This window comes from Streptococcus sp. Marseille-Q3604, from assembly GCF_916619785.1.
Classification (GTDB): domain Bacteria; phylum Bacillota; class Bacilli; order Lactobacillales; family Streptococcaceae; genus Streptococcus.
Genome location: NZ_CAKAKM010000002.1, coordinates 1 through 57,671, shown reverse-complemented (window position 1 = coordinate 57,671; position 57,671 = coordinate 1). Strand labels below are relative to the sequence as shown.

Here is a 57,671-nt window from a genome sequence, read left to right as displayed (position 1 = left end):
ACCATTGCCATGGAATCTACTGATGGATTGACTCGTGGACTAGAAGTTCTGGACACTGGTCGTCCAATCAGCGTTCCTGTTGGTAAAGATACCCTTGGACGTGTCTTTAACGTTCTTGGTGATACCATTGACTTGGAAGCACCTTTTGCAGAAGATGCAGAGCGTGAACCAATTCACAAAAAAGCACCAACTTTCGATGAATTGTCAACATCTACTGAAATCCTTGAAACAGGGATTAAAGTTATCGACTTGCTTGCCCCTTACCTTAAAGGTGGTAAAGTCGGACTCTTTGGTGGTGCCGGTGTTGGTAAAACCGTTCTTATTCAAGAGTTGATTCACAACATTGCCCAAGAGCACGGTGGTATTTCCGTGTTTACAGGTGTTGGTGAACGTACACGTGAAGGTAATGACCTTTACTGGGAAATGAAAGAATCTGGCGTTATTGAGAAAACAGCCATGGTCTTCGGTCAAATGAACGAACCACCTGGAGCACGTATGCGTGTTGCTCTTACTGGTTTGACAATTGCGGAATACTTCCGTGATGTCGAAGGTCAAGACGTGCTTCTCTTCATCGATAACATCTTCCGTTTCACTCAAGCAGGTTCTGAGGTTTCTGCCCTTCTTGGTCGTATGCCATCAGCCGTTGGTTACCAACCTACACTTGCTACTGAAATGGGTCAATTGCAAGAACGTATCACATCAACTAAAAAAGGTTCTGTTACATCAATCCAAGCCATCTACGTTCCAGCCGATGACTATACTGACCCAGCGCCAGCTACAGCATTTGCTCACTTGGATTCAACAACCAACCTTGAACGTAAGTTGACACAAATGGGTATTTACCCAGCCGTTGACCCATTGGCATCAAGCTCACGTGCCCTTTCACCTGAAATTGTTGGTGAAGAACACTATGCTGTTGCGACTGAAGTTCAACGTGTGCTTCAACGTTACCGTGAATTGCAAGATATTATCGCTATCCTTGGTATGGATGAATTGTCAGACGAAGAAAAAACATTGGTTGGACGTGCTCGTCGTATCCAATTCTTCTTGTCACAAAACTTTAACGTTGCTGAACAGTTTACAGGTCAACCAGGTTCTTATGTTCCAGTTGCTGAAACCGTTCGTAGCTTTAAAGAAATTCTTGAAGGTAAATATGATAATCTTCCAGAAGATGCCTTCCGTAGCGTAGGTCCAATTGAGGATGTAGTAGCTAAAGCTAAAGCTATGGGCTACTAATGAGGTGAAGATATGGCACAAATGACCGTACAAGTGGTAACTCCGGATGGTCTGAAATATGACCACCATGCCAGCTTTATCCACGCGGTTACTAAAGATGGTCAAATTGGTATCTTGCCAGGCCATATTAACTTGATTGCGCCACTTGAAGTGGATGAACTCAAGGTTCGTCGTGTGGATGACGAGAGTCACGTCGATTGGATTGCCGTAAACGGTGGTATCATCGAAGTTAAAGATGATTTTATTACTATCGTTGCCGATTCAGCAGAACGTGAACGCGACATTGACGTTTCTCGTGCCGAACGTGCCAAGCAACGTGCCGAACGTGACTTGGAAGAAGCAACTAAATCTGACCGTATTGATGAAGTTCAACGTGCTCAGGTTGCTCTCCGTCGAGCACTTAATCGTATCAGTGTCGGTACAAAATAAGACAACAAAAAACGAGACTTTGGTCCCGTTTTTTATTTGTCGTAAAAGAAAACATGAGAAGTAGCAAAGTTATCAAAGAAAGCTCATTGTAAAACCTATCTGAAGGTAAGATAAAAAATCAGATTTCCAGTCCTGAAAACGGTTAATTTAGCTTTTACTTTAGTTTAAGGTATCAAAGTGTTATAATATAAGCTGTTAGCTTTATATTTTAAGAGAAAATGTAGAGTAACGTAATAGAAAGTATGAGTTTTTTAAAGATATGAAAATTGAAAAGAAGCATCTTTTAGATTACACCATCTTGATACCTTATTTAATCTTATCCATAGTTGGTTTAATAGTAGTGTATTCAACAACAAGTGCTCGTTTAGTAGCCTTGGGAGCCAATCCCTTCGCATCTGTTATAAACCAAGGAGCCTTTTGGTTGGTATCCTTGTTCTCTATTTTTTTCATCTACCGACTGAAGTTGAACTTTCTCAGGAAAGATAAGCTTTTGGGTGTTGTTATTGCCTTTGAGATTTTACTTTTGGTCATTGCCAAATTTTTCACCAGGGAAATCAATGGTGCCAATGGTTGGATTGTGCTTGGTCCCTTGTCTTTCCAACCAGCGGAGTACCTTAAGATCATTGTTGTCTGGTTTTTGGCACACACTTTTTCAAAAAAACAGTCTGCTATAGAACGTTATGACTATCAAGCCTTGACGAAGAATAGATGGATTCCTAGAAATGGTAAGGAACTTAATGACTGGCGTGTTTATTTGCTTGTAATGATTGGTTTGGTTGCTATCCAACCTGACTTGGGTAATGCGGCTATCATTGTATTGACTACGGTAGTTATGTTTTCAATTTCTGGTGTTGGCTACCGTTGGTTCACGGCCTTATTTGCCGGCATTGTAGGGATTTCATCAGCGTTCCTTGGTTTAATTGCCTTAGTTGGGGTTCAAACCATGGCTAAGGTACCTATCTTCGGTTATGTTGCCAAGCGTTTCGCAGCATATTTTAATCCGTTCAAGGATTTGACTGGATCTGGTCTCCAGCTATCTCATTCCTACTATGCTATGAGTAATGGGGGCTGGTTCGGTCTTGGACTTGGAAATTCGATTGAAAAAACTGGTTATCTCCCAGAAGCTACAACAGACTTTGTGTTTTCAATTGCAATTGAAGAGTTAGGTCTTATCGGAGCTGGCTTGATTCTGGCCCTCCTCTTTTTCCTCATTCTTCGTATTATGATTGTGGGAGTCAAGGCACGAAATCCTTTTAACTCTATGATGGCATTGGGTGTAGGTGCCTTAATGCTAATGCAGGTCTTCGTTAACATCGGAGGAATCTCAGGGCTAATTCCATCAACAGGGGTTACCTTCCCCTTCCTTTCGCAAGGAGGTAACTCTCTTTTAGTGACTTCAGTTGGGATAGCCTTTGTCTTGAACATCGCTGCTAATGAAAAGCGTGATAATATTGTTCAAGCGATTGAGGATGAGTTATCTCAGACTCAAGAATTGGAAAATCAAGATGAAAAAATCGTACCTTTAAGAAGAAGTCGTTAATACGGCTTCTTTTTTCGTTAGATGGTGTTAGGCAGTAGTATGAAGATAGTGAAAACTAATAGGAGCAGTAGAAATAGAATTATTGAAAGTAATATTTGTAATTACTCTAAAGAAAAACTGAAAACTATATAAAATACTTGCAATTCTATGACATTTTGATAGAATAGTAGAGTAAAGTTAGACTGTATTGCCTACTGTCTATCTATAAAATATATTTTATTGGAGGCTTTTCCTAAATGGCAAAAGAAAAATACGATCGTAGTAAACCACACGTTAACATTGGTACAATCGGACACGTTGACCACGGTAAAACTACTTTGACAGCTGCAATCACAACTGTATTGGCTCGTCGTCTTCCTAGCGCAGTTAACACACCAAAAGACTACGCTTCAATCGACGCTGCTCCAGAAGAACGTGAACGCGGTATCACAATCAACACTGCACACGTTGAGTATGAAACTGAAAAACGTCACTACGCTCACATCGACGCGCCTGGACACGCGGACTACGTTAAAAACATGATCACTGGTGCTGCTCAAATGGACGGTGCGATCCTTGTAGTAGCATCTACTGACGGACCAATGCCACAAACTCGTGAGCACATCCTTCTTTCACGTCAGGTTGGTGTTAAACACCTTATCGTCTTCATGAACAAAGTTGACTTGGTTGACGATGAAGAATTGCTTGAATTGGTTGAAATGGAAATCCGTGACCTTCTTTCAGAATACGATTTCCCAGGTGATGACATTCCAGTTATCCAAGGTTCAGCTCTTAAAGCTCTTGAAGGTGATTCTAAATACGAAGACATCATCATGGACTTGATGAACACTGTTGACGAATACATTCCAGAACCAGAACGTGACACTGACAAACCATTGTTGCTTCCAGTCGAAGACGTATTCTCAATCACTGGTCGTGGTACTGTTGCTTCAGGACGTATCGACCGTGGTGTTGTTCGTGTCAATGACGAAGTTGAAATCGTTGGTCTTAAAGAAGAAATCCAAAAAGCAGTTGTAACTGGTGTTGAAATGTTCCGTAAACAACTTGACGAAGGTATTGCCGGAGATAACGTCGGTGTCCTTCTTCGTGGTATCCAACGTGATGAAATCGAACGTGGTCAAGTATTGGCTGCACCTGGTTCAATCAACCCACACACTAAATTCAAAGGTGAAGTTTACATCCTTTCTAAAGAAGAAGGTGGACGTCACACTCCATTCTTCAACAACTACCGTCCACAGTTCTACTTCCGTACAACTGACGTAACAGGTTCAATCGAACTTCCTGCAGGTACTGAAATGGTTATGCCTGGTGATAACGTGACTATCGACGTTGAGTTGATTCACCCAATCGCCGTTGAACAAGGTACAACATTCTCTATCCGTGAAGGTGGACGTACTGTTGGTTCAGGTATCGTATCTGAAATCGAAGCTTAATTAATATTAAGTTCCCAATACAATTATTCGTCAGACAATAATTGAGAGAGTCGAGTTTACTCGGCTCTTTTTGGTGTTTAAAAATACTTGTGATTCTATACTTTTTAACTGTTTAAGGTGCTTAAGCTAAGTTTTGATAGTGATAAAAAGTCATAAAGCAAGTCGAGTTTTCGGAATTTTCCTAAAATCCTAGTAATAGTAAGGGATTTGTGATAAAATAAACGAGTAAATAAATAAAAGAAGAGGTATGTTAAATGTCACGTAAACCATTTATCGCTGGTAACTGGAAAATGAACAAAAATCCAGAAGAAGCAAAAGCATTCGTTGAAGCTGTAGCATCAAAACTTCCTTCATCAGATCTTGTTGAAGCTGGTATCGCAGCTCCTGCAGTTGACTTGACAGCTGTACTTGCCGCTGCTAAAGGTTCAAACCTTAAAGTTGCTGCGCAAAACACTTACTTTGAAAATGCTGGTGCCTTCACTGGTGAAACTAGCCCACAAGTTTTGAAAGAAATCGGTACTGACTACGTTGTTATCGGTCACTCAGAACGTCGTGACTACTTCCACGAAACTGATGAAGACATCAACAAAAAAGCAAAAGCAATCTTTGCTAACGGTATGCTTCCAATCATCTGTTGTGGTGAATCACTTGAAACTTACGAAGCTGGTAAAGCAGCAGAATTCGTAGGTGCTCAAGTTTCAGCTGCTCTTGCTGGATTGACTGCAGAACAAGTAGCTTCAACAGTAATCGCATACGAACCAATCTGGGCTATCGGTACTGGTAAATCAGCTTCACAAGACGACGCACAAAAAATGTGTAAAGTTGTTCGTGACGTTGTAGCTGCTGACTTTGGTCAAGAAGTTGCTGACAAAGTACGTGTTCAATACGGTGGATCAGTTAAGCCTGAAAACGTTGCTGAATACATGGCTTGTCCAGACGTTGACGGAGCTCTTGTTGGTGGTGCATCACTTGAAGCTGAAAGCTTCTTGGCATTGCTTGACTTCGTTAAATAATTTTACATAAAGTCGGGGTTTCCCTCGGCTTTTTTGTTTTTTGATGAATAGATTTAATAATTGCTTGGGATAAGACAAATGCTATTGGTTTGTATAAACGAACGCTTTAGGTCCTGTATTTTATAGGTTTAGGGTTTCACAAATAGAATTGGATTGCCCAAAGAGATAGATAATATGCTATAATTAGAATAGTATAACTAGAGCTCAGACGCTAATAGTCTGTATGCTCCGCATTTTTTTTCCAAAAAGGAGAGTTAGAATCATGACTTTTGATGCAATTGACCAAATGGCGGTCAGCACTATTCGTTCACTTTCGATCGAGGCAATTCAAGCTGCGAATTCTGGGCACCCAGGTCTTCCTATGGGTGCAGCGCCAATGGCTTATGTGCTTTGGAACCATGTGATGAATGTTAATCCAAAGACTAGCCGTAACTGGACAAACCGTGACCGTTTTGTTCTTTCTGCAGGTCATGGTTCTGCTTTGCTTTATAGCCTCTTGCACCTTTCAGGCTATGATGTATCAATGGATGATTTGAAGAACTTCCGTCAATGGGGTTCTAAGACTCCAGGTCACCCTGAAGTTAATCATACTGATGGTGTTGAAGCAACATCAGGTCCTCTTGGTCAAGGGATTGCTAACGCTGTAGGTATGGCAATGGCTGAAGCACACTTGGCAGCTAAATTTAACAAACCTGGTTTTGATATTGTTGATCATTATACTTATGCCCTCCATGGAGATGGTTGTTTGATGGAAGGTGTTTCTCAAGAAGCTGCTAGCCTTGCAGGTCACCTTAAACTTGGTAAGTTGGTTCTTCTTTACGATTCAAACGATATTTCACTTGATGGACCAACATCAATGGCATTCACTGAGGATGTTAAGGCTAAGTTTGAAGCTTATGGTTGGCAACATATTCTTGTTAAAGATGGTAATGATTTGGAAGCTATTGCTAAAGCTATCGAAGAAGCTAAGGCTGAGACAGATAAACCATCTATTATCGAAGTTAAGACAATCATCGGTTATGGAGCTGAAGGACAAGGAACATCAGCTGTCCACGGTGCTCCAATTGGTCAAGAGGGAATCGACCGTGCTAAAGATGTTTACGGATATGATGCACCAGCTTTCACAGTACCAGATGAAGTCGTTCGTCGTTTTGAAGCTGGTATTAAATTCCGTGGAGAAGCTGCTGAGAATGCTTGGCAAACTAAATTTGCAGAATATGAAGCTGCTTACCCAGAATTGGCTGCTGAATACAAGGCTGCCTTTGCGAATGAACCTGCACATGTTGAGTTGAATGCTCATGAATTGGGTTCAGCAGTAGCTAGCCGTGTGTCAAGCCAACAAGCTATTCAACAGATTTCTGAGCAAGTTCCTTCATTCTGGGGAGGTTCTGCAGACCTTTCAGCTTCTAACAACACTATGGTTAAAGCTGAGTCTGATTTCCAAGCAGACAACTATGCTGGACGTAATATTTGGTTTGGTGTACGTGAGTTTGCTATGGCTGCAGCGATGAATGGTATTGCTCTCCATGGTGGTACTCGTGTTTATGGTGGTACTTTCTTCGTCTTCTCAAACTACTTGCTTCCAGCGGTACGTATGGCTGCGCTTCAAAACTTGCCAGTAACTTATGTTATGACCCACGACTCAGTGGCAGTTGGTGAAGATGGACCTACTCACGAGCCAATCGAACAATTGGCAAGTGTGCGTTCAATGCCTAACCTTAACGTTATCCGTCCTGCAGATGGTAATGAAACTAATGCTGCATGGAAACGTGCTTTGGCTGAGACTGAACGCCCAACAATGCTAGTTTTGACACGTCAAAACTTGCCAGTCCTTGATGGTACAGCTGAAAATGCTGAAGCTGGTGTCAATAAAGGGGCTTACATCATCTCGGAAGCTAAAGGTGATCTTGATGGTATCATCATTGCGACTGGTTCTGAAGTGAAATTGGCTCTTGATACCCAAGCGGCTCTTGAAGCTGAAGGTGTGCATGTTCGTGTCGTTTCAATGCCATCACAAAATCTCTTTGATGAACAAGATGTAGCATATAAAGAAGAAGTTCTTCCAGCAGCTGTGACAAAACGTTTGGCTATCGAAGCTGGAACAAGCTTTGGATGGGGCAAATACGTTGGTCTTGCAGGTAAAACACTTACTATTGATACTTGGGGTGCCTCAGCACCTGGTGACCGTATCTTTAAGGAATATGGTTTCACTGTTGAAAATGCAAGTCAACTTTACAAATCATTGTAAGAAAAGAAAGAGCTTGGTTAGTCCAAGTTCTTTTTTGTAAATTTCATACAGAGCTTGACTTTTGGGTCTAGAGTGCTAGAATGACTGTGTTAGCCGATTTAGCTCAGTTGGTAGAGCAACGCACTCGTAACGCGTAGGTCACAGGTTCGAAACCTGCAATCGGCATGGTCAGAAGTATTCAGATAGAAAAAAGGGGTTAGGAACCTCTTTTTTTCTTCCATCTAAGCTAAAATTTGATAAAATAGAAGGTAATAAAAATAAAGGAAGTATCATGTCAAAAGGGTTATTAATCTCAATCGAAGGGCCAGATGGTGCTGGAAAGACTACAGTTTTGGAGGCGCTTTTGCCTCGTCTTAGAGAAGCCTATCCAGCCAAAGTCGTGACGACACGTGAACCAGGCGGAGTAGCTATTGCAGAGCAAATCCGTGAGGTTATTCTGGACGTAAATAATACGGCTATGGATGCTAAGACAGAGCTCTTGCTCTATATTGCGGCTCGCCGCCAACACTTGGTTGAGAAGGTTTTGCCAGAGCTTGAAAAAGGCAATATGGTCATTATGGATCGTTTTATTGATTCATCAGTTGCTTATCAAGGGACTGGTCGTGGCTTGGATCAGGACGAGATTTCCTGGTTAAATGCCTATGCGACTGATGGTTATAAACCTGACGTGACCTTGTTATTTGATGTGGATTCTGAAACTGGTTTGGCCCGCATTGCAGCCAGCGGTGAACGTGAAGTCAACCGCTTAGATTTAGAGAAGCTTGACTTGCATCAGCGAGTACGTCAAGGTTATTTGGATTTGGCTAAGGCTGAACCAGAACGTATCAAGTTAATCGATGCCTCACAGGCTTTTGAAGATGTTGTAGAACAAGCTTGGAAAGTAATTGAAGGCTATTTATAAGGAGCAAGATGAAGTTAGCTGAAAGTCAAAGCAAACTGTTTGAAGAGTTTTCACAAATTATCAGGGAAAATCGTTTGAGTCATGCTTATTTGTTTTCGGGTGATTTTGGAAGTCTCGACATGGCTATTTGGCTAGCGCAGAGTCGGTTTTGTGTGACTCCTGAGAATGGTCTTCCTTGTGGTCACTGTCGTCCCTGTCGCTTGATTGCACAAGGGGACTTTTCTGATGTTAAATTAGTAGAGCCACAAGGACAGATTATTAAGACGGATACGATTCGTCAGTTGACCAGAGAGTTTAGTCAATCTAGCTTTGAGGGACAGGCTCAGGTTTTTATCATTCGAGATGCTGACAAGATGCATGTCAATGCTGCGAATAGTCTCTTAAAGTTTATTGAAGAACCTCAAAGTCAGATTTATATTTTTCTTTTGACAGCTGATGATAGTCGTATGTTACCGACGATTAAAAGCCGAGCTCAACTCTTTTATTTTCCTAAGAACAGAGTTTATCTGGAAGACTTGCTGCAGAAGGAAGGTTTGTTATTGACACAAGCTAAGGTCTTGGCAGATTTTGCTAAGGATGAAGCACAGGCTTTGGAGCTAGCTAAGGATAATAAGGTTCTTGATTTGGTCAATACAGTGGAGCGTTTTTCACAGTCTCTGCTGGCTAATCAGGACCTGCTTTATCTGGATGTTGCAAAACTGGCTGTCCAGTGTAGTGAAAAGTCAGAACAAGAGATGGTCTGGGCTTTTTTAACTTATCAATTGGGGAAGGATATACAAAATCCACAAGCAAGACGATGGCTAGACTTAGTATATGAGGCACGAAAAATGTGGCTAGCTAATGTCAGTTTTCAAAATGCGATGGAGTATATGGTGTTATCATGACTGAAGTCATTGGAATAAAATTTGAAGAAACTGGTACAATAGAATATGTTGTACCTGATAGAAATTATGCCAAAGATGACTTTGTAGTCGTTTTGGATAAAAAGGATAAGCGTCTGGCTCAGGTCGTTATGGAGAATACAAATTTTCCTGAAGTTAGTTTGCCTACTGATTTGAATCGAGTTGAAGGCCTAGCTGGAGAGAGGGATTTTGCTAGATATGATGAAAATCTTTTGAAGGCTGAAAAGAGTATGGGAGTAGTAGCTGATTTAATTGCTCAAAATCAGCTAGAAATGAAGGTCGTTGATATTGTCTTTCCGCTAAATTGCTCTTATGTGCTAATCAGTTTTGTTGCTGAAAAACGGGTAGATTTTCGTCAATTGCTCAAAGATCTGGCTTCTTACTTTAAGACACGTATTGAGTTGCGCCAAATTTCAAGTCGTGAGGAATCAAAGATTTATGGTGGCTTAGGACCTTGTGGGCGGGCACTTTGTTGTTCTAGTTTTTTGGGTGAATTCCCACCAGTATCAATTAAGATGGCTAAAAACCAAAGTTTATCTTTGAATTCTGGTAAGATGAACGGGGTCTGTGGTCGACTTATGTGTTGTCTCAGTTATGAAGATGACTTTTACCGAGATAGCAAGGCTAGTTATCCTGACTTGGGTGATGACATTGAAACCAAGGATGGCACAGGTCAGGTCGTTGCCATTGATGTAATTGCAGGGACTATTAAGGTTGTATTTGAAAAAGGGCGTGCGCCCCTAACTTATGGAGTGGAGGAAGTTCAGCTAAATGGAAAAGCGTGAATTGTATGATAAATTCGAGGAATTATCACAAAATTTGATGTCGATGTTGGCAGAAGTGGAAGCAATTAAGGCGAACTTCTCAGGGATTCTTGATGAAAATACGGCCCTCAAGTTGGAAAACGACAAGCTACGTGAGCACTTGAGTCAAGTGGTTCAAGAGGAGACAGGGACTAAAATGTCTCATGGCAAGGTAAATCTCGAGGCTATTTATGATGATGGATTCCATATTTGTCCAGATTTTTACGGCCAACGTCGTGATAATAATGAAGCTTGTGGCTTCTGTGCAGAATTGTTGTACGGAGACTAAACATGCAGGTTCAAAAGAGTTTTAAGGGGCAATCTAGCTACGGTACCCTCTATCTGGTTCCCACACCTATTGGGAATTTGCAGGATATGACTTTTCGTAGTGTGCAAATCCTGAAAGAGGTGGATCTTATTTGTGCGGAGGACACGCGCAATACGGGTCTCTTGCTCAAGCATTTTGAGATTGAAACGAAGCAGTATTCTTTTCATGAGCACAATGCTTATGAGAAAATTCCAGATTTACTGGAGCGCTTGAAGTCAGGTCTTTCTTTGGCTCAGGTTTCTGATGCGGGGATGCCTTCTATTTCGGATCCTGGGCATGATTTGGTCAAAGCTGCCATTGCAGAGGATATTCCAGTGGTGGCCTTACCGGGAGCATCGGCTGGTATTACAGCCTTGATTGCCAGTGGTTTAGCACCCCAACCTCATATTTTTTATGGCTTCCTACCCCGTAAAAAAGGACAGCAGATTGATTTCTTCAAGGAAAAACTGTCTTATCCTGAGACACAGATTTTTTACGAGTCACCTTACCGTGTGGCGGATACTCTTGAAAATATGCATGAGGTCTATGGCAACCGTCAAGTAACTTTAGTTCGAGAATTGACCAAGCTTTATGAAGAGTACCAACGAGGATCTATTTCAGATGTTTTAGATTATATTGCTAGTAATCCTCTCAAGGGTGAATGTTTACTGATTGTGGCTGGAGCTTCTGAAAATGATAAGGAAGAAAATCTAACATCAAATGTTACCCCGGTAGAGGCTGTAGAAGCTTTAATTGCCTCTGGAATGAAACCTAATCAGGCTATAAAAACCGTTGCTAAAGAGCGAAAAATGAATAGACAAGAGCTTTATAACCTTTTTCATGGGGTTTAAGAGGCTCTTTTTTTGTGGCAACACAAGATGTTAGAAAAGAAAGAATTATCGAAAAATTCCGTAAATAAGCTTGTATGCCTCATAATTTTGTGTTATATTATCTGACATAAAATATTTTGCACATATGGTTTGGTTGGTTTGGCTTTTATGCAGGATCAGCCTTGGCTGCTAATGGTTGGCAGTTCACACGCTAGTAACCGCTCATGTGTCAGCTGCTGCAGCCATGTTTTCATGGTTGGCAATTGAAAAACATGTCACAGGACATCCATCCTTGGTTGGTGGTTCAACCGGTTTAGTAGCAGGTCTAGTTGCAATCACACCTGGAGCAGGTTTTGTTTCAATTTGGAGTGTTATCCGTATTCGTACTGGTGAACGCGGTGGAGACGCCATATAATATAATGGAGGCTTAAACCGGTTAGTTTGGGTCTTTTTTAGTGAATTTTGATATACTTAGAGAAGTTAGTATGATTGAGGGGGTGACCAATTGGCAAAAGGAAAAAAGAAAAGCAAGTCGAAAGCTAGACCTAAGAAAACTAAAAAGAAAAAGAAGTCTTTCTTGCTCTTTCCTAAATTTTTCCAGAAGTGGAGTCTGATTTTTATTGGGCTATTTGCCTTATTGGGACTCCTTGCTAGTTTGAATTTTCCAAGGTTGACCATGGAAAAGAACATGACATCTACGGATGAGACGACGGTTGCTTTTATTGCCGAGATTGGCGAGACGTCCCGCTATTTGGCGGCTAGAAACGATCTTTATGCATCTGTCATGATTGCTCAGGCCATCTTGGAATCTGACTCTGGACAATCTACTTTGAGTCAGAAGCCGTCCTATAACTTCTTTGGAATTAAGGGGGACTACAATGGTCAAAGTGTGACCCTACCAACCTGGGAGGATGATGGTAAGGGCAATCCTTACTACATTGATGCAGCTTTTCGTTCTTATGGCTCTGTGGAAAATTCTTTACAGGACTACGTAGACTTCCTTGAGGGCAGCTACTATGTAGGGGTACACCGTTCCAAGACTAAGAATTATAAGGATGCCACAGCTGCCCTAACAGGGGTCTACGCTACGGATACAACCTATGGAGAAAAATTAAACAGCATCATTGAACAATACCAGTTAACCATTTATGACACTTATTAGGAAGGTGAGAGCGACAATGAGTGATTTAGATAAAACAGTTGATTTTATTAAAGAAATAGAGAAATTGAAGTCCGTAACAAGATTTAATAGAACCCTTGATGGAAGATTTGAAAATAGTGCCGAGCATTCTTGGCAGGGTGCGATAGCTGCGATAGTTTTCCAAGATTATTATCCTGAGAAACTGAATATGGAAAAGGTCATTTCTATGTTGCTGATTCATGATCTAGGTGAGATCTATGCTGGAGATACTTGGGTTTTTGACGATAAAAAAAGGGTTCACTCTCATGATAGAGAGCTAGAATCTATTAAAAAAACAATGAGCATCCTTCCAGAAGAAAAATATTTGAATATGAAAAAATCTTGGCTAAAATTTGAAAAAGGGCAGAGTGCTGAGGCAAGATATGCAAGAGTCATTGACGCATTGGTACCACTAATAAATCACTTGGAAGTGTCAGAATGTAATTATAATCCAGATAATATTAGTTCAGACATGGTATTAGAAAAGAAAAAATTTATAAAAAGTGAGTCTGAAGAGTTATGGAAGCTGACGGAAGAGTTGGTTAAGAAAAGTGTAGAAAAGGGCTTGTATTTGTAATATCAATAGGCCCCCTACGGAATGGTTTATAGACAACATGATGTGTCGATTCGGCACGTCTTTTTTGATTTTTATGTGTTATAATGGAGGTAGTTACATTAGGAATTGAGATGCACACCTCGATGGATTTTTGCACTCCCTTGAAAGAGAGAAGGTTAGATAGTATGATTAAATTGATAGCAATAGATATGGACGGGACGCTCTTAAATAGCCAAAAAGAGATTCCTGAAGAGAATATCAAGGCTATTCAAGAAGCGGCTGCGGCAGGTATCAAAATTGTCCTTTGTACAGGACGCCCACGTTCAGGCATTCTTCCACATTTTGAGAAATTAGGACTGAGTGAAGAAGAGTACATTATCATGAACAATGGTTGCTCTACTTATGAAACTAAAAATTGGACCTTGCTTCAATCTGAAAGTTTATCTCGCCCTGAAATGGAAGAACTCTTGCAGGCTTGCGAAGATTTTCCAGAGGTGGCTCTAACCTTGACTGGAGAAAAGACTTACTATGTTGTGGGCGATGAGGTGCCTGAGTTAGTAGCTTATGATGCTGGCACTGTCTTCACAGAAGCGAAAGCTAGGAGTTTGGAAGAAATCTTTGCGGAAGGTCAAGTGATTTTCCAAGCCATGTATATGGCTGATTCTGAACCTTTGGACGCCTTCCAAAACGCCGTGCAAGATGGACTTAGTCAGAGCTATAGCACAGTTCGTAGTCAAGACTATATCTTTGAAATTATGCCACAAGGGGCAACTAAGGCCAGTGGACTTAAGCATTTGGCGGAAAAACTTGAAATTGCACCAAATCAAATCATGGCTCTGGGCGATGCTGCTAATGACCTTGAAATGCTTCAATTCGTCGGTCAAAGCGTTGCCATGGGTAATGCGAGTGACGACATTAAGGCTTTGTGTAAGTATGTGACCTTGACAAATGACGAGGCAGGCGTAGCTCACGCTATTCGTACTTGGGCTTTATAAGAAAAAGACCTTTAGCTTCTATCTGCTAAAGGTTTTTCGATTTTGGATAATGGCAATGAGAGTGGTTAGTGTGATCGTGACGTCAGTGATAGCAGCGGGGTAGGCCTTAATGGTCAAATCGTAAATTAGCCAGAGTAACATATTCTCAATGATGACCCAGCGAAGCCACTGAAGGTTTCGTGTGATGGCAATGGCTAAACTATAAGAGACTGAAGAGATGATTGGCAGATAGCCAATAAGTCCAAGTTGATTGAGATAGGTTCCTACAATGATTTGAATAATGATAAGGATGGTCAAGATAGCCTTGGTCATCTTCTTTTTGACCATCAAGCTATTACGAATGATGGAAATACTAATGGTTAAAGCACCGGTATAGCCCCCCAATAAGAGGTTGGCTATAGCAGTAAAAATGTAGTCGGTAATTTGCCAGACCAGCATTTTATGTTTTGATTTTGCAAAAGAAGATATGGCGACACATAGGGCACCGATGGCTGAGAATACTTGTGCTAGAAGATAGATTGTCATGATATAACTTTCAATTTTTGTCTCCATTATATCACAAGGATTCAAGAGATTTTCATCTCTTTTTTAGAATTTACAGCCCTAATATGTTAGCGTTTACATTAGAAAGTGATATAATAAAAGTGTAGAAAAGATTGTTCCTTAAAAGTAGAGAGAACCCGATGTTGCCTTGTGACATAGGTCCTATCTTTACTTTTTACGATAGACTAGAAATGAGGAAATAATTATGAAAAACAAATTTTCCCAAGCAATCGTGCTTTCCATGGTTACCCTTTCCTCAGTGGCTTTGCTGACGGCCTGTTCCAGCTATAAGGAATCGAGTTCAGCAGATAAGACGCCTAAGAGCAGCCAGGTGACCTCATCAAGTAAGGCTAAAACATCCAGTAAAGATAGCGGTAAGACTGGCAAGTCTAGTGCTAAGGTCAAGGAATTTTCGGGTTCAAAGACGGACTCTTCAAGCACGCAAAGTAGTCAAAAGGCTTCTGCCCCAAGTTCGAGTAGTAGTCAGGCTCAGTCATCATCTTCAAAGAGTTCATCAGTTCCCTCAAGCAGTCAGTCACAGGCTCCTAAATCTTCAAGCGAGAATCAATCTTCAGCGAGTCAATCCCAAGCGCCAAAGAGCTCAAGTGATAGTCAAGCTTCAAGTAGCCAATCAAGCAGTCAAGCTCAAGCTAAAACGGATACGCAAGTGACCACTGTAGATATGGATGTGAGTGCGGTAGCGCGTGGTCAGTTTGATAGTATTGCCGGAACTTGGAAGTCTAGTGATGGCAGTCGTTTGGTCTTTGACAACACTAGCCTAGTAGGAGATATAACTGCACAAGGCCAAGCGACAGTTCATAATTATGTACACCCGAAAGATGATTATCAAGAGGGCTCAGGTAAGTATGATGCTACCCTCTCAAGAGATAGGGGGGACACCTCTGGTATCGTTGGAGATATTAGCTTTGTCTCTAAAAAAGCAGCTATTTCTGGTCCAAGCTACGAACAAGATACCATTCAAGTAACCAGTACTGGAGGAACAAAGGTCTACTTAAAAGAATCAGATAATATGACGCTACCTAAAGACGTGACAGTTACTGACAATCAACTTCCAATTGATGGTGGCATAGCAGAATCTGGCAGCTACAAGCTTACCAAACGTACGGCTGTCAAAAATACTCCTAGTGATAAGGCTCCAGTTGAATTTTACTTAGAAGCAGGCGATAAGATTAACTTCGATTTGAAGGTTACGCAAGACGGTCATAGTTGGATTTCTTACATTAGCTATAGTGGTGTTCGCCGTTATATTCAAGTGGATTAATTGAGACATCTAGAAAGGTCAGAATTTCTTCTGATCTTTCTATTATTTTGTGGAAAAAGCCTTGTCTATTCCCTAATAAATCGATACAATAGAAAGGTCGGTTTAACCGAAAAATTTTAAATAATGAGGACAAAAATGTGTCAGTAAATTGGCAAGATATTGCGTTTTCTTTCCTCGGTGGTTTGGGGCTTTTCCTCTTTAGTATCAAGTACATGGGAGATGGTCTTCAACAAGCAGCCGGAGATAAGTTGCGTTTTTACATCGATAAGTATACCAGCAACCCGTTTTTAGGGGTTTTGATTGGTATTGTCATGACGGCCTTGATTCAGTCGAGTTCAGGGGTTACCGTTATTGTCGTCGGTCTGGTTTCGGCAGGACTTTTGAGTCTTCGTCAGGCTATTGGTATTGTCATGGGGGCAAATATCGGTACAACGGTAACTTCCTTCATGATTGGTTTCAAGCTTGGTGACTATGCCCTTCCAGTGATTTTCCTGGGGGCTGCGCTTCTCTTCTTTACAAGCAATAAGAAGCTCAATAACCTAGGTCGTATCTTGTTTGGTGTAGGGGGAATTTTCTTTGCCCTTAACCTTATGGGAGATGCGGTAGAACCTTTGAAGTCAGTTACAGCCTTTAAGGACTACTTGGCAACCTTGGGTGATCGCCCAGTCATGGGGGTTATCATCGGTGCTGGCTTGACCATGTTGATTCAATCGTCAGCAGCGACCATCGGTATTCTTCAGAGTCTCTATTCAGGTGGTTTGCTTGACCTGCAAGGTGCCCTTCCAATCCTCTTTGGGGATAATATCGGAACAACTATTACAGCGGTTCTAGCTGCTCTTGGTTCGAACATTGCAGCTAAACGTGTGGCAGGGGCTCACGTACTGTTCAACGTCATCGGGACGGTCTTGTGTTTGATTCTCTTGGTACCATTCACAGCCTTGATTCAATGGTTTAAGTCTGTGCTTGGTTTGACACCTGAGATGACTATCGCCTTTGCTCACGGTACTTTTAACATCGCAAATACTATTGTTCAATTCCCATTCATCGGACTCTTGGCTTACCTTGTGACTAAGATTATTCCTGGTGAAGATGAGATTAACAAGTACGAAGCACTCTACTTGGACCGTTTGCTTATCACACAAGCACCAGCTATCGCCCTTGGTAATGCTAAGAAAGAATTGGTGCACTTGGCATCGTACGCCATCCAGTCTTTGGAAGCTTCCTATGCTTTCTTTGCTAAGGGAGATGAAAAATACTTCGATAAGGTTGAGAAGTATGAAACAGCAGTTAATAGTATTGACGAAGAGTTAACAACTTATTTGATTGACATCTCTAACGAATCTCTAAGCGTTTCTGAAAATGAAGTGTTGGCAAGTGTGCTTGACTCTGTTCGTGACTTGGAGCGTATTGGTGACCTTGCAGTTGCAAGTGCAAACCTTTCACAACACATTCATAATAAGGGAATTGAATTTTCTGATACTGCCAAGGCTGAGCTTGCGGATGTTTACAACCGTACTCACCGTATCGCCCTTGATAGTATTCGTGTTGTTGTAGATGACGATAAGGTACTTGCAGGTCAAGTCATCCTTCGCCATGAAGAGTTGGAAAAACTTGAAAAACAATTGCGTAAAATACATACCAAACGTCTTAACAATGGTGAGTGTACTGCGCAAGCAGGTATTAACTATGTTGATTACCTCTCACATTACACACGTATCGCAGACCATGCGATTAACCTTGTTGAAAAGGTTACAGAAGGTGTGATTTAATAGAGAAAGTCGAGAAAAATTCTCGGCTTTTTTGTTATAATGAAAGCGTATTAAAAACATAGAAAAATGATGAGAGGTGGTCCTATGACCTATTATATTTCAGCCAAGCGTTTTTATTTTGAACATAAAATCAAGGGAGGTGGCTACCTAGCGGTTGAGGATAGCCGTTTTGGTGACTGGACGGAAAATGTACCAGAAGGTGCGGAGGTGCTAGATTACAGTGATTATCAGATTGCTCCGGGCCTTGTGGATACTCACATTCATGGATTTGCGGGTTATGATGTCATGGATAATTCTGAGGAAAGTCTTCTAGGCATGAGTCAAGCCTTGCTTTCAGCAGGTGTGACCTCTTTCTTACCGACAGCCCTAACAGCCCCATTTGAAGAGTTGAAGGCTATTTGCCAAACCACAGCTAATACGGTTGGTAAGGAAACTGGTGCCAAAATTCAAGGGCTCTTCTTTGAAGGACCTTATTTCACTGAAACCTATAAGGGGGCTCAAAATCCTAAATACATGGGCAATCCAAGTGTGGAACAATTGCAGGCATGGCAAGAGGCGGCTCAAGGGAAATTGATTAAATTGGCTCTTGCTCCTGAACGTGAGGGAGTAGCTAAATTTATCCAAGAAGCAACCAAGCAAGGCGTAACTATTGCTCTAGGTCATTCTAATGCTACTTATGAAGAAGCCATGGCAGCAGTGGAAGCCGGGGCGTCCGTTTGGGTCCACGTCTATAACGGAATGCGTGGCTTTACACACCGTGAGCCTGGTATGGTTGGTGCAGCCTTCGATAGTCCAGAAACGATTGGTGAGCTGATTGCAGATGGGCATCATGTGGTCCCTGCAGCTTGTAAGGTTCTTATCAAGCAAAAGACACCTCAAGGAGTTGCCCTTATTACGGACTGTATGTCAGCGGGAGGACGTCCTGATGGCGACTATATGCTGGGTGAACTTCCTGTCATCGTCGAAAATGGTACCGCCCGTCTCAAAGAAGGTGGTAACCTAGCTGGATCTATCCTACAACTTAAAGACGGTGTTAAACATGTGGTTGATTGGGGACTTGTGACGGTTGCTCAAGCTCTGCAGATGGCAACTAGTGTTCCAGCTAAATCGGTTGGGCTTGAAAATATTTGCGGAAGCCTAAAAGCAGGTCTACCAGCTGATTTTATCGTCTTAGATGACTCCTTGGACTTACAAGCAACCTATATTGATGGACGAAAAGGTTGGGAAAAATAAGAGTATGAGTAGCACTTTCTTATGAAGGTGCTGTTTTTTATGGATTTTTACAAAGGTGTCAGAGTAGTGTAAAATAGAAATACTTTGTATTTTACAGGAGGTAATATGTCAAAACGTATTTGGAGCATTGCCCTGGCCTATGTCGGTGTAATGATTGGTGCGGGGGTATCTTCAGGACAGGACCTCTTACAGTATTTTGTTAGTTTTGGAGCTTGGGGACTGATAGGTGTCATAGTTCTAGGAATCTTGCATGTTGGCTTTGGGCGACTCATGATTGCTCTGGGAAGTTATTACCGCTCAGATGATCATTCGGTAGTCCTGGCAGAAATCAGTCATCCTGTGATTTACCGTATTTTGGATATCGCTTTGATTATCACTTGTTTCCTGTTTGGCTTTGTGATGACAGCGGGGGCAGGGGCTAACCTAAACCAACAGTTCGGCTTTCCGATTTGGGTAGGTGCCTTCCTGTGTACAGTTCTGACTATCTTTGTGAGTTTCCTAGATTTCAAAAAAATCATTGGTGTTATTGGAGTTTTTACCCCTATGATTTTGGTTATGATTGTCATGATATTCGTGACCAATGTTTTAGGGCGTCACTGGGATTTTGCTGAGATGGATAAGGTGTCGCAAACCATCCAATCTCCCTTCCCAAGTATTTGGCTGTCTGTGGTTAATTATTTTGCCGTTTGTGTCATGTCAGCCATAGCCATGGCCTTTGTCATGGGTGGCTCTATTCTCAAAATCAATGAAGCCGAAAAGAGTGGAGCCTGGGGAGGATTTATGGTTGGTGTGATTTTCTTAGTCACAACCTTAATCCTCTTTGCTAACAGTGATAAAATTGCTAGCTCGGATGTTCCTATGTTGGCTATTGCTAAGGAAGTGAATCCTATCTTTGCGACACTTTACGCCTTGGTGATCTTTGGTTTGATTTTTAATACCGTCTTTAGTCTCTACTATGCCCTTGGTAAACGCTTTTCAGCAGGTAGTGAGAAACGCTTCAAGTTCTTCGTGACTGTATTTGCCCTTGCTGGTTTTGCTATTTCCTTCATGGGCTTCCGTCAACTGGTAGCGGTTATGTATCCTATTATCGGTTATTTGGGAATGCTGATGTTGGTAGTGCTAGTTGTTGCTAGCTACCGCAAAAAAGCCAAAATTCGTAAGGAAAAGGAAATTCGAAATCATCTCTTATCTATTGTTGAGAAAGCTTATGATCCCAATCAAGACTTAACCCATCAGGACAAGAAAAAGGCCGAAGAACTTCGAGAAGCCTCAATTATTGATAATGACATTCTCCATAAAGATTCCCATGCACATGTTCGTCAGGAAATGGGAATCAGTAAGAAGGATTAGAATTTTATTTTACAAGTTTCTCTATTTCTGCTATAATACTGACGAGAAAGAAGAGCTTATGGCGTTTTTCTAGCGAGCTTGGGACAGTGAGAGCCAAGTAGAGCAAAGTAGGCAAGTGGCGCTTTCTCTCAGCAAAGAGCTGAGTACAACAGATAAAATGAAGTAATAAATTAGGGTGGAACCGCGTTTCTGACGCCCCTAGGTCAAACGACTTAGGAGCAGAGACACGGTTCTTTTTGTATAATATATGAGGTGATATTCAATGGGAAAAATTATTTCTTTTATTAATATGAAGGGTGGAGTTGGGAAAACTACATTAAGTATTGGAATTGCAGATTTATTGGCCCTTAAAGGCAAAAAAGTATTATTTGTGGATGCAGATCCTCAGTTTAATGCAACTCAGGCTTTTCTTGATGAATATAAATCTAATAGCGATTTAGACTATTATAAAAATGAGGTCTTAGATAAAGATAAAACAATTTATAGATTGTTTATGCCACAAATTGATATGAGAAAAACTTATACTTCCCCTGATATTTCAGAATTAAAGGTTGAACTTACACAAAATCTTGATCTTATTTGTGGGGATTTGAATTTGGTTCTTGTTAACAGATCTAGTGATCATTCATTCGTTAATAGGATTAAAAATTTTGTTGAAGATAATTCTCTTAAAGATAGTTACGATTATGTAATTATAGATTGTCCACCTACTTTAACAATCTATACTGATAGTGCATTAATGGCATCAGATTATTACCTTATTCCAAACAGAATTGATAGATATTCAATTGTAGGGATTTCATCTCTTCAACAAGCGGTACGAAATTTAATTCAAGAAGAACGTAAAAAAATTATCTGTCTTGGTTTAGTATATACGATGGTTGATAATAGGTTGGCTAAACAAAATTCACTAAGAGAAGATTTTGAGAGCAAACGTGAAGTAGGTGAGATTAATATCTTTGATTCATGTATGAATATTGCGAACAATATTCAGAATGGGAAGTCAGGAACTTTACCAACAAAATATACATCTTCAAAAGAAGATATTGAATCAATTTGTGTGGAATTTGAACAAAAAATAAGTCAATTGGAGAGCGAGAGCAAAGATGAATAGACAATTAATTTTATACCGTAATGAGTTAAAGAATAGTAAAATCCAAACTTATAAATTGATTGGAATTGTTTCTGAATTAGTTCTATCTAAAGAAATTTTTAAAAATAATATTGATATAGAAGATTTTATTGTTAATGTTTTTAATTTGAGATTTAAAGACTATTTGTATAAATCTAGAACACTCCTAGTTGCAAGGCTAACCAGAGAAATATTAAATAATGATAGTCACGCTAAACAAACTAAAGTATTATATAAATTTATTGTTTCAAAAATTGATGAAGATAATATTAATACTAATAATCAATTAGATGGATGGATATAATGACTTTAAATATTATTTCAAGGAAAGAAATTGACTTACTAAAGAATAAAGTTAATACCTTCGTTAATTCGTTAGATGATATAGAAAATGAAGATATTACTTTTATTGTAAAAAAAATCATTTTCTTTAAGATTCTTACAAATGCTACCTCAGGAAGCTTAAATTCATTTTTTTCAAGACTTATATCAGATTTGTATTGTATATTAGATTGTCTTAAAAAAGGACAAAATAGGTATTATTTCTTTAATTATAGGTCTTTTATAGAAAATTATTTAAGATTACTTATGAATGTTACAGTAGAAGAAAATCATATTACTAATGATGTATTTTTAAAATTTAAAAAAATATACATCAGAGTTCTGTACAGATTTAATATTAACAGAAGCTGAATATTCATTAATAAAAAGTGAGTATAGAATATCTTGTTCATATGTTCATGGTGGTGATATTTTAAATGATGACTTAATCTTTGTTTTTGATGATTTTAGGAACAATATAATAAGTGATAAAAAGGAAAAAATAGAAAAAATCACTCAAATTTTAAAAATTTTTAATCGTTTGCTACTTTTTGAAAATTATAATTTTATTAATGGCATATTTCATCGTAGGAAAACATCACTTGAATATTTATGTGGGAAAAACTATAGAAATCAATTAGATTCTATTGTTGAAAATAGAGGCTTAAAAAAAAAACAAAATAACCAGGAGAAAACAATGTCTAAAAAACTAACCTTCCAAGAAATTATTTTGACTTTGCAACAATACTGGAATGACCAGGGTTGTATGCTCATGCAGGCTTATGATAATGAAAAAGGTGCGGGAACAATGAGTCCTTACACTTTCCTTCGTGCCATTGGTCCTGAGCCATGGAATGCGGCTTATGTAGAGCCATCTCGTCGTCCAGCTGATGGACGTTACGGGGAAAACCCAAACCGTCTTTACCAACACCACCAGTTCCAAGTGGTTATGAAACCATCACCATCAAACATCCAAGAACTCTACCTTGAGTCATTGGAAAAATTGGGTATCAATCCTTTGGAACACGATATCCGTTTCGTTGAAGATAACTGGGAAAACCCATCAACTGGTTCAGCTGGTCTTGGTTGGGAAGTTTGGCTTGATGGTATGGAAATCACTCAGTTCACCTACTTCCAACAAGTTGGGGGATTGGCAACTGGTCCGGTAACTTCTGAGGTCACTTACGGATTGGAACGTTTGGCTTCTTACATCCAAGAGGTAGATTCTGTTTACGATATTGAGTGGGCTCCAGGCGTTAAATACGGAGAAATCTTCCTTCAACCAGAATATGAACACTCAAAATACAGCTTTGAAGTTTCTGACCAAGATATGCTTCTTGAAAACTTCGAAAAATTTGAAAAAGAAGCAGGACGTGCTTTGGAATTGGGTCTTGTTCACCCAGCCTATGATTACGTTTTGAAATGTTCACACACTTTCAACTTGCTTGATGCTCGTGGAGCAGTATCCGTTACAGAACGTGCCGGTTATATCGCCCGCATCCGTAACTTGGCCCGTGTCGTAGCCAAAACCTTCGTCGCAGAACGCAAGAAACTCGGTTACCCACTTCTTGACGAAGACACACGCGCCAAACTCCTAGCAGAAGAGGAAGAATAAAAAAGAGTTACAAGAATGGAAAATGGGCAAACAAAGTGAGCCCACATGGCTACCTAGAGGCAAGTCGAAGACTTGCTAAAGGGATAGGCGCCGCCGTACTGGTATATGGGGATTTTTGAAACGTTAGGTTCAAAAATCAGTTAGCTAAATCCACTTTGATGAGACTGTTGGAAATCTATGTCAAGGAGACACCAGATTTCCTTACAGCCTCACAAAGTTAGTTAGCAACGTCCCCAGTACCTAAGGCGCCTATCAAAAAAAGAATTTTGTAAAGGAAGAAACATGACAAAAAACTTATTAGTAGAACTTGGACTTGAAGAGTTGCCAGCCTACGTTGTCACACCAAGTGAAAAACAACTCGGGGAGAAAATGGCAGCCTTCTTGGATGACAACCGTCTCTCATACGAAAGCATTCAAACCTTCTCAACACCACGCCGTTTGGCAGTCCGTGTGATTGGTTTGGCTGATCAACAATCCGATTTGACCGAAGATTTTAAAGGCCCTTCTAAGAAAATCGCTTTGGATGCAGAAGGTAACTTCTCAAAAGCGGCGCAAGGATTTGTCCGTGGGAAAGGCTTGACTGTTGACGATATCGAATTCCGTGAAGTCAAAGGTGAAGAGTACGTTTATGTTACTAAACACGAAGCTGGAAAACCTGCTAAAGAAGTTTTGGTTGGCGTTCCAGAAGTGCTTGCTTCATTGACTTTCCCTGTCAGCATGCACTGGGCTAACAACACATTTGAATACATTCGCCCAGTTCACACCTTGACAGTTCTTTTGGGCGACGAAGCGCTTGACCTTGACTTCTTGGATATCAAGTCAGGTCGTGTGAGTCGTGGACATCGTTTCCTTGGACATGAAGTGGAAATTACCAATGCGGATTCTTATGAGGAAGACCTTCGTACTGTTTACGTGATTGCGGATAGCAAAGAACGTGAAAACATGATTCGTGAGCAAATCAAAGCTATCGAAGCAGAACAAGGTGTTCAAGTCCAAATCGAAGAAGGACTTTTGAATGAAGTCTTGAACTTGGTCGAATACCCAACTGCATTTATGGGAAGTTTCGATACTAAGTATTTGGACGTTCCAGAAGAAGTCTTGGTGACATCAATGGAAACGCACCAACGTTACTTTGTTGTACGTGACCTTGACGGTAAGCTTAAACCAAACTTCATCTCAGTCCGTAATGGTAACGCTGAGCACTTGGAAAATGTTATCCGAGGAAATGAAAAAGTATTGGTGGCACGTCTTGAAGATGGTGAATTCTTCTGGCGTGAAGACCAAAAACTTAAGATTGAAGACCTGGTTGCTAAATTGGCTAACGTAACCTTCCATGAAAAAATCGGTTCCCTCTCAGAACACATGGCCCGTGCTGGTGTCATTGCCGCTTCCTTGGCTGAGCAAGCTGGTTTGACTGCCGAAGAAACGGCAGCCGTAGCGCGTGCAGCTGAAATCTATAAATTTGACCTCTTGACTGGTATGGTCGGAGAGTTCGATGAATTGCAAGGAATCATGGGTGAAAAATACGCCCTCCTTGCTGGTGAGGATGCTGCGGTTGCGACAGCTATCCGTGAGCACTACCTTCCTGATTCAGCAGATGGTGCCCTTCCAGAGACTAAGGTTGGTGCTATCCTTGCGCTTGCAGATAAATTGGATACCCTCCTTTCCTTCTTCTCAGTTGGCTTGATTCCATCAGGTTCAAATGACCCTTATGCGCTTCGTCGTGCAACACAAGGGATTGTTCGTATCTTGGATGCTTTTGGTTGGCACATCCCTATGGATGAGTTGATCGACAGCCTTTACGCCCTTTCATTTGATAGTCTTTCTTATGACAATCAAGCAGAAGTCATCAACTTTATCAAAGCGCGTGTGGATAAGATGATGGGACGCACATCTAAAGATATCAAGGAAGCCGTTCTTGCTGGTTCAAACTTTGTCGTGGCAGATATGCTTGAAGCTGCTGACGCCCTCTCAGAAGCTGCTAAGGCTGAGGGTTACAAGGCGGCTGTTGAATCACTCTCACGTGCCTTCAACTTGGCAGAAAAAGCAGATGCTTCAGTAGCAGTCGATGCCAGTCTCTTTGAAAATGATCAAGAAAAAGCCCTTTCTAAAGCAATTGAAGAGCTTGAATTGACTGGTTCAGCTAGTGACAAATTGGCTCAGCTCTTTGCTCTTAGCCCAGTCATCGATGCCTTCTTTGACAATACCATGGTTATGGCAGAAGATGAGGCTGTTAAAAACAACCGTTTGGCCCTTCTTTCGGGTCTTGTGGCTAAAGCCAAAGCTGTTGCAGCCTTTAATCAATTGAATACAAAATAAGTACCTGTTGACAGGTAGAAGGTAGGTTTTATTATGACACCTGAAAAAATTGCTCGTATCAATGAGCTTGCCAAAAAGAAAAAAACAGAAGGCTTGACTCCAGAAGAAGCAGTGGAGCAAGCAAAACTTCGTGAAGAATACATTGAGGGCTATCGTCGCTCAGTTCGTCACCATATCGAAGGAATTAAAGTGGTTGACGAAGAGGGTAACGATGTGACACCTGAAAAACTACGTCAAATACAACGTGAAAAAGGTTTGCATGGCCGTAGCCTCGATGATCCTGAATCATAATAACGATGAACAAGGGTAAGGGTTTGGAATTTTTCCAAGCCCTTGTTTTGAAGTATAAAATTCTGAATATTCTGTATAAAAATTGACCAATTATTTCAAAAATGGTAAAATATAAGTTATGTTAAAAAATGGCATGATTCAATGAGTCGTGCTCAATAGAATTGGAGTGAAAAAAATGTCGCAAAAGCAACATCATAAAGACGACGACAACCAGACTGAGAATGGGATGGTGCGTGGTCTTCAAAACCGTCACGTCCAGCTGATTGCCATCGCTGGTACGATCGGTACAGGTCTCTTCCTCGGGGCAGGGCGTTCTCTCTCCCTAACAGGACCTTCAATCATCTTAGTATATATACTAACTGGTATCTTCATGTATCTTATGATGCGAGCGATCGGTGAGATGCTCTATATGGATCCTGACCAGCACACCTTTATCAACTTTATTACCAAATACCTTGGTAAGGGCTGGGGATTCTTCTCGGGTTGGTCTTACTGGGTATCACTGATATTCCTCGGGATGGCAGAAATTACGGCCGTATCAACTTATGTCCAATATTGGTTCCCAAGTTGGCCTGCCTGGCAGATTCAGATTGTCTTCTTGCTTATCCTGAGCTCGGTTAACCTGATTGCGGTTAAGATTTTCGGGGAAGTTGAGTTTTGGTTTGGGATGATCAAGATTATCACCATTCTTGCTCTTATCGCAACAGGTATCTTCATGGTAGCAACCAACTTTGAAACGCCTGCTGGACATGCTAGCCTTGCCAATATTACACACGGCTTCCAGATGTTTCCTAAAGGTTGGGTAAGCTTTGTTATGACCTTCCAAATGGTCTTCTTTGCCTATCAAGCCATCGAATTTGTAGGGATTACAACTTCTGAGACAGCGAATCCACGTAAGGTCTTACCAAAGGCAATAAAGGAGATTCCGATTCGTATTGTCATCTTCTATGTGGGTGCCCTCATTGCCCTCATGGCTATCTTCCCATGGCAAAAACTTCCAGTTAATGAATCACCGTTCGTAACGGTCTTCCAAATGGCTGGTATCAAGTGGGCAGCAGCCTTCATTAACTTTGTTGTCTTGACAGCAGCGGCTTCATCATTGAACTCAACACTTTACTCTACAGGTCGTCACCTCTTCCAAATTGCTAAGGAAACACCAAATAGTAAAGTCATGAAAGCTTTGAAGCTAGATACTTTGTCACGTAATGGTATTCCTTCACGTGCCATCATTGTTTCAGCCATTGTGGTATGTGTTTCAGCCTTCATCAATGTCTTGCCTGGTGTATCTGATGCCTTTGCTTTGATTACCGCATCATCATCAGGGGTCTACATCGCTATCTATATCTTGACCATGCTTGCTCATCTCAAGTACCGTAAATCTCAAGAGTTCATGGCAGATGGCTTCCTTATGCCAGCCTACAAGATTCTCAATCCATTGACTATCCTTTTCTTTATCTTCGTCTTTGTTTGTCTCTTCTTGCAAAAGTCAACAGTTGTCGGAGCTATTGGGGCAGCCATCTGGATTGTGGTATTTAGTATCTATAGTAACTGGAAACATAGTAAATAAATCAATCTAGCTCACCTTTATGGTGAGTTTTTTGTTGCAAAAAAGGACACAAGGTGTCCCAGTTATTAGTTATGCAATACTTTCTTGATTTCCGTGGTGAAAGAAGCCACCTAAGAGGCCTTTGCTACGATGAAAAATAGCAGGCTTATGATCGTTGTGTGAACGACCATTAACATCAAGTTTAGCCCATTCAAGAGCCTGGTAGGCATTTCGGTCTGAAACTGTAGATGTCCCAATATAGCTATAAATACCTGCCTGAGCAAGAATAAACCCTTGTAGTTGACGAATATGCTCATCATTGAGTGCTTCAGAAAAATGGATTTTAACTGTCTTATAAGTCAAGGCTTGGACAGACTCAACGATAGGTGATTCTGCTAGGAGGTGCAAAAGTTCTTGATGCTTAGTAAAGTACTTATCATAGTCCATTGGAAGAATAATAGTATGGGCAATCCAATCTTCCAAGTTGGCTTTGGCTTTCTTACTGAGACCTTTTGCTGTGATACTGAGATTATCTATATTGAAAGGAAGCTGGTCGATGTGAGCAGTGTTCGAACCATATGCCTTTCTGAAAAGCGGTGTACTTGATAGAATATGTCCAGTAGGGGAAATAATAGCCAAGGCAGTTTCCTTGGTTTGGTAACCAAGCTTGTGGCATTCCATGCTAGCGTATGTATCTTTAAATTCAATAATTGCTCTTGTTTTCATCGTGTAACTCTCTTTCTGTTAGTTTATAAACTAACAATAGTTTATCATGACTTATGCTCTTGGTCAAGAATTTACCTCGAAAAACAAAAAACAATTATGTAAGGGTTTGCAAAAATGTTTGGACTCTGATAAGATAGAACCATAGCAAAAGGATTGTTACTGGTCAGCAGGCAAAACCTAGATAAATACGAAAAACTAATGGGAGTAGTGTATGCTTATCCCAATTGGTTCTTGGTATTTATTTAGGTTTTTTTCGTTGAAAAAGCCTCAAAGAAAACTAGAATCCTAGACAAGAAAGGAGCCCTTATGGCTAAATATACTGAATTAGCTGAGGACATTCTCAAACACGTTGGTGGCAAGGAAAATGTCAATAGCTTGAAACACTGTGTGACACGTTTGCGTTTTGATTTGAAAGATGAATCTAAAGCAGATGATGACTACCTTAAGAACCGTGACGGAGTTGTTACGGTGGTTAAGGCAGGTGGACAATATCAGGTGGTTATTGGTAACCATGTGCCTGACGTCTATGCGGAAGTCCTCCAAGTTGGTGGTCTTCCAGCAGGTGGAAGTCTTGATCTCGATGAAGGGGATGCACCTAAGGGAAATCTCTTTGACCGCTTTGTATCTATGGTCTCTAGTATTTTCCAACCCTTCCTTGGTCCATTGGCTGCGGCCGGGATTATCAAAGGGGTAGTCGCTATCATGGCGGCATGTGGCCTGTCAGCTGCGACAAGTCCTATGTATGTTATCTTGAATGCGGCGGGAGATGGTTTCTTCCAGTTCTTGCCAATCTTGATTGCCTTGACATCTGCTCGTCGTTTCAAGGTTAATGAGTTTACAGCTATTGCGATTGCAGGAGCACTTGTCTACCCAGATATTGCTACAGCGGTAGCAGCGCTTCAAAAGGCTGGCCATGGTCATGTTCTAGGAGCCATTCCATTTACGCTTCCAGCAGGGGGCTACCTCTCAACTGTAATGCCTTCTATCTTGGCCATCTGGGTAGCTTCTCACATTCAAAAATTCTTTACTAAGATTATCCCAGATGTCATTAAAGTCTTTGCGGTACCTTTCTTTACATTACTCATTACTGTCCCATTGACATTCTTGGTGGTAGGACCAGTTGCTAATACTTTCTCTGATGGATTGACAAGCCTTTTCCAAGCAATCATGAACTTTAGTCCGATTGTCTTTGGTCTTATACTCGGTATCTCGTGGCAAGTCTTGGTTATGTTCGGAATGCACTGGGCGCTTGTTCCCCTTGCTATCCTAGATGTGGCAACAAACGGAAGTTCTATTATTCTTTCGGCAGCTATTCTTCCATGTTTCACGCAAACAGGTGTGTTGGGAGCTATCATGCTTAAAACGAAAGAAGAAAAAGTCCGTACCATCTCTATGCCAGCCTTCATTTCATCTATTTTTGGGGTTACAGAACCTGCTATCTATGGGGTAACCCTTCCAATGAAAACGCCATTCTACATTTCATGTGGTGTTTCAGGACTTATGGGGGCTGCCATGATGGCCCTAGATATTAAGACGTATTCAATAGGTGGTCTGGGTGTCTTTGTCTTCCCAAGCCTTATTGGGCCTGACGGTAACCTTTCTAAAGTTATCTTTGCCATTATTATTGCCATTGTGGGTGGTGTTCTTGCCTTCCTCATCCAACTTTTTGTCCGAGTACCAAATCTATACGGTGGTGGGGCAGCTAAGGTTGAGGAAAAAGCTGAAGAAGCTGCACCCGCTCCTAAGGAAATTCAACAAGAAATTATTGCGAGCCCACTTATCGGGAATGTTGTCCCACTTGACCAAGTTCCTGACCAAGTCTTTGCCTCAGGAGCTATGGGTAAAGGTATCGCTATTGACCCTACTGATGGGGTAGTTGTCGCACCAGCTAAGGCAACTGTTAATTTAGTCTTCCCTACTGGTCATGCGATTGGTTTGACAACTGAAAATGGTGCAGAGCTTCTCATTCATATTGGTATGGACACTGTTTCTCTTGCTGGTAAAGGTTTCAAGACCTATGTGGAAGCAGGTGAAGTCGTAGAAGCAGGACAGAAACTTATAGAATTTGACCTAGCAACTATCCGAGATGCTAAATTACCAGTTATCACGCCAGTCATTGTGACCAATACAGCTGACTTTAATGATGTCTTAACGACTAAAGAAGCTCGTGTTAACACTGGCGACTATCTCCTCACTGCTGTTAAATAAAAAAGAAATCCGAGAATCAACTTCTCGGATTTTTGTTTATTTGAATTTGTAGTCTTTCACAACTTCAACGGAATTAACCGTTACATTTTCTTTTGGTTTGCTGTTGTCATCGACTTCAAGGTTTGCAATGGTATCAACGACATCCATGCCTTTGATGACTTGTCCAAAGACAGTATATTTGGTATCACCAGCTGGGTAACCACCTTTTTTGTAGGCGTCAATGATAGGTTTTGGATAGCCAGCATTTCCTAGTTGCTTGCTTTGATCGTCCTTGTTTTGAACAATGTAGAATTGGCTGCCATTTGAATTCTTAGCACCAGTATTGGCCATAGCAAGTGCGCCACGGATGTTGTAGAGGAATGGTGTAGGCTCAACAGCGAAACCTTTCTTCCAGATAGATTCTCCGCCAGTACCGTCATCCTTAGGGTCACCACTTTGAATCATGAAGTCCTTGATGACACGGTGGAAGGTAAGACCATCATAGTATTTGTCCTTGGCATGTTTCAAGAAGTTTTCAGAAGCCTTTGGAGCAAGTGTAGGGAAGAGTTTGACTGTGATATCACCCTTTGAAGTGTGGAGGATAACTTCAGCTTCGTCCTTACCGACCTTGTCAGACAACTGTGGAAAGGCATCTTTTCCAGATTTTTGGGCTTTTTCTAATTGTTTAGTGAATATCTTATTATCAACATAAGCATCTCCACGAACGACGCGTGCGATGTTCTCACGAAAGGCAAAACCTAGGCCTGCGATAACAAGTACAATAATTAATGGAATGTACTTTTTAATGTTTTTCATATATAACTCCTTTGGTGCATTATACCTACTATTGTAGCAGAAAAAAACCTTTTGGGAAACGGTTAACAGAGGTCTTTAAATATGGTAGAATGGAACTATCAACAAGAAAATGAACATGGGACTAGATATAGGGAAAGGTTGCCTCAGGCTAAAAAGTGAGGGCTGACTTTTGGAAGGACGCATGCTACTTGCTCTTATCAGAGATAGGTGTCTAAATTCTAACTATAGAAAACTTCGCTAAGCTGAAGGGGCCTCTTGTTTGGATTTCTTGAAAAAAGGAGATTTTTATGTCAACTAAAGCAGAATGGGCTGAACTCTTTGAGTCGGTACACGGGCGTAAGCCTAGCCCCCAAGAATTTTTGGATGCTAAAGCAGCTGACTTTGATACAAGTGCTTTGGCTGCTCAAGCAGCATCTGTAGAAGCACCAGCTAATGAACCTGTCGCTGAAGAAGTAGCTCCAGAACCAGTTGCTACTGAAGAAGTCACAGAACAAGATGACATCGCAGATGTAGCTGAAACAGCTGAGGATGCCGTCGCAGAACAAGCAAGCAGTGAATCACCATTTGGTGCAGAAGCTTTCTCAGAAGCACCTGTGCAACAACCAACACCACAATTTGATTCAAGCATGTTTGAAAAGGCACCTATCTCATCAGCTCAAGGATTTGGAACAGTTCCTAATCCAGCAGCAGCTGGCTCAGCAGATAAACCTCTTTTCAATCTTATCTTGCCAATCGTTGCGATTGCACTTTCAGTAATCTTTGCAGTCTTGGCATGGTTTGTAGGTCCTGCTTGGCTCTTCATCATCTTGACAGTCCTCGCAGTTGCGGTGGCAGTTGTTTCACTTGTCTTTAGCCTTAAATCAAGCAAGAAATTGCTTTCAATCATTGCAACAGGTGTTGCTGGTCTCATGCTCTTTGTGTCTATTGGTGGTTTGATTTTCCAAATCTCTCAAAACGCTAGTGATAACACAAGCTCAAGCAAGACATCAAAAGTTGCTGATAAAGACGATGATGCTGACAAGAAAAATGATGACAGCGATTCAAAATCTGACTCTAAATCTGATTCAAAAGGTGATAGCACTGACGTCAACGATTACATTGACAAAAATGCTAAATTTGACTGGAATGAATCTAAGTTCCAGAAATTGAAAGTCGGTAAAGATACCGTTAAGTCTATCATCAAGACTTATGGTAAGGCTTCTGATGCACAAATCTCTGGCGATGAGATGAAGTTGAACTACTCTGGTAAAGACTATGGTGAAAGTGTTTACCTAACCTTTACGAAACAATATGATGGTACATTTATCTTGTCATATGCTTCAGGTAGATTCCCTCAAGATAAGGTAGAAGTTGATAAGTCTTATAAAGCTGACTGGACAAAAGAACAGTTTGATGCTCTCAATAAGGGGGATTACACTGATCCATCAAACGGTACAAAACTTGAAGATGTCGTTAAGGATCACCCTAAAGCTTCAAGTGCAGAATACACGATTTCAACATCTCGTCAAGGTGAATTCAAAAAAGAAATGACTATTTCTTATAGTGATTATAAGGCTGAAGATGGCAAACTCAAGAGTGTTTACTTGTCATTTGATACCAAAGAAGGTGAAGATACATTCTACCTTACTTATAAATCAGGTCCAGATGAGGATTAATTAAGGGACAGGAGGGGAAACCTTCCTTTTTTTTCTTGATAAAAGGAGAAAGCTATTGAAATTCTTAAATTATACATTCGAGCAAAGTCAGTCTCTTGTCACTAAGGAGACCGTAGAAAAGCTCAATCAAAAAGGAAGCTGGAAACGATTTATTGGCTTGTTAATCACTTCAATTGTTATTTATTTCTTCTCCATTGCTATGCCCATGTTTATAAAAGGATTGACAGTTGATCAAAATCCAACATTTTCTTGGATTCAGTGGCCAGTCATTCTCTTGTATGTAGTCATGTATCTGATCTATCTTTTCTTTTCAATAAAGTACAGAAGAAGCCCGATGAAACTAAAATTCTGCACCTACTTTTATATGGTCGTCTTACTCGCTATCTTTACAGTATGTGCTGGTATAATGATGATGACACGACGAAATATTGTCAGTATACTATCGGGGGCTATGTTTCTTCTGTCCATTTATTATTTGATTCGAACGGTTCCCCGTAAACTGAGAGAAGCCGTTCAAAATCAGACAGAGTTTAGCCCTATGGTAGCTCTTGTAACCGAAAAAATTTCAGATGGCTTGGTCTTTTTAGGAGGAACGGGGATTACAGCTGGACTGGTACTGTTTGACCGCTCTACCGGGAGCGACATCAGAGGGAGTATTGATGCAGTTTTGATGCCCCTAATGCCTGCTATTTTTGTCTTTGCGACTTATGTCTTTTCCATTGATTTGCTACGAGGCTATTACCTCTTCAAATACTCCGAGCGATATAGAGAGCAGTTTGGCTACTCAGCTAAGGACTGGTATGGCGAGAAGTCGAAGGAGTATAGGAGGATGCAGGGGTAAGGTGCATAGAGAAGACCAACAGGTTTTGAAGTTAATTATAAGATTGATGGAAACGTAATAAAGATGATTAAAGTTAATGAAAGTGTAACTACAAAAGTAGAAGCTTCAAAAATATGAAGGTCGTAGTCCAACGTTTTGGTCTCGAAGACAAACAAAAGTTTATGAAAATATAGACTTTAAAATAGTACAGCTTAATTATTATAAAATTTCACTGTCTTTAGATTCTAATGTACTGCCATTTCGTACTTTTAAGAGGTAATATTCTCCTCGTTGCGTAATGACTTGGAGCGTTGCATCCTAGTTTCTAAGGACGTTGCGCATATTTTACTATTCGTTGCGTGCTTTTAGTCATGGGTCTTGATAAATTTAAAGTAACAAATCTGAGGAGGTATTCTTAATGTTACAATTTATTAAGAAAAACAAAACTAATTTTATATGGGTGCTTGCTTTTGGATTAATGGGGTTGATACTGAAACCTTTAGTTAATTTATTGGTCAGTTTATCAAACAAATATCCGTGGGTTACGAGAATGTTATTGTTTCTATTACTCGTTGCTACTTACTTTATTTATAAACTTCCTCTCTATATAATATTAATAGCAATTTTGTTGATAGAGCCTTTTATCGAAGAATAGAAATAAGCTAGGGGTATTAAAATGGACATTGCTACGTTGATTAAAGAATATAGAACTAAAACAGGTATGACTCAGCAAGAACTTGCAGATAAAGTATTTGTTACTCGTCAGACGATTTCTAAATGGGAATTAGGAAAAAGTGAACCTGATAATGTTTCACTGGAACTATTATTTAAAGAGATGAATATTGAAAAAGAATCTCAAAAAGGCATTAAAGCTAATTTAATTAGCAGAAAAAATATTTTACTTACAATCATTGCCGTTTTATTCTCTCCATCGATACTTATCATTAGACTATTGGTACTTAAAATAGGCAAGATAGAAAATAAAAGATTAGTCATTTTGATCAATACCTTTCTCTTTATAATAATTGGCATTTATCTGAAGAGTTTAAAGGATAATGTATACTTTGGTTTCTTGGGAATCATTGCAATTGCTTATAGCCTTTATAGTTTTTATAAGCTTAGTTTGGAGATTAAAAAAGACTAGATACATAGCTATACATTTAAATATAAAAACTAGTCTTACTAATACTAGACTGTATATATGTGCAAGATTTCTAAAGGATGAAGTTATGTCAGTAATCTACTCAAAAGTAAAAATGTCAAATAATATTTTTGAAGCTTGTAAATTGGTAAGAAACTTTATGACTATACCAATTAGTGAGATAAAAAATAGGATTCAAAAGGGAGAAGTTTTATTAGAATGTAATTATCTAGATTTAGAGGAATTGATAAAAATGAGGACCCTCCTAGAAAGTCTTGAAACATTAGGTGCTCAAATATATTTATATGAAGGAGATTACGAGGTAAGTATGGAATTCCTTAGTAATACAATCGAGTCATATAAGGGTATTGCTGAAGATAGAGAAAAGATAGATGAATTGATGTTTTCTGATGAGTAATAAATAAACCATAATGTGAACTGCCCCCAAAAAGTGTGATAGAGAAAATCTAACTTTTGGGTGCAGTTTCTTTTCTTCTTCCATCCATTTTCATGAGATGGCTTGTCACTTAAGCACCTAAGGTAGTCTCAAAAAATTCTCTCTTATATCCGATTTTATTTTCATAAGACGAGATTAAAGTATGATAAAATAAAGAAAAAGAGATAAAGGAGTCAGCTATGGCAACTAGAGAAGAATGGGTGCGTCACTTTGAGGACGTCAATGGACGTAAACCAAGTCCTGAGGAGTTTATGGAAGCTAAGAAAGAGGGTTTTGTCATTGCTTCGGAGGAACCAAGTGCCCAAGTGTCTGAGCAGGTTGAGGCTAAGCAGGTGGATAGTTCTGAAGCTACTGAAGAGGTGACAGCTGACTCAGTAGCAGATACGCAACCAGAAGAGGCTCAGGTGGCATTAGAGGAGGAAGCTCCTAAGCCAATGCCTGAGTTGAATATGGAGAAAGAGCAAGAAAAAGAAACTCCAAAGGCAAGTCAGATACCTTTGGAAAACCCTTATTACAAGCCCAAAGTAACCAAGAACAATGCTTTTGTTAATATTGCTTTGCCAATCATTATCCTAGTTTTGGGGATTCTATTTGTCATTTTGTCTTGGACACTTCCAATCGGTTTCATCTTTACCTTCCTTGCTTTCTTCCTTATCATTTTGGCTATTGTGACTTTGGTTTTGAGTCTGAAATCGACACGCAAGGCACTATCTATTATTGCCCTAGTCATGTCAATCATCTTCTTCATGACTTCGCTTGCTGGAGCAGGTTATCAAGCGGTGAAATATGTCATGAACCATGCTGAACAGTTCCAAAGTGACGGTCGCAACAGAGCTTATCAGTACATTGACGAGAATTATAAGTTTAACTGGACTGAGGATCAGTTTAAGGAGTTGAAGGTTGGTACTTTGACATTGGATGAGGTCTTGGACGCTCACGGTAAGGCGACTGATGCCGAGTATAGTGATGCTTACGAGAAAGATAAACCAGATTTGCTAGACCTCACCTATAGAAAAGAAAACACAGATGGAAACAACTATGTGCGTTTGACTTTTGAGAAAAAAGACGGTGTCTATGTTTTGAAATCTGCCTCAGCAACCTTCGACTATGATAAGGTCAAAGAAGTCGATGACTATCATAGCAACTGGACAAAAGATGACTATGAAAAGTTGTCTGTAGGTACACAAGCTGATTTGCTTAAGGGGACACGACTTTCTGAAGTGGTTGAAAAACACCCAGAGGCTAGCTTCACTTATCATGAAATGACACAAACTGAACAGGGCGATCTCACTCAGTCAGTGAGTCTTAGCTACCGTGATTATAATCCAGAAAGTGGTAAGGTAGATACTGTTCGTTTGACCTTTGACTATGACAAACGTGAAAACGAGTACTTCTTGACAGATAAATCAGACGAATAGGACTACTTTGTTAGTCATTCAAGCTCAGGGTTGCCTGGGCTTTTTAGTATCAACAAAAGAGGATAAAATCTGGTATAATAAAATTGATTGATTTTTCAAGAAAGAAGTGTCACAGATGAACATACAACAACTACGTTATGTCGTAGCCATTGCCAACAGCGGAACCTTCCGTGAGGCAGCCAGCAAGCTCTTTGTGAGCCAGCCTAGCTTATCAGTGGCTATCAAGGATTTGGAGCAGGAGTTGAATTTTCAAATTTTCACCCGTACAACGACGGGGGCTGTCTTGACCAGTCAGGGTATGACCTTTTATGAGCGTGCGCTTGAGGTGGTACGCAGTTTTGATAGTTTTGAAAATCGCTATCTCAATGCTTCTGAAAAGGGTAACCAGTATTCGATTGCCAGCCAGCACTATGACTTTTTGCCACCTTTGATTACGACTTTTTCAGAGCGTTACCCTGATTACAAGGATTTCCGTGTCTTTGAGTCTACGACCATTCAGATTTTGGATGAGGTAGCCAAGGGACACAGTGAGATTGGGATTATCTATTTGAATCGTCAAAATAGCAAGGGAATCCAGCAAAATATGGACAAGCTTGGGCTTGAGGCTATTGATTTGATTCCGTTTAAGACGCACATTTATCTCCGTAAGGGGCATCCTCTGGCTAAAAAAGAAAGTCTGGTCATGGAGGACTTGGCGGCCTTGCCTACGGTGCGTTTCACTCAGGAGAAGGACGAGTACCTTTACTATTCTGAGAACTTTGTGGATACGTCAGATTCGTCTCTTATGTTTAACGTGACAGACCGTGCGACTTTGAACGGTATCTTGGAACGTACGGATGCTTATGCGACGGGGTCTGGCTTCTTGGATGCACAAAGTGTGAATGGGATTACGGTGATTCCGCTTGAGGATAATTTGGATAACAAGATGGTTTATGTCCGTCGTAAGGGGATTAACTTGTCGTCTTGTGCTCTCAAGTTTGTCAATGTTATGTTTGACTACTTTGATACATACAAACCATAGGAGGATTTATGCGTAAGGTTGCGATTCCTTTGGCTATTCTAGCTCTGATTGGTTTGGATCAGTGGGTTAAGCATTGGGTTGTGGCAAATATTGCCCTTAACCAAGTTATCAAGGCTATTCCTGGACTTTTCAGCTTGACCTATCTACAGAACCGTGGTGCTGCCTTTTCGATTTTACAGGATCAGAAATATTTCTTTGTGATTTTGACGGTTCTAGTGATTGGTGCGGCTCTGGTTTATCTGGTTAAGAATTATCAGAAGAGTCTTTGGCTGGTGCTATCTTTGGTTTTGATTATCTCAGGTGGTATTGGTAACTTTATTGACCGTCTGCACTTGGGTTACGTGGTTGATATGGTTCAGCTTGATTTTATTGATTTTGCGATATTTAACGTGGCAGACTCTTATCTAACGGTGGGCGTGCTACTCTTGATTTTAATCTTATGGAAAGAGGAAAATGGAAGTCATCATTAAAGAGGCGGGAAACCGTCTGGACAAGGCTTTGGCAGATTTGACAGAATTGTCACGTAGTCAGGCCAATGAAGCAATCAAGGCTGGGACAGTCTTGGTTAATGGTAAGTCGGCAAAGGCCAAGTATGCGGTTAAAGAGGGTGATGTCATCACCTATGAATTGCCAGAAGAAGAGGTCTTGGAATACAAGGCTGAAGATATTCCTTTGGATATTATCTACGAAGATGCGGATGTGGCAGTGGTCAACAAACCTCAAGGTATGGTGGTCCATCCCTCAGCTGGTCACACGTCTGGTACCTTGGTCAATGCCCTGATGTATCATGTCAAGGACCTCTCGTCTATCAATGGTGTGGTTCGTCCAGGAATTGTCCACCGTATCGATAAGGACACGTCAGGTCTCCTTATGATTGCTAAGAATGATAAGGCCCACAATGCTTTGGCAGCGGAGCTTAAGGATAAGAAGTCCCTTCGTAAGTATGTGGCTATCGTGCATGGCAATCTGCCTAACGATCGAGGCGTGATTGATGCTCCGATTGGGCGCTCAGACAAGGACCGCAAGAAGCAGGCGGTTACAGCTAAAGGAAAACCTGCAGTTACACGATTTACCGTTCTTGAACGTTTTGGCAACTATACCTTGGTAGAGTTGCAACTGGAAACAGGTCGCACGCACCAGATTCGTGTGCACATGGCTTATATCGGTCACCCGGTGGCGGGAGATCCTCTTTATGGGCCACGCAAGACCCTCAAGGGCCATGGCCAATTTCTACATGCTAAGACTCTCGGTTTCACACATCCTACGACTGGAGAATTGGTCGAATTTACAGCGGAAGAACCTGCTATTTTCAAGGAAACCTTGGAGAAGTTGAGAGAAGCTTAATAGTTATTAAACGGATAGTCTTTCTTGGGAGGAACGTCCGTTTTTTTCTTGTAAAAGAGTCTGAAATTTGCTATAATTTACCTAATTAAATAAGTCCTTTAATCACTGTCCAGAGAGGCAGGCAAGGAGCCATGAGAAGTGTACGGGTGAACTGTACTCATATTTTTGTGTATCTCCTTGTTTTCGAGGGGATTTTTTTGTATTTAGAAAGGTTCTTTTTATGAAGAAAAAAGAGATCGTCGATGACGTAACCATGAAACGTGCCATTACACGTATCACTTATGAGATTATTGAGCGTAACAAAAATCTCGACAAGATTGTCTTGGCTGGTATTAAGACACGTGGTGTTTATATTGCACAGCGTATCCAAGAGCGCTTGAAACAGTTGGAAAACCTTGATGTGCCATTGATTGAGCTTGACACTAAAGCTTTCCGTGATGATGTTAAGGCTGAGCAAGACACATCTGTTTTCCCTATTGAAATTGATGGTACAGATGTTATCCTTGTGGATGATGTGCTTTACACAGGTCGTACGATTCGTGCAGCTATTGATAATATCGTTAGCCATGGACGTCCGGCGCGTGTTGGTTTGGCTGTCTTGGTTGACCGTGGTCACCGTGAATTGCCAATCCGTGCTGACTATGTTGGTAAAAATATCCCAACTAGTGAGTCAGAAGAAATCGAAGTTTTGGTCGCAGAAGTTGATGGTAAAGATAGCGTCAACATTATCGATCCAAGCTAAGTTGACTGACGGATAGGGTAATATGCCCTTTGTATCTTGTTAATTGAACACGCCCTAAGCCTTGTGCAAAAAAAAATAAATACTCTTAGGAGCTGGCGCTCCGTCATCGTATTTCCTATTTTTGCTTTAGGCTTTATACGGGCTTTGTATCTTATTTAACTGAACACGGGCTAAGAGCTGTGTAAAATAGATAAATCTTCCTAGAAGCTAAAGCTTCGGCGTCAGATTTCCTAATTTTACTTTGCTCTTTATACGCCCTTTGTATCTTGTTTAATTGAACACGCCCTAAGCCTTGTGCAAAAAAGATAAATATTCTTAGGAGCTGGCGCTCCGTCATCATATTTCCTATTTTTGCTTTAGGCTTTATACGGGCTTTGTATCTTGTTAATTGAACACGGGACTCATTTCTTAGGAAAAAAGATAAGTCTCCTAGCACTCTTTGGAGTGCCTTGTCGACTTCCTATTTTTCTACAGAAATGTTTAGCTACGCTAAAACGTCCCTTTGTATCTTATTAATTGAACACGGGCTAAGAGCTGTGTAAAATAGATAAATCTTCCTAGAAGCTAAAGTTTCGGCGTCAGATTTCCTAATTTTACTTTGCTCTTTATACGCCCTTTGTATCTTAATTTTAAGGAGTCCTTTGATATCGTGAATAACGTAAAATATGATGTGAATGATATGCCAAAACCTGGTTTATTGGTTGGTTTGTCATTCCAGCACTTGTTTGCCATGTTTGGTGCGACGGTGCTTGTGCCGATTTTGGTTGGGATTGATCCCGCTATTGCTCTTTTCTCATCTGGTTTGGGAACTTTGGCTCACTTGACGGTGACCAAGTACAAAATTCCAGCTTACATGGGGTCTAGTTTTGCCTATATTGCGGCTATGCAGACACTTATGAAGACTGATGGCATTGCGGCAGTGGCTCAAGGTGCCATGGCAGGTGGTTTGGTTTACTTGCTTGTGGCTCTGATTGTTAAGTATGCGGGTAAAGACTGGATTGATAAGGTCCTTCCACCAATTGTGGTTGGCCCTATTATCATGGTGATTGGTTTGAACCTTGCAGCTAATGCAGTCAATGATGCGACAACTTTAAATAAAAGCTATAGTATCTATGCTCTCTTGATTTCGATGGTGACCCTCTTTGCGGTTATCCTCTTTAACATGTATGGCAAGAAGATTATCGGTGTTATCCCAATTTTACTTGGTTTAATTGTGGGCTATATTTTCTCAGCGGTTCTTGGTTTGCTGACAGGACATAGCTTTATCAATTTCTCAGAGGTAGCAGCGGCACATTGGATTCAGGTTCCAAACTTTGACATTCCATTTGTGGATTATAGCTTCAAGCTCTATCCAAGTGCGATTTTGACCATGGCTCCGATTGCCTTTGTGACGATGACTGAACACTTTGGTCACGTCATGGTTCTAAACAGTTTGACTGAGCGTGATTACTTTAAAGATCCAGGTCTTGACCGTACCCTTACTGGTGATGGTTTGGCACAGATTATCGCTGGATTCTTTGGAGCTCCTCCGGTAACTTCTTATGGTGAAAATATTGGGGTTATGGCCCTCAGTAAGGTCTACTCAGTTTACGTTATTGCGGGCGCAGCAGTGATTGCGGTCTTGATGAGCTTTATTGGTAAGTTATCAGCACTTTTGCATTCTATTCCAACTCCTGTATTAGGGGGATTATCTATTGCCCTCTTTGGGGTTATCGCTGCTAGCGGTTTGAAAATTTTAGTTGAACATAAGATTGATTTTGATAATAAAAAGAATCTCTTGATTGCTAGTGTTATCTTGGTTTCTGGTATCGGTGGTTTGATGATTGACCTTGGTGGTCTTCAAATCACGGGTGTGGCAAGCTCAACTATTCTTGGTATCTTGTTTTATCAAATTTTGCCAGATCCTAAAAAAGGTAGCAAAGATTAGTCAATCAATTTAAAAGGAAAAACTATGGCGATTGCAGATGGAAAAGTGTCACTGAAGCATTTGGTGACCATGGAAACCCTCACGAATGAAGAGGTCTTGGGCCTGATTCGTCGAGGTGGAGATTTTAAAAATGGCAGAGCTGATTTCCAGCTGGATCGACAGTATTTCGCTGCCAATCTCTTTTTTGAAAATTCAACACGAACACACAAGTCCTTCGAAGTGGCCGAGAAAAAACTAGGCTTGGACGTGATTGAGTTCGATGCTGGAACTAGCTCGGTAAATAAGGGTGAGACCCTCTATGATACCATTTTGACCATGTCTGCCTTGGGCGTTGACATCTGTGTGGTTCGCCACTCGGAAGTCGATTACTACAAGCAGTTGATTGATAGTAGGACTATTCAGACCTCTATTGTTAATGGTGGTGATGGTTCAGGGCAACACCCAAGTCAGTGTTTGCTTGACTTGATGACCATTTACGAAGAGTTCGGAACCTTTGAAAATCTTAAGATTTGTATTGCAGGTGATATTACGCATTCGCGTGTCGCTAAGTCCAATATGCAGATTCTCAAACGTTTGGGTGCTCAGCTTTATTTTGCTGGTCCTGCAGAGTGGTACTCGAATGAGTTCGATGTCTATGGTCAGCATGTGGCTATTGACGACGTCATTGAGGACTTGGATGTGCTCATGTTGCTTCGTGTTCAGCACGAACGTCATGGGGACGATAAAGGATTTTCAAAAGAAGACTACCATGCTCTCTATGGTTTGACTGAAGAACGTTATGCCAAGTTAGCTAATCAGGCGATTATCATGCATCCTGCTCCGGTTAATCGTGATGTGGAGATTGCTGATAGCCTGGTTGAGGCACCTAAGGCTCGTATCGTTGCTCAGATGCAAAACGGGGTCTTTGTCCGTATGGCAATTATTGAAGCTATTTTAAATGGCAAAGCGTAAACTACGTTAACCGATTCCTGAGAGAATCAGACGAAAAAGAACATGGGCTAAATCTTTGAAAAGAGACAAATCTTCCTAGAGGCTAGAGCTTCTTTGTTAGATTTGATTTTCATTCAGATGTTTAACGCCCTTTGTATCTTAGTGAAAGGAACAATTTACTATAATGGCAAAACGTTTACTTATTTTGGAAGACGGCACTATTTTTGAAGGTCAGGCCTTCGGTGCTGATGTGGATGTGACGGGTGAAATCGTCTTTAATACTGGTATGACAGGTTATCAAGAATCTATCACAGACCAGTCTTACAATGGTCAAATTTTGACTTTTACTTATCCACTTGTTGGTAACTACGGCGTTAACCGTGACGACTATGAGTCAATTAAGCCAACGACCAAGGGTGTTGTTGTGTCAGAGGCTAGCCGTCGTGCCAGCAACTGGCGTAACCAAATGACCTTGGATGAGTTTTTGAAAGCAAAAAACATCCCTGGTATCTCTGGTATTGATACACGTGCCTTGACTAAGATTATCCGTCAACACGGTACCATGAAAGCGACTTTGGCTAATCCTGGTGACAGTATCGAGCACTTGCAAGATCAATTGCGTGCGACTGTTTTGCCAACCAACAATATTGAGCAGGTATCAACTAAGACAGCCTACCCAGCACCAGGTGTTGGTAAAAATATCGTTTTGGTTGACTTTGGTCTCAAGCACTCTATCTTGCGTGAGTTTTCAAAACGTGACTGTAACGTGACTGTTGTGCCACATGATATCACTGCTGAAGAAATTCTCCATCTTAATCCAGATGGTGTGATGTTGTCAAACGGTCCAGGTAACCCTGAAGATGTACCGTATGCACTTGATATGATTCGTGGCATTCAAGGCAAAATTCCAATTTTTGGTATTTGTATGGGTCACCAGTTGTTTAGTTTGGCGAATGGTGCCAAGGCCTACAAGATGAAGTTTGGTCACCGTGGATTTAACCATGCGGTTCGTGAAATTGCGACTGGTCGTGTTGATTTCACCAGCCAAAACCATGGTTATGCCATTGACCGTGAGACACTTCCAGATTGCCTCATGGTAACACACGAAGAAATTAACGATAAGTCAGTTGAAGGTGTTCGTCACCGTGACTTCCCTGCATTCTCAGTGCAATTCCACCCAGATGCAGCACCTGGTCCACACGATGCTAGCTATCTCTTCGATGAGTTCTTGGAATTGATTGATGCTTTTCAAGCTGAAAAAGCACGTCGTTAATTGCAACTGTCTAGTGACTATAGTGGGGTGTGACTCTTGTTCGCCCCAGTCTACTACCTTATTTAATGACAACCAGAGAGTTGTCAAATAGAAAGGAGAAGATACAGGTTCACGGAAGTGAACACGCCCTAAGGACTGTGTGAAAAAGATAAACGGTGACTAGACGCTTAGGCGTCGTCGTCACGTTTCCTATTTTCACTGGGTCCTTAACGGGCTTTGTATCATAAATTATGCCTAAACGTTCTGATATTAAAAAAATTATGGTTATCGGGTCTGGTCCTATCATCATTGGTCAGGCTGCTGAGTTTGACTACGCTGGTACGCAAGCCTGCTTGGCCTTGAAAGAAGAAGGCTACAGTGTTGTTCTTGTTAACTCTAACCCTGCGACTATCATGACTGATAAAGAAATCGCAGACAAGGTTTACATTGAACCAATTACGCTTGAGTTTGTCACACGTATTCTTCGTAAAGAGCGTCCTGATGCTCTCTTGCCAACTCTTGGTGGACAAACTGGTTTGAACATGGCAATGGAATTGTCAAAAGCTGGCATTCTTGATGAGCTTGGAGTAGAGCTTTTGGGAACAAAATTGTCTGCCATTGACCAAGCCGAAGACCGTGACCTCTTCAAACAATTGATGGAAGATTTGGAACAACCAATTCCAGAATCAGAGATTGTAAATACGGTTGAAGAAGCAGTTGCCTTTGCGACAGAAATTGGCTACCCAGTTATCGTGCGTCCTGCCTTTACCCTTGGTGGTACTGGTGGTGGTATGTGTGCCAACGAAGAAGAACTTCGTGAAATCGCTGAAAATGGATTGAAATTGTCACCAGTAACCCAATGTTTGATTGAACGTTCTATCGCTGGTTTCAAAGAAATCGAATACGAAGTTATGCGTGATGCCGCAGACAATGCTCTTGTGGTATGTAACATGGAAAACTTTGACCCAGTTGGTATCCACACAGGGGACTCAATTGTATTTGCTCCAACGCAAACCTTGTCAGATATTGAAAACCAAATGCTTCGTGATGCCAGCTTGAAGATTATTCGTGCCCTTAAAATTGAGGGTGGTTGTAACGTACAGTTGGCTCTTGACCCTAATAGCTTCAAGTACTATGTTATCGAAGTAAACCCACGTGTGTCTCGTTCATCAGCCCTTGCCTCAAAAGCAACTGGTTACCCAATCGCCAAATTGGCAGCCAAGATTGCTGTTGGTTTGACACTTGATGAAATGATTAACCCAGTCACTGGTACAACTTACGCTATGTTTGAGCCAGCTCTTGACTATGTGGTTGCTAAGATTCCGCGTTTCCCATTTGATAAATTTGAACATGGGGAACGTCGTCTTGGTACTCAAATGAAAGCAACTGGTGAAGTTATGGCTATCGGTCGTAACATCGAAGAGTCACTTCTTAAAGCCTGCCGTTCACTTGAAATCGGTGTTTACCACAATGAAATGCCTGAGCTTGCGGATGTCACAGACGACGCCTTGGTTGAAAAGATTGTCAAAGCTCAAGACGACCGTCTCTTCTACCTTTCTGAAGCCATCCGTCGTGGTTATACTATTGAAGAATTGTCAGAGTTGACTAAGATTGATATCTTCTTCCTCGACAAATTGCTCCATATCTTCGAATTGGAACAAGAATTGGCTACTCACGTAGGCGATGTTGATGTTTTGAAAGAAGCTAAACGTAACGGTTTCTCTGATCGTAAGATTGCTGATCTTTGGAATCAAACAGCTGACCAAGTTCGTGCGACACGATTGGAAAATAACATTGTTCCTGTTTACAAGATGGTTGATACCTGTGCGGCTGAGTTCGAGTCATCAACACCATATTTCTACTCAACTTACGAGTGGGAAAATGAATCAATCAAATCTGATAAAGAATCTGTCATCGTTCTTGGTTCAGGACCTATCCGTATCGGACAAGGGGTTGAGTTCGACTATGCTACAGTTCACTCTGTGAAAGCTATCCAGGCTGCAGGTTACGAGGCCATCATCATGAACTCTAACCCTGAGACGGTTTCAACAGACTTCTCAGTTTCAGATAAACTTTACTTCGAACCATTGACCTTCGAAGACGTGATGAACGTTATCGAATTGGAGCAACCTAAGGGTGTCGTGGTTCAGTTTGGTGGTCAAACAGCCATCAACTTGGCAGAGCCATTGTCTAAAGCTGGTGTGAAAATCTTGGGCACACAGGTTGCTGACCTTGACCGTGCCGAAGACCGTGACCTTTTTGAACAAGCCCTTAAAGACCTCGATATCCCACAACCACCAGGACAAACAGCGACAAATGAAGAAGAAGCGGTTGAAGCAGCTCGTAAGATTGGCTTCCCAGTTCTTGTTCGTCCATCATACGTTTTGGGTGGACGTGCCATGGAAATCGTTGAAAATGAAGATGACCTTCGTTCTTACATGCGTACAGCCGTTAAGGCAAGTCCAGACCACCCAGTCCTTGTTGATAGCTATATCATTGGACGTGAGTGTGAAGTGGATGCCATCTCTGATGGTAAGGATGTCTTGATTCCAGGTATTATGGAACACATCGAACGTGCAGGGGTTCACTCAGGGGACTCAATGGCAGTTTACCCTCCACAAACTCTCTCTAAGAAAATCCAAGAGACTATCGCTGATTACACTAAACGCTTGGCTATCGGTCTTAACTGTATTGGTATGATGAACATTCAGTTCGTTATTAAGGACGAAACTGTCTATGTTATCGAGGTTAACCCACGTGCCAGCCGTACGGTACCATTCTTGTCTAAAGTGACTGATATCCCAATGGCACAAGTTGCTACAAACTTGATTCTTGGTAAATCATTGGCTGAACAAGGTTACAAAGATGGGCTTTACCCAGAAAGCAAGCATGTCCATGTTAAAGCACCAGTCTTCTCATTCACAAAATTGGCTAAGGTAGATAGTCTCCTTGGACCTGAAATGAAATCAACTGGTGAAGTTATGGGTACAGATGCGACTCTTGAAAAAGCCCTCTATAAAGCCTTTGAAGCTTCTTACCTCCACTTGCCAACCTTTGGTAATGTCATCTTTACTATTCATGATGATACGAAAGAAGAAGCCCTTGATTTGGCTCGTCGTTTCGATGCTATCGGTTACGGTATCTACGCCACTGAAGGAACAGCTAAGTTCTTGAATGAACATGGAGTTCACGCAACGCTTGTTAACAAATTAGGTGAAAATGACGACAACGACATTCCAGCCCTTGTCCGTACAGGTAAAGCGCAAGCTATTATCAATACGGTTGGTAACAAACGTACTTATGACGAAGATGGAGCAGCAATTCGTAGCTCTGCTATTGAAGCAGGAATCCCACTCTTCACAGCGCTTGATACAGCAGATGCCATGGTGCGTGTGCTTGAAAGCCGTAGCTTTACAACAGAAGCTATCTAATTTTAAAACAGAGTCTCAGCCTTGCTGGGACTTTTTTTATTGAAGGCACAGTTTTCTTTTGAGACTTTTCTTGGGTGATGGCAGACGTCAGCGATCTTCTTCGAAGTTCCATGACTAAGTTTTGAGCCGAACGTCTCAAAACTTCCGAACGCCTGAGACTAATTGCTTCAGGCGTTTTCATCACTGCCAAAAGTCTCGGTCTAAGCTGACTAGGTACGCAAAATCTATTTCATATTTAAAAATAGTTTAATTATGTTCTGAATCTCAGCCTTGCTGGGGCTTTTTTCTTACACAAATGTAAGCTAACAAGTTAAAAATGAAAGCTAAGACGATGGTTTTGTTTCCTTAGATTCTGCTATACTAGAAACATGATTATTACGACATCTTTACGGGAAAACGAGACCTTGATTGCGCGTGCCCAAGAATTAGCTCACGAGCTAGGAGCTGATTATCAGCCTCGTCGCAAGTTATCTTTGGCGAAATGTTTAGAGCGCTTTGGACCTTTCTATCTCCTATATAAAGACAGACTGTCTTTTATCAATTCGGATGCTAGTGAGTTGACCTTCCATCCAGATACGGCTGCTCTCAGGATTAAGGCCCCCCATGACGCTTTAGTCAGTCTTTTAGGTAAGTCTCCCAAGACTATTCTTGACACGACCATGGGTCTGGCTTCTGATAGCCTAGTGATGGTAGCAGCGGGAAATCAGGTGACTGCCCTTGAGAGTCAAGATGTGATTTTTCAGGTGGTTTCTCGTGGTCTTGCCTCTTATCAGACAGATGATAAGCAGCTTGAAAAGGCCATGCGTTCTATTAAAGCTATTAAGAGCGATAGCTTGTCTTTTTTGAAGGCTCAAGCTGACAATACCTTTGATATCATCTATGCCGATCCTATGTTTTCAGAGATTATCAAGGAATCGGAAAATCTAGAGGCTATCAAGCCTCTGGCCAATGGTAGCCGTCTGACAGAAGAATGGCTAAAAGAAGCTAAACGTGTTGCGCGGGGAAAAATTATCATCAAGGCACATTTTCGAGATACCGTTTTTGAAGAACTTGGTTTTGAACGCCAGGTTCGACCCAATCAAAAGCTGCATTATGGTGTCATGGATGTCAGCGAAGGCCATTGACACTGAAAGTTAAAAGTATTACAATTGTTTTATCCATATGATACAAAAAAGAAAAGAGAGACATATGCGAAAGAAAATCAGTCCAAAGTTATTTAAAAATAAAAAAAGAGTTTGGATCATTGGAGGAATCGGCTTCCTTGTCCTTTTGGTTCTAGGCTTTAACCTTTTTGCAGGTGGTGGCAAGAAAGATAAGGCTTCTGAGTCCCCTACAGCAAGTAAGGTAACTAAGGGGCAGCTAGCCTCGTCGACCCTTCTGACTGGCATGGTGAAGGCTCAGTCGGAACAGTATGTTTATTTTGACAATACCATTGGACGCAATGCCACTGTGACAGTCTCTGTGGGTGAGGAAGTTAGCGTCGGTCAGCAACTGGTCCAATACGACAGCACCTCAGCCCAAGCGGCTTATGATACGGCTAGTCGTGCCTACAATAAGGCAGTTCGTGACCGTAATTATTTCCAACAGTATGGGACGGCTCCTGCGGCTTCAGCACAAACAAGTAGTGATTCGGATGAGGATGATTCGACAACTACCGTTAGTTCTCAACAGCGTCAGCAAACCGAGGCAAGTAATTACCAAACCTTGCAAGATTATAATGATGCCATTGCCAATGCAGCATCGGAGCTAGAAAAGGCACAAGATGTTCTCAACCAAACAGTCATTGTTTCAGATGCTAATGGGACAGTCGTAGAAGTCGCGGACTCTGTGGACCCTGCTTCAAAAGAGAGCCAAACCCTAGTTCATGTGACAAGTGAAGGCCAATTTGAGATTCAAGGGACCTTAACAGAATATGACATTCCAAATATTTCAGTGGGGCAAAAGGTTAAGATTACTTCCAAAGTATACCCTGATCAAACTTGGACAGGGAAGGTCAGCTATGTTTCCAATTATCCTAAGCAAAATGCCAACCAGTCAACGGGGACATCTGGCAACTCAGGTCAGTCAGGTTCTCAGTATGAATACAAGGTTCAATTGACCAGTCCAATCGGAAAACTGAAGCAAGGTTTTAATGTATCACTTGAAGTGACAAAAGATGATGATGCCTTGTTGGTTCCTGTAACTGCTGTGACCAAGAAAGGCTCTGACAACTATGTCTGGGTTTACGATGATGAAACTCAGAAAATCAAGCAAGTCAAGGTCAAACTTGGTAATGCGGATGCCAAGCAACAGGAAATTGCTTCAGGACTTAAAGAAGGTCAAAAAGTTATCACCAAGGCAGATAAATCCTTTAAGGATGGCGAAACCCTAAAAGATGTGACGGATGCTGATAGCAAACAATCAAAAGACACTAGTGGAGAAGAGGTGAGGTCTAGTGACTAAGCCAGCACTTATGGTTTTAAAGAGCATCACCAAGTCTTTCAAAAATGGTCAAGAGTCTTTGCAGGTCCTTAAGGGGATTGACTTATCGGTAGAAGAAGGGGACTTTGTGGCAATCATGGGCCCTTCTGGATCAGGGAAATCAACCCTTATGAATATTATCGGTCTTCTTGATCAACCGACTACAGGTTCCTATCAACTCGAGGGCGAAGATGTGGCTGAACTCTCTGAAAATCGCCTAGCCAAGGTAAGAAATGACCAGATTGGCTTTATCTTTCAACAGTTTTTTCTCTTGCCAAAGTTAAGTGCCCAAAAGAACGTAGAGCTTCCCTTGATTTATGCAGGGAAATCTCCACGTGAACGTAAGCAAAGGGCACAACAATTCTTGGAAAAAGTTGGCTTGTCAGACCGTAGCCATCATCTACCATCGGAGCTGTCTGGTGGACAGAAGCAGAGGGTTGCCATTGCGCGTGCACTGTCTAACGATCCGGCAATCATTTTGGCGGATGAACCTACAGGTGCTCTTGATACCAAGACAGGGATGCAGATTATGGAGCTCTTAACCCAGCTGAACCGTGAAGGAAAGACTATCATCATGGTTACTCATGAGCCAGAGATTGCAGACTATGCCCGACGTAAGATTGTCATTCGTGATGGTGAAATCACTCAGGACACGACTGATAGCGTTCGGATTGACTAGGAGGTAAGAATGGAAAATTGGAAATTTGCTCTTAGTTCTATCCGTTCACACAAGATGAGGTCCTTCCTGACCATGTTGGGAATCATCATTGGTGTTGCTGCGGTAGTACTTATCATGGGGCTAGGAAATGGAATGCGTCAGAGTGTTACCGATAGTGTGACTGGTGACAAGGATACAGTTCAAGTCTACTATGAAGCCAAGGGTGAGGAGCTGGATCCTGCCTATGCGGACTTGTCACAACCGACCAAACCGGTTAAAGAAGTTTGGTTGGAGCAAGTGGCTAGGCAGACGCCTGGTATTGATAGTTATTTTGTGACTAACAGCCTAACTTCCTCTATCTCCCTCCAAAAAAAGACCGTGAAGAATGTTAATATCACAGGTGCCAGTCAGGGCTACTTTAAAGCTAAAAAGTTAGAGATGTTGACAGGACGTTCCTTGCAAGACAATGATTATAAAAACTTTTCACGAGTTATTGTCATTGATCAGATGGTGGCTAAAAAACTCTTTGAGACGAATGGGGATGCCCTCAACCAAGTGGTTACTATTGGGAACAATGATTATCGTGTGATTGGTGTTTATAAGAATAAGGACACAGCAATCGGTGCTTATGGTGAAATTGGAACAGCTCTTGTGGCCAATACCCAGTTAGCGGCTGAAAATAACACTGATGCTATTGGCCAGATTTTTTTCCATGTGACCGATGTGAAAAATAGTAGTAGCGTTGCTAAGGATGCTGCTAAACGCTTGACCCAGTTGGCCCAAGATGACAATGGAGAATATAAGGCAGCAGATATGAGTTCGGCCCTGGATCAGGTGAACACGATCTTTGGAACCATTACCACCGTTGTAGGAGCTATTGCTGGGATTTCATTATTAGTTGGCGGAATCGGTGTTATGAACATCATGTTGGTTTCGGTAACTGAGCGGACACGAGAGATTGGTCTTCGTAAGGCTTTAGGTGCTACACGTCGTAAAATCTTGACCCAGTTTTTGATTGAGTCGATGGTTCTGACCATTCTGGGAGGTTTGATTGGGCTAGGCTTTGCAGCCCTAGTTGTTGGACCAATTGGGAATACCATGGACCTTAAAGCGACAGTTTCTCTTGGTGTAGCCATGGGAAGCATAGCCTTCTCAGCAGCTGTAGGGATTATCTTTGGTCTCCTACCGGCTAATAAAGCTTCGAAACTCGATCCTATCGAAGCTCTTAGGTATGATTAGAAATAACCTCTTGAAATCTTTAGATTTTGAGAGGTTTTATGGTCTTCAAAAAAAGATAGAGAAAAAAATAAAAAAAATTGCATTTTTTTCTTGACGTCTGATTTAGGTCATGATATTATAAATAAGGTTTGAAAAAACTGACCTAAGACAGTTGGGGAGCAAGACTCGTAAACATCCAACCGAGGCACAAAACGTAACTATTTTTTTGTAACGTATTGTACTTTCGTGTCTAGGTTTAGGTACGATTTTTTTGTGCCTAGCCCCAAAATAAAAACGGAGGTAAAACTACTAATGAGTGAAGCTATTATTGCTAAGAAAGCTGAACAGGTTGCTATCGTCGCTGAGAAAATGAAAGCAGCAGCATCTATCGTTGTTGTTGACTCTCGTGGACTTACAGTTGACCAAGATACAGTTCTTCGTCGTAATCTTCGTGAATCAGGCGTTGAATTTAAAGTTATCAAAAACTCTATCTTGAGCCGTGCAGCTGAAGAAGCAGGTCTTGAAGACCTTAAAGAACTTTTTGTTGGTCCATCTGCAGTAGCATTCTCAAACGAAGATGTTATCGCACCAGCAAAAGTTATTAGCGAATTTGCTAAAGACGCAGAAGCTCTTGAAATCAAAGGTGGTGTTGTTGACGGTGCGTTCACTTCAGTCGAAGAAATCAACGCTCTTGCATCACTTCCAAACAAAGAAGGTATGCTTTCTATGCTCCTTTCTGTACTTCAAGCGCCAGTGCGCAACGTTGCATACGCTGTCAAAGCGGTTGCAGAAAGCAAAGAAGACGGTGCTGCATAAGCCCATCTTCACAACTCGTAGCCTAAGCTACGTTTAAAACACTATATTAAAAAACACATTTGGAGGAAATCACAATGGCATTGAACATTGAAAACATTATTGCTGAAATTAAAGAAGCTTCAATCCTTGAATTGAACGACCTTGTAAAAGCTATCGAAGAAGAGTTTGGCGTAACTGCTGCTGCTCCTGTAGCTGCTGCTGCAGCTGGTGCTGCTGACGCTGGTGCTGCTAAAGATTCATTCGACGTTGAATTGACATCTGCAGGCGACAAAAAAGTTGGCGTTATCAAAGTTGTACGTGAAATCACAGGCGAAGGTCTTAAAGAAGCTAAAGCTATCGTTGACGGTGCACCATCAGTTATTAAAGAAGGTGTTGCTGCAGCTGAAGCTGAAGAAATCAAAGCTAAACTTGAAGAAGCTGGAGCTTCAGTTACTCTTAAATAATAAGGTAACGACTCAAGTCGCTTAATAAAGAAAACCAGGGCATAAGCTCTGGTTTTTTATTGCGATAAGCGATTATGAGAAACTGTTTGAATTAATAGGTTCCCTACCAAAAAAACTGCCAAATTTATTTTTGGCAGTTTTTTTGTTTTTCTATTTTAGATTGGTTTTGTTTATCATATCCTCTACTATGAGATTGAAATATGAACGCTTTTTTTGATTTATTGTCTTTTCGCTTGAAATAATTAAAGCATATATGAATAGATTGTCTCCTACATCATAATTTATATCTGATACTCGCATTTTTTTACTATATTGGAGTTTGACTGTGAAGTCAAAATTGTCCTTAACAATAAGTTCAATCCAATTAGAATTATTTTTTTCGAATTTATGAATGACTTTTCCGTATACATAACATTTTGCGTATGATTTGGGATGTGAGAATCCTAATTTCTTTTGATTATCAAAAAAGTGCTCAGATAGTTCACTTTGCGATTCAGAAATTGAATCAATTATGATAAATTGATCAATACCTCCAAAACTATTTTGTTTATTTTCAATATGTGCTGTAATTATCACATATTGATTTTTACTAATATAAAATATTTTTGGATCATATCTAAATGTTAAGTAAGTATGTCTTAGTCCAGCGCCATTTCGAATAAATAATTTTAAGTAAGAGTAATCCTCATTATGTTCGATATTTATGATTTTTCCTCTTGCAATAACTGTATTTCTTCTCCTATTTTTTATTTGGGAATTGACATGATTCATCATTTATTATCTCCTTATTTTCAATTTATCTAAATATATTATGTTTGATATTAGTCGTAGAAAAAATACGAGAACTAACCTTTTTATAAATTTTCATTTTCAATAGTCAATTCTTCACAATGAAAATCTGATTCATTATCTGTTTTAGCATCATATCCAAATAGTAGAGTAGGGGGTAGATCACGTCTTTCTCCCTCCAGGTAATCTCGTTCGTGTTGTGCAAGCTTTTCATTTAACTCTGTATCATGACGAATAATATTATAAAGACCATCATTTAAAACAGACGCTAAAAATAGAAAATGTTGTCCTTTTATGACAAAAAAACTACTGTTTATGACTTCAATGAAACTTTAGTTGTCTTTATATTATACTAATCTTGTAAATCATAAGAAAAGGAACGTCAATCATGAAAACAACAACTAAACTCATTGGTATCCTATCAGCTCTTATTGTAGTTATCCTCGCTATCTTCTTAGTGACTAAGTTTAATAGTCATGAGTCAGCACGTGTTAGCACAAGTAGTAGCCCAGTCAAGACGGTCAAGAAATCATCTTCAAGCTCAAGTAAAGCTGTTAAGAAGGATAAGAAAGCAGCTCAATCATCATCTTCAGCAGTTTCAAATGAAGAAAATGACAATCAGGCTTCAGCAGTAGCACCTAAGGCTTCTTCTCAAGAACAAGCCCAAGTAGGTGCTACGGAAGGTGGTAAAGTGGCTGAAGCAACGACACCAGCTTCTCAAGTTGGAGGAGTTGAAGGTGGTCGAGGTGCTTGGACAGCTACTTCTGGAACATTGACACTTGATGAGGAAACCCCTGTATATGCTGCACCAGATAAAGACAGTGAGGTTGTTTCTAAAATGCCTGCAGGTGATGTTGATTGGGATAAATATGAAATTTTACCTGATGGAAACTGGTATAGTTTTGTCAAAGATGGGCAACGTTATTATATTTCATATTCAGATGTAGGGCATTGATAAATGATTAAGAAGTCTTTATAAACAACTTTTCAAGTCTATCAAGGCTTTAAGAAAAACATGAAATAAAAAAGACAGTAACTATTCTGAAGTTACTGTCTTATTTTGGTCTTACGAAAACCACTAGCTATGCTAGTGGTCCCAAAAATTATTAAGCTATGTAGCAAAAAATACTAGAAACAGACTATTCAAATACAAAACCTAAGTCGATTAAAGAGGTTAAAGTTAAAAGTAGAGAATTACTTACAAAATCTGATAGTTTGAGAAAAGAGATGATTTGCACTACGAGTGGTAATCGTAGATTTAGGGTATTTTTCCAATATGCTATTTACATTATGTAACCCAAGACCTCTTCCTTCCCCTTTACTAGAGTACCCCCTAGCAAAAATATGACTAACATCCACTTTTTCTGATTTTATACTATTTTCAACGATAAGTACCAATGAATCATCATTATTTATGAAAACAACAGTCATTCTAGGACTTGTGGCTTTAATGGTGGCTTCAATGGCATTATCACAAAGGACAGAAAGAACAGTTATGAAATCTAGTAATTCTATCCTAAAATTACTAACAGGTTCTTCAATCTCAACAGAAATTGAAATTCCCCTATTTTGCGCCTCAAGTAATTTAGCGGAAAGAATACTTTTGATAGCATCATTCTTAATATTACTAAGTTTAGCAATATCAAACTTACTATCATAGAATTGGTTTGCACTATCTCTAAGTACGCCATTGTAAACAGTTTTAATAGCTTCAATATCTTGATTATCAATTCCTAATTTTAGACTGGTCAAAATATTAATGTAGTCATGACGGAAACTCCTAATTTCCTCATAAAGTGATTCAACATGATGGCTATAGATAGATAGTTCATTTAGTTGAGTATCTTTTTGATCAATAATTTCCTTCTCTAGTTTTTCTTTTGAAATTGCATTGAGATAGAGTAGCATTACAAAAAACAGAACAATATAAAAGTTATTAATATGTCCTCTCCAGTTATCTGCATCAGCTAATTTGTCTCTATAAATAACAAGTATAGAAACTAAGAGCATATATACAAACATAGAGATGTTGATCAGTAATAATAAATACTTGAAATAGTAACGCTTGAAACCTTCTTTTATTTCGTCAAAATCTAACCTAAGAGATTTTACTATGAGTAAATGAAGAGGGAAAACCAGTAATTCAATTAAGATATCATACCAACTTAGTTTGACTTCATTGAAGACAGAGACTCCTAGTAGAGGGAAAACGTAGAATGCTAACATTCTACCTAGCAAGCTTTGAACGATAATGGGGTACAAGCCATAAAAAATATCAAGTGTTTTACTACCATACTTATTTTGATATATGTTATAAGCAATAAAGATAAAAAAGAAAGCAAAGTACCCAACAGGAGGACATATGATGAGGAGTAGGACATACAAAAATGGACCAATAATATTCCACAAAGGTTTGATTGGTTGGTTACTCACCTGTTGAAACATTAACAATACTACTAATGTCTTAGAATAGAACAGCAATAAATTTATAACTATATCCATAGAAACACCTTAGATTTTCAAAGAGTTAACTTTTTCTAGGAGACCCTTATATTTCGTACGGGAAATGGGACATTCATTATTATTTTCAAACATTACCATTTTCTCTTCTTTATTGATCTTAACGATATTTTCAGGATTAACGATAAATGAACGATGGCATCGATATAGGCGGTCGTCAGCTCGTTCAACTTCTGAAATACTGGCGTAGAACTCCATTCGTTCTTCTTTAGTATGCAAAATAACTTTATGTATTGTTGGAGACGTTTCAAAAAATAAGATATTGTTAAAAGGCACTTGAACATGGGCCGTAGCTGTTTCAAAAGTAAAAGAATCTTGGGCAATAGTGGCACCCATTTTATCCATGGTATATTCAATTGCTAAATGAACACGTTCATAAAAATCTTCATCATCTAAAGCTTTATCAATAAAATCTAGTGCAGCAACTCTATATTTAAAAGTGACTGGCATAAATTCTGAATGTGTTGTTACAAAAACAATTGTTGCATTAGGATCTTTTTTTCGAATTTCTTTCGCAATGTCTAGCCCCTTTTTTTCTTCTCCTTTAATTTCAATATCTAAAAAGAAAAGTTGGTGAGAACCTCTTTCCGTAATTGCGTCAAGTAACTGGCTAGGTTTTCCAAAAATCTCAGGTCCTTTACATTTTAGAGATTTTTTTGCAATAACATTTTTTATAACATTCTCTATTCGTGATTGTTGTAAAAATTCGTCTTCTAAAATAAAAATATTTAACAATTAGTGTACTCTCCATTCGATAAAATATTTAGTACTGCAGTAAAAGACATTGAAGTCTTTTTCCAGTATGAAAATATATTTGTTTTGTTTTTTTAGGACGTCTAAATAAAAATCCATGTTTCTTTGCAAATACAGATAATTTTCCCTAACATGCAGTACACATATAAGTATGGAAACTTTTAAGTAATGATAGTAGTCATAAAACCGGTATATCGTAACAGTTCTAGAAACTATTATATCGGTATACTTTTACTGTAAATGACAAAAAATGAACCGTTTATGATATATGACAAATTAAATGGTATAACCAAGCTATAATAAAAATAGGAATTGGAGGTGAAGTATGTTCAATATTGTGAGGCACTTTTGGTTGTTGATAACTGTTAAAAAG

The 57,671-nt window shown here is 40.4% G+C and carries 52 protein-coding genes, 1 tRNA gene, 1 pseudogene and 1 other annotated feature (1 of these 55 running past the window's edge); of the genes and pseudogenes, 48 read left to right on the top strand and 6 right to left on the bottom strand.

What is annotated here, in order from left to right; all coding sequences use genetic code 11:
- The 16 genes and pseudogenes from atpD to LG375_RS04515 form a co-directional block, all read left to right on the top strand.
- A protein-coding gene (gene atpD, locus LG375_RS04590) for a F0F1 ATP synthase subunit beta (RefSeq protein ID WP_002890209.1) crosses the window boundary here: on the top strand, window positions 1-1,236 show its 3' portion. The gene continues 171 nt to the left of window position 1, outside the view; 1,236 of the gene's 1,407 nt are visible here — the last part of the coding sequence; its start codon lies beyond the left edge, outside the window; the stop codon is at window positions 1,234-1,236.
- A gap of 12 nt (window positions 1,237-1,248) precedes the next feature.
- Complete coding sequence (locus LG375_RS04585) at window positions 1,249-1,665, top strand: F0F1 ATP synthase subunit epsilon (RefSeq protein WP_002890211.1); 417 nt, start codon at window positions 1,249-1,251, stop codon at window positions 1,663-1,665.
- 259 nt (window positions 1,666-1,924) lie between these two features.
- Window positions 1,925-3,205, top strand: a complete 1,281-nt coding sequence (ftsW, locus tag LG375_RS04580) for a cell division peptidoglycan polymerase FtsW (RefSeq protein WP_037599630.1) — start codon at window positions 1,925-1,927, stop codon at window positions 3,203-3,205.
- 236 nt (window positions 3,206-3,441) lie between these two features.
- Window positions 3,442-4,638, top strand: coding sequence for an elongation factor Tu (gene tuf, locus LG375_RS04575; RefSeq protein WP_002890213.1), 1,197 nt, complete (start codon window positions 3,442-3,444; stop codon window positions 4,636-4,638).
- 254 nt (window positions 4,639-4,892) lie between these two features.
- On the top strand, window positions 4,893-5,651 hold the full coding sequence (tpiA, locus tag LG375_RS04570; protein ID WP_002890214.1) for a triose-phosphate isomerase: 759 nt from the start codon (window positions 4,893-4,895) through the stop codon (window positions 5,649-5,651).
- Between the two features lie 262 nt (window positions 5,652-5,913).
- The gene (gene tkt / locus LG375_RS04565) at window positions 5,914-7,899 is read left to right on the top strand and encodes a transketolase (protein ID WP_225745388.1); all 1,986 of its coding nucleotides are present in this window, start codon (window positions 5,914-5,916) and stop codon (window positions 7,897-7,899) included.
- A 92-nt stretch (window positions 7,900-7,991) separates the two neighbouring features.
- Window positions 7,992-8,064 (top strand) — tRNA-Thr (locus tag LG375_RS04560).
- 106 nt (window positions 8,065-8,170) lie between these two features.
- The gene (gene tmk / locus LG375_RS04555; RefSeq protein WP_175061090.1) at window positions 8,171-8,800 is read left to right on the top strand and encodes a dTMP kinase; all 630 of its coding nucleotides are present in this window, start codon (window positions 8,171-8,173) and stop codon (window positions 8,798-8,800) included.
- Window positions 8,801-8,808: 8 nt separating this feature from the next.
- Window positions 8,809-9,684, top strand: a complete 876-nt coding sequence (locus LG375_RS04550) for a DNA polymerase III subunit delta' (protein ID WP_175061091.1) — start codon at window positions 8,809-8,811, stop codon at window positions 9,682-9,684.
- On the top strand, window positions 9,681-10,487 hold the full coding sequence (gene ricT, locus LG375_RS04545; protein WP_014633488.1) for a regulatory iron-sulfur-containing complex subunit RicT: 807 nt from the start codon (window positions 9,681-9,683) through the stop codon (window positions 10,485-10,487). The genes LG375_RS04550 and ricT overlap by 4 nt, the downstream gene beginning before the upstream one ends.
- Window positions 10,474-10,794 (top strand): DNA replication initiation control protein YabA, encoded by a 321-nt coding sequence (gene yabA / locus LG375_RS04540; RefSeq protein ID WP_002887582.1) that lies wholly within the window; start codon window positions 10,474-10,476, stop codon window positions 10,792-10,794. Before ricT ends, yabA begins: the two co-directional genes overlap by 14 nt.
- Window positions 10,795-10,796: 2 nt before the next feature.
- Window positions 10,797-11,663 carry a 16S rRNA (cytidine(1402)-2'-O)-methyltransferase gene (gene rsmI, locus LG375_RS04535; RefSeq protein WP_225745387.1) on the top strand — a complete coding sequence of 289 codons (867 nt, stop codon included), beginning with the start codon at window positions 10,797-10,799 and terminating at the stop codon, window positions 11,661-11,663.
- Between the two features lie 122 nt (window positions 11,664-11,785).
- Window positions 11,786-12,024, top strand: a pseudogene (locus tag LG375_RS04530) (ammonia permease); the annotation flags it as partial.
- Window positions 12,025-12,147: 123 nt separating this feature from the next.
- Window positions 12,148-12,804, top strand: coding sequence for a glucosaminidase domain-containing protein (locus LG375_RS04525; RefSeq protein WP_070475625.1), 657 nt, complete (start codon window positions 12,148-12,150; stop codon window positions 12,802-12,804).
- A gap of 16 nt (window positions 12,805-12,820) precedes the next feature.
- Window positions 12,821-13,399, top strand: a complete 579-nt coding sequence (locus LG375_RS04520) for an HD domain-containing protein (protein WP_225745386.1) — start codon at window positions 12,821-12,823, stop codon at window positions 13,397-13,399.
- 164 nt (window positions 13,400-13,563) lie between these two features.
- On the top strand, window positions 13,564-14,373 hold the full coding sequence (locus LG375_RS04515; RefSeq protein ID WP_225745385.1) for a Cof-type HAD-IIB family hydrolase: 810 nt from the start codon (window positions 13,564-13,566) through the stop codon (window positions 14,371-14,373).
- 18 nt (window positions 14,374-14,391) lie between these two features.
- Here LG375_RS04515 and LG375_RS04510 read toward each other — a convergent pair whose 3' ends face one another.
- Window positions 14,392-14,898, bottom strand: coding sequence for a YgjV family protein (locus LG375_RS04510; protein WP_225745384.1), 507 nt, complete (start codon window positions 14,896-14,898; stop codon window positions 14,392-14,394).
- Window positions 14,899-15,121: 223 nt separating this feature from the next.
- Here LG375_RS04510 and LG375_RS04505 point away from each other — a divergent pair, with 223 nt between their 5' ends.
- The 10 genes from LG375_RS04505 (at window position 15,122) to LG375_RS04460 (ending at window position 27,795) form a co-directional block, all read left to right on the top strand.
- Window positions 15,122-16,198, top strand: coding sequence for an SH3 domain-containing protein (locus tag LG375_RS04505; RefSeq protein ID WP_225745383.1), 1,077 nt, complete (start codon window positions 15,122-15,124; stop codon window positions 16,196-16,198).
- 137 nt (window positions 16,199-16,335) lie between these two features.
- Window positions 16,336-17,967 (top strand): Na/Pi cotransporter family protein, encoded by a 1,632-nt coding sequence (locus tag LG375_RS04500; RefSeq protein WP_002890237.1) that lies wholly within the window; start codon window positions 16,336-16,338, stop codon window positions 17,965-17,967.
- A gap of 84 nt (window positions 17,968-18,051) precedes the next feature.
- On the top strand, window positions 18,052-19,200 hold the full coding sequence (gene nagA / locus LG375_RS04495; RefSeq protein ID WP_225745382.1) for an N-acetylglucosamine-6-phosphate deacetylase: 1,149 nt from the start codon (window positions 18,052-18,054) through the stop codon (window positions 19,198-19,200).
- Window positions 19,201-19,305: 105 nt separating this feature from the next.
- Complete coding sequence (locus tag LG375_RS04490) at window positions 19,306-20,550, top strand: hypothetical protein (protein ID WP_225745381.1); 1,245 nt, start codon at window positions 19,306-19,308, stop codon at window positions 20,548-20,550.
- Window positions 20,551-20,812: 262 nt separating this feature from the next.
- Window positions 20,813-21,664, top strand: coding sequence for a ParA family protein (locus LG375_RS04485; protein ID WP_225745380.1), 852 nt, complete (start codon window positions 20,813-20,815; stop codon window positions 21,662-21,664).
- Entirely contained in the window at window positions 21,657-21,986 is a 330-nt protein-coding gene (locus tag LG375_RS04480) for a hypothetical protein (protein WP_060805519.1), read from the top strand. Before LG375_RS04485 ends, LG375_RS04480 begins: the two co-directional genes overlap by 8 nt.
- A gap of 714 nt (window positions 21,987-22,700) precedes the next feature.
- Complete coding sequence (gene glyQ / locus LG375_RS04475; protein WP_048676176.1) at window positions 22,701-23,618, top strand: glycine--tRNA ligase subunit alpha; 918 nt, start codon at window positions 22,701-22,703, stop codon at window positions 23,616-23,618.
- A gap of 282 nt (window positions 23,619-23,900) precedes the next feature.
- Window positions 23,901-25,937 (top strand): glycine--tRNA ligase subunit beta, encoded by a 2,037-nt coding sequence (gene glyS, locus LG375_RS04470; RefSeq protein ID WP_225745379.1) that lies wholly within the window; start codon window positions 23,901-23,903, stop codon window positions 25,935-25,937.
- A 33-nt stretch (window positions 25,938-25,970) separates the two neighbouring features.
- Window positions 25,971-26,228, top strand: a complete 258-nt coding sequence (locus LG375_RS04465; RefSeq protein WP_064524819.1) for a DUF896 family protein — start codon at window positions 25,971-25,973, stop codon at window positions 26,226-26,228.
- Window positions 26,229-26,403: 175 nt separating this feature from the next.
- Window positions 26,404-27,795: an amino acid permease gene (locus LG375_RS04460; RefSeq protein WP_070438773.1), complete on the top strand. Its 1,392-nt coding sequence runs from the start codon at window positions 26,404-26,406 to the stop codon at window positions 27,793-27,795.
- 69 nt (window positions 27,796-27,864) lie between these two features.
- On the opposite strand, the gene LG375_RS04455 is transcribed toward LG375_RS04460, so the two are convergent.
- Window positions 27,865-28,500: a hypothetical protein gene (locus LG375_RS04455; protein WP_013990993.1), complete on the bottom strand. Its 636-nt coding sequence runs from the start codon at window positions 28,498-28,500 to the stop codon at window positions 27,865-27,867.
- A gap of 306 nt (window positions 28,501-28,806) precedes the next feature.
- Here LG375_RS04455 and LG375_RS04450 point away from each other — a divergent pair, with 306 nt between their 5' ends.
- Window positions 28,807-30,708, top strand: a complete 1,902-nt coding sequence (locus LG375_RS04450) for a beta-glucoside-specific PTS transporter subunit IIABC (protein ID WP_037599652.1) — start codon at window positions 28,807-28,809, stop codon at window positions 30,706-30,708.
- 36 nt (window positions 30,709-30,744) lie between these two features.
- Here the strand turns inward: LG375_RS04450 and LG375_RS04445 are convergent, their stop codons facing one another.
- Complete coding sequence (locus LG375_RS04445; protein ID WP_225745378.1) at window positions 30,745-31,503, bottom strand: peptidylprolyl isomerase; 759 nt, start codon at window positions 31,501-31,503, stop codon at window positions 30,745-30,747.
- Between the two features lie 287 nt (window positions 31,504-31,790).
- On the opposite strand from LG375_RS04445, the gene LG375_RS04440 reads away from it, so the two are divergent.
- The 20 genes from LG375_RS04440 to rplL all read left to right on the top strand — a co-directional run bounded on the left by LG375_RS04440 (window position 31,791) and on the right by rplL (window position 53,236).
- On the top strand, window positions 31,791-33,158 hold the full coding sequence (locus LG375_RS04440) for a hypothetical protein (RefSeq protein ID WP_037599657.1): 1,368 nt from the start codon (window positions 31,791-31,793) through the stop codon (window positions 33,156-33,158).
- Between the two features lie 55 nt (window positions 33,159-33,213).
- The gene (locus tag LG375_RS04435) at window positions 33,214-33,999 is read left to right on the top strand and encodes a hypothetical protein (RefSeq protein WP_037599658.1); all 786 of its coding nucleotides are present in this window, start codon (window positions 33,214-33,216) and stop codon (window positions 33,997-33,999) included.
- A 397-nt stretch (window positions 34,000-34,396) separates the two neighbouring features.
- Complete coding sequence (locus LG375_RS04430) at window positions 34,397-34,633, top strand: hypothetical protein (protein ID WP_037599660.1); 237 nt, start codon at window positions 34,397-34,399, stop codon at window positions 34,631-34,633.
- A gap of 21 nt (window positions 34,634-34,654) precedes the next feature.
- On the top strand, window positions 34,655-35,122 hold the full coding sequence (locus tag LG375_RS04425) for a helix-turn-helix transcriptional regulator (RefSeq protein ID WP_037599662.1): 468 nt from the start codon (window positions 34,655-34,657) through the stop codon (window positions 35,120-35,122).
- An 85-nt stretch (window positions 35,123-35,207) separates the two neighbouring features.
- A complete protein-coding gene (locus LG375_RS04420) occupies window positions 35,208-35,537 on the top strand; it encodes a hypothetical protein (protein WP_048790465.1) in 330 nt (109 codons plus the stop codon).
- A 218-nt stretch (window positions 35,538-35,755) separates the two neighbouring features.
- Window positions 35,756-36,994: a CD20-like domain-containing protein gene (locus tag LG375_RS04415; RefSeq protein ID WP_225745377.1), complete on the top strand. Its 1,239-nt coding sequence runs from the start codon at window positions 35,756-35,758 to the stop codon at window positions 36,992-36,994.
- A 115-nt stretch (window positions 36,995-37,109) separates the two neighbouring features.
- Window positions 37,110-38,015 carry a LysR family transcriptional regulator gene (locus tag LG375_RS04410; RefSeq protein WP_164332291.1) on the top strand — a complete coding sequence of 302 codons (906 nt, stop codon included), beginning with the start codon at window positions 37,110-37,112 and terminating at the stop codon, window positions 38,013-38,015.
- A gap of 8 nt (window positions 38,016-38,023) precedes the next feature.
- On the top strand, window positions 38,024-38,485 hold the full coding sequence (lspA, locus tag LG375_RS04405; protein ID WP_037602007.1) for a signal peptidase II: 462 nt from the start codon (window positions 38,024-38,026) through the stop codon (window positions 38,483-38,485).
- Window positions 38,469-39,359 (top strand): RluA family pseudouridine synthase, encoded by an 891-nt coding sequence (locus LG375_RS04400; protein ID WP_225745376.1) that lies wholly within the window; start codon window positions 38,469-38,471, stop codon window positions 39,357-39,359. Before lspA ends, LG375_RS04400 begins: the two co-directional genes overlap by 17 nt.
- Window positions 39,360-39,579: 220 nt before the next feature.
- On the top strand, window positions 39,580-40,101 hold the full coding sequence (pyrR, locus tag LG375_RS04395; RefSeq protein ID WP_002886175.1) for a bifunctional pyr operon transcriptional regulator/uracil phosphoribosyltransferase PyrR: 522 nt from the start codon (window positions 39,580-39,582) through the stop codon (window positions 40,099-40,101).
- 649 nt (window positions 40,102-40,750) lie between these two features.
- Complete coding sequence (locus LG375_RS04390; protein WP_225745375.1) at window positions 40,751-42,028, top strand: uracil-xanthine permease family protein; 1,278 nt, start codon at window positions 40,751-40,753, stop codon at window positions 42,026-42,028.
- Between the two features lie 24 nt (window positions 42,029-42,052).
- Entirely contained in the window at window positions 42,053-42,979 is a 927-nt protein-coding gene (locus LG375_RS04385; RefSeq protein WP_155198072.1) for an aspartate carbamoyltransferase catalytic subunit, read from the top strand.
- Between the two features lie 163 nt (window positions 42,980-43,142).
- Window positions 43,143-44,231, top strand: a complete 1,089-nt coding sequence (locus tag LG375_RS04380) for a carbamoyl phosphate synthase small subunit (RefSeq protein WP_002890257.1) — start codon at window positions 43,143-43,145, stop codon at window positions 44,229-44,231.
- Between the two features lie 230 nt (window positions 44,232-44,461).
- Window positions 44,462-47,641 (top strand): carbamoyl-phosphate synthase large subunit, encoded by a 3,180-nt coding sequence (gene carB / locus LG375_RS04375; RefSeq protein ID WP_195435869.1) that lies wholly within the window; start codon window positions 44,462-44,464, stop codon window positions 47,639-47,641.
- 368 nt (window positions 47,642-48,009) lie between these two features.
- The gene (locus tag LG375_RS04370; RefSeq protein ID WP_070475658.1) at window positions 48,010-48,765 is read left to right on the top strand and encodes a class I SAM-dependent methyltransferase; all 756 of its coding nucleotides are present in this window, start codon (window positions 48,010-48,012) and stop codon (window positions 48,763-48,765) included.
- A gap of 64 nt (window positions 48,766-48,829) precedes the next feature.
- Window positions 48,830-50,083 (top strand): efflux RND transporter periplasmic adaptor subunit, encoded by a 1,254-nt coding sequence (locus tag LG375_RS04365; protein WP_225745374.1) that lies wholly within the window; start codon window positions 48,830-48,832, stop codon window positions 50,081-50,083.
- Between the two features lie 10 nt (window positions 50,084-50,093).
- Complete coding sequence (locus LG375_RS04360; protein ID WP_155124436.1) at window positions 50,094-50,780, top strand: ABC transporter ATP-binding protein; 687 nt, start codon at window positions 50,094-50,096, stop codon at window positions 50,778-50,780.
- 9 nt (window positions 50,781-50,789) lie between these two features.
- Window positions 50,790-51,998, top strand: coding sequence for an ABC transporter permease (locus tag LG375_RS04355; RefSeq protein ID WP_104020748.1), 1,209 nt, complete (start codon window positions 50,790-50,792; stop codon window positions 51,996-51,998).
- Between the two features lie 123 nt (window positions 51,999-52,121).
- Window positions 52,122-52,258: a sequence feature (ribosomal protein L10 leader region), on the top strand.
- Between the two features lie 31 nt (window positions 52,259-52,289).
- Window positions 52,290-52,793 carry a 50S ribosomal protein L10 gene (rplJ, locus tag LG375_RS04350; RefSeq protein ID WP_003095623.1) on the top strand — a complete coding sequence of 168 codons (504 nt, stop codon included), beginning with the start codon at window positions 52,290-52,292 and terminating at the stop codon, window positions 52,791-52,793.
- Window positions 52,794-52,867: 74 nt separating this feature from the next.
- Window positions 52,868-53,236, top strand: coding sequence for a 50S ribosomal protein L7/L12 (gene rplL / locus LG375_RS04345; protein WP_004183006.1), 369 nt, complete (start codon window positions 52,868-52,870; stop codon window positions 53,234-53,236).
- A gap of 150 nt (window positions 53,237-53,386) precedes the next feature.
- Here rplL and LG375_RS04340 read toward each other — a convergent pair whose 3' ends face one another.
- The gene (locus tag LG375_RS04340; RefSeq protein ID WP_198463400.1) at window positions 53,387-54,010 is read right to left on the bottom strand and encodes a hypothetical protein; all 624 of its coding nucleotides are present in this window, start codon (window positions 54,008-54,010) and stop codon (window positions 53,387-53,389) included.
- A gap of 403 nt (window positions 54,011-54,413) precedes the next feature.
- Between LG375_RS04340 and LG375_RS04335 the strand changes: the two genes are divergently transcribed.
- Complete coding sequence (locus LG375_RS04335) at window positions 54,414-54,980, top strand: transcriptional regulator (RefSeq protein ID WP_225745373.1); 567 nt, start codon at window positions 54,414-54,416, stop codon at window positions 54,978-54,980.
- Window positions 54,981-55,219: 239 nt separating this feature from the next.
- On the opposite strand, the gene LG375_RS04330 is transcribed toward LG375_RS04335, so the two are convergent.
- Both LG375_RS04330 and LG375_RS04325 read right to left on the bottom strand, forming a co-directional pair.
- Window positions 55,220-56,527, bottom strand: coding sequence for a sensor histidine kinase (locus LG375_RS04330; RefSeq protein ID WP_107373321.1), 1,308 nt, complete (start codon window positions 56,525-56,527; stop codon window positions 55,220-55,222).
- A gap of 9 nt (window positions 56,528-56,536) precedes the next feature.
- Complete coding sequence (locus LG375_RS04325) at window positions 56,537-57,280, bottom strand: response regulator transcription factor (RefSeq protein WP_104020751.1); 744 nt, start codon at window positions 57,278-57,280, stop codon at window positions 56,537-56,539.
- Between the last annotated feature and the right edge of the window lie 391 nt (window positions 57,281-57,671).

What these genes read in the sequence shown, in the direction of transcription:
- LG375_RS04455 (WP_013990993.1), bottom strand. Translation starts at nt 28,500, where the DNA reads ATGAAAACAAGAGCAATTATTGAATTTAAAGATACATACGCTAGCATG.
- glyQ (WP_048676176.1), top strand. Translation starts at nt 22,701, where the DNA reads ATGTCTAAAAAACTAACCTTCCAAGAAATTATTTTGACTTTGCAACAA.
- LG375_RS04460 (WP_070438773.1), top strand. Translation starts at nt 26,404, where the DNA reads ATGTCGCAAAAGCAACATCATAAAGACGACGACAACCAGACTGAGAAT.
- LG375_RS04430 (WP_037599660.1), top strand. Translation starts at nt 34,397, where the DNA reads ATGTTACAATTTATTAAGAAAAACAAAACTAATTTTATATGGGTGCTT.
- LG375_RS04365 (WP_225745374.1), top strand. Translation starts at nt 48,830, where the DNA reads ATGCGAAAGAAAATCAGTCCAAAGTTATTTAAAAATAAAAAAAGAGTT.
- carB (WP_195435869.1), top strand. Translation starts at nt 44,462, where the DNA reads ATGCCTAAACGTTCTGATATTAAAAAAATTATGGTTATCGGGTCTGGT.
- LG375_RS04480 (WP_060805519.1), top strand. Translation starts at nt 21,657, where the DNA reads ATGAATAGACAATTAATTTTATACCGTAATGAGTTAAAGAATAGTAAA.
- LG375_RS04520 (WP_225745386.1), top strand. Translation starts at nt 12,821, where the DNA reads ATGAGTGATTTAGATAAAACAGTTGATTTTATTAAAGAAATAGAGAAA.
- tuf (WP_002890213.1), top strand. Translation starts at nt 3,442, where the DNA reads ATGGCAAAAGAAAAATACGATCGTAGTAAACCACACGTTAACATTGGT.
- LG375_RS04330 (WP_107373321.1), bottom strand. Translation starts at nt 56,527, where the DNA reads ATGGATATAGTTATAAATTTATTGCTGTTCTATTCTAAGACATTAGTA.
- rsmI (WP_225745387.1), top strand. Translation starts at nt 10,797, where the DNA reads ATGCAGGTTCAAAAGAGTTTTAAGGGGCAATCTAGCTACGGTACCCTC.
- LG375_RS04380 (WP_002890257.1), top strand. Translation starts at nt 43,143, where the DNA reads ATGGCAAAACGTTTACTTATTTTGGAAGACGGCACTATTTTTGAAGGT.
- ftsW (WP_037599630.1), top strand. Translation starts at nt 1,925, where the DNA reads ATGAAAATTGAAAAGAAGCATCTTTTAGATTACACCATCTTGATACCT.
- LG375_RS04550 (WP_175061091.1), top strand. Translation starts at nt 8,809, where the DNA reads ATGAAGTTAGCTGAAAGTCAAAGCAAACTGTTTGAAGAGTTTTCACAA.
- LG375_RS04485 (WP_225745380.1), top strand. Translation starts at nt 20,813, where the DNA reads ATGGGAAAAATTATTTCTTTTATTAATATGAAGGGTGGAGTTGGGAAA.
- LG375_RS04445 (WP_225745378.1), bottom strand. Translation starts at nt 31,503, where the DNA reads ATGAAAAACATTAAAAAGTACATTCCATTAATTATTGTACTTGTTATC.
- LG375_RS04420 (WP_048790465.1), top strand. Translation starts at nt 35,208, where the DNA reads ATGTCAGTAATCTACTCAAAAGTAAAAATGTCAAATAATATTTTTGAA.
- LG375_RS04370 (WP_070475658.1), top strand. Translation starts at nt 48,010, where the DNA reads ATGATTATTACGACATCTTTACGGGAAAACGAGACCTTGATTGCGCGT.
- tpiA (WP_002890214.1), top strand. Translation starts at nt 4,893, where the DNA reads ATGTCACGTAAACCATTTATCGCTGGTAACTGGAAAATGAACAAAAAT.
- LG375_RS04440 (WP_037599657.1), top strand. Translation starts at nt 31,791, where the DNA reads ATGTCAACTAAAGCAGAATGGGCTGAACTCTTTGAGTCGGTACACGGG.
- LG375_RS04385 (WP_155198072.1), top strand. Translation starts at nt 42,053, where the DNA reads ATGGCGATTGCAGATGGAAAAGTGTCACTGAAGCATTTGGTGACCATG.
- LG375_RS04335 (WP_225745373.1), top strand. Translation starts at nt 54,414, where the DNA reads ATGAAAACAACAACTAAACTCATTGGTATCCTATCAGCTCTTATTGTA.
- rplL (WP_004183006.1), top strand. Translation starts at nt 52,868, where the DNA reads ATGGCATTGAACATTGAAAACATTATTGCTGAAATTAAAGAAGCTTCA.
- ricT (WP_014633488.1), top strand. Translation starts at nt 9,681, where the DNA reads ATGACTGAAGTCATTGGAATAAAATTTGAAGAAACTGGTACAATAGAA.
- tmk (WP_175061090.1), top strand. Translation starts at nt 8,171, where the DNA reads ATGTCAAAAGGGTTATTAATCTCAATCGAAGGGCCAGATGGTGCTGGA.
- LG375_RS04505 (WP_225745383.1), top strand. Translation starts at nt 15,122, where the DNA reads ATGAAAAACAAATTTTCCCAAGCAATCGTGCTTTCCATGGTTACCCTT.
- LG375_RS04450 (WP_037599652.1), top strand. Translation starts at nt 28,807, where the DNA reads ATGGCTAAATATACTGAATTAGCTGAGGACATTCTCAAACACGTTGGT.
- LG375_RS04415 (WP_225745377.1), top strand. Translation starts at nt 35,756, where the DNA reads ATGGCAACTAGAGAAGAATGGGTGCGTCACTTTGAGGACGTCAATGGA.
- LG375_RS04490 (WP_225745381.1), top strand. Translation starts at nt 19,306, where the DNA reads ATGTCAAAACGTATTTGGAGCATTGCCCTGGCCTATGTCGGTGTAATG.
- LG375_RS04465 (WP_064524819.1), top strand. Translation starts at nt 25,971, where the DNA reads ATGACACCTGAAAAAATTGCTCGTATCAATGAGCTTGCCAAAAAGAAA.
- LG375_RS04360 (WP_155124436.1), top strand. Translation starts at nt 50,094, where the DNA reads ATGGTTTTAAAGAGCATCACCAAGTCTTTCAAAAATGGTCAAGAGTCT.
- LG375_RS04515 (WP_225745385.1), top strand. Translation starts at nt 13,564, where the DNA reads ATGATTAAATTGATAGCAATAGATATGGACGGGACGCTCTTAAATAGC.
- rplJ (WP_003095623.1), top strand. Translation starts at nt 52,290, where the DNA reads ATGAGTGAAGCTATTATTGCTAAGAAAGCTGAACAGGTTGCTATCGTC.
- glyS (WP_225745379.1), top strand. Translation starts at nt 23,901, where the DNA reads ATGACAAAAAACTTATTAGTAGAACTTGGACTTGAAGAGTTGCCAGCC.
- LG375_RS04340 (WP_198463400.1), bottom strand. Translation starts at nt 54,010, where the DNA reads ATGATGAATCATGTCAATTCCCAAATAAAAAATAGGAGAAGAAATACA.
- LG375_RS04355 (WP_104020748.1), top strand. Translation starts at nt 50,790, where the DNA reads ATGGAAAATTGGAAATTTGCTCTTAGTTCTATCCGTTCACACAAGATG.
- LG375_RS04585 (WP_002890211.1), top strand. Translation starts at nt 1,249, where the DNA reads ATGGCACAAATGACCGTACAAGTGGTAACTCCGGATGGTCTGAAATAT.
- tkt (WP_225745388.1), top strand. Translation starts at nt 5,914, where the DNA reads ATGACTTTTGATGCAATTGACCAAATGGCGGTCAGCACTATTCGTTCA.
- yabA (WP_002887582.1), top strand. Translation starts at nt 10,474, where the DNA reads ATGGAAAAGCGTGAATTGTATGATAAATTCGAGGAATTATCACAAAAT.
- nagA (WP_225745382.1), top strand. Translation starts at nt 18,052, where the DNA reads ATGACCTATTATATTTCAGCCAAGCGTTTTTATTTTGAACATAAAATC.
- LG375_RS04510 (WP_225745384.1), bottom strand. Translation starts at nt 14,898, where the DNA reads ATGACAATCTATCTTCTAGCACAAGTATTCTCAGCCATCGGTGCCCTA.
- lspA (WP_037602007.1), top strand. Translation starts at nt 38,024, where the DNA reads ATGCGTAAGGTTGCGATTCCTTTGGCTATTCTAGCTCTGATTGGTTTG.
- LG375_RS04425 (WP_037599662.1), top strand. Translation starts at nt 34,655, where the DNA reads ATGGACATTGCTACGTTGATTAAAGAATATAGAACTAAAACAGGTATG.
- LG375_RS04410 (WP_164332291.1), top strand. Translation starts at nt 37,110, where the DNA reads ATGAACATACAACAACTACGTTATGTCGTAGCCATTGCCAACAGCGGA.
- LG375_RS04400 (WP_225745376.1), top strand. Translation starts at nt 38,469, where the DNA reads ATGGAAGTCATCATTAAAGAGGCGGGAAACCGTCTGGACAAGGCTTTG.
- pyrR (WP_002886175.1), top strand. Translation starts at nt 39,580, where the DNA reads ATGAAGAAAAAAGAGATCGTCGATGACGTAACCATGAAACGTGCCATT.